The sequence below is a fragment of the Rhizobium sp. P40RR-XXII genome (assembly GCF_012641405.1).
In the GTDB taxonomy this organism is placed as follows: domain Bacteria; phylum Pseudomonadota; class Alphaproteobacteria; order Rhizobiales; family Rhizobiaceae; genus Rhizobium.
The window spans coordinates 227,402-283,974 of record NZ_JABAII010000002.1 but is presented as its reverse complement, the minus strand read 5'-3'; the positions used below and the strand labels follow the sequence as shown (position 1 = coordinate 283,974).

Annotated in this window: 57 protein-coding genes (2 of these 57 running past the window's edge); 27 read left to right on the top strand and 30 right to left on the bottom strand. The window is 60.7% G+C overall.

Annotated elements, in window-relative coordinates:
• A protein-coding gene (locus tag HGP16_RS04635) for a cysteine desulfurase family protein (RefSeq protein WP_168838845.1) crosses the window boundary here: on the bottom strand, positions 1-1,166 show its 5' portion. The gene continues 1 nt to the left of window position 1, outside the view; the window shows 1,166 of its 1,167 coding nt (coding positions 1-1,166); it begins with the start codon at positions 1,164-1,166; only part of the stop codon is in view: it crosses the left edge, with 2 bases visible at positions 1-2.
• 233 nt (positions 1,167-1,399) lie between these two features.
• On the opposite strand from HGP16_RS04635, the gene HGP16_RS04630 reads away from it, so the two are divergent.
• On the top strand, positions 1,400-2,077 hold the full coding sequence (locus tag HGP16_RS04630) for an alpha/beta hydrolase (protein WP_168838844.1): 678 nt from the start codon (positions 1,400-1,402) through the stop codon (positions 2,075-2,077).
• A gap of 12 nt (positions 2,078-2,089) precedes the next feature.
• On the opposite strand, the gene HGP16_RS04625 is transcribed toward HGP16_RS04630, so the two are convergent.
• Both HGP16_RS04625 and HGP16_RS04620 read right to left on the bottom strand, forming a co-directional pair.
• Positions 2,090-2,608 (bottom strand): GNAT family N-acetyltransferase, encoded by a 519-nt coding sequence (locus HGP16_RS04625; RefSeq protein ID WP_168838843.1) that lies wholly within the window; start codon positions 2,606-2,608, stop codon positions 2,090-2,092.
• A 169-nt stretch (positions 2,609-2,777) separates the two neighbouring features.
• Positions 2,778-5,186 carry a caspase domain-containing protein gene (locus tag HGP16_RS04620; RefSeq protein WP_168838842.1) on the bottom strand — a complete coding sequence of 803 codons (2,409 nt, stop codon included), beginning with the start codon at positions 5,184-5,186 and terminating at the stop codon, positions 2,778-2,780.
• 283 nt (positions 5,187-5,469) lie between these two features.
• Between HGP16_RS04620 and tyrS the strand changes: the two genes are divergently transcribed.
• A complete protein-coding gene (gene tyrS / locus HGP16_RS04615) occupies positions 5,470-6,726 on the top strand; it encodes a tyrosine--tRNA ligase (RefSeq protein ID WP_168838841.1) in 1,257 nt (418 codons plus the stop codon).
• A 181-nt stretch (positions 6,727-6,907) separates the two neighbouring features.
• Positions 6,908-7,234: a hypothetical protein gene (locus HGP16_RS04610; RefSeq protein WP_168838840.1), complete on the top strand. Its 327-nt coding sequence runs from the start codon at positions 6,908-6,910 to the stop codon at positions 7,232-7,234.
• Positions 7,235-7,286: 52 nt separating this feature from the next.
• Here HGP16_RS04610 and HGP16_RS04605 read toward each other — a convergent pair whose 3' ends face one another.
• Positions 7,287-10,706 carry a DUF3971 domain-containing protein gene (locus HGP16_RS04605; RefSeq protein WP_168838839.1) on the bottom strand — a complete coding sequence of 1,140 codons (3,420 nt, stop codon included), beginning with the start codon at positions 10,704-10,706 and terminating at the stop codon, positions 7,287-7,289.
• A 129-nt stretch (positions 10,707-10,835) separates the two neighbouring features.
• On the opposite strand from HGP16_RS04605, the gene HGP16_RS04600 reads away from it, so the two are divergent.
• From HGP16_RS04600 to HGP16_RS04580, 5 genes are all read left to right on the top strand, one after another.
• Positions 10,836-11,318: a peroxiredoxin gene (locus HGP16_RS04600; RefSeq protein WP_168838838.1), complete on the top strand. Its 483-nt coding sequence runs from the start codon at positions 10,836-10,838 to the stop codon at positions 11,316-11,318.
• A 5-nt stretch (positions 11,319-11,323) separates the two neighbouring features.
• A complete protein-coding gene (locus HGP16_RS04595; protein ID WP_168838837.1) occupies positions 11,324-12,154 on the top strand; it encodes a ferritin-like domain-containing protein in 831 nt (276 codons plus the stop codon).
• Between the two features lie 115 nt (positions 12,155-12,269).
• Positions 12,270-13,574: a M23 family metallopeptidase gene (locus tag HGP16_RS04590; protein ID WP_168838836.1), complete on the top strand. Its 1,305-nt coding sequence runs from the start codon at positions 12,270-12,272 to the stop codon at positions 13,572-13,574.
• Positions 13,575-13,771: 197 nt separating this feature from the next.
• A complete protein-coding gene (locus tag HGP16_RS04585; protein ID WP_168838835.1) occupies positions 13,772-15,289 on the top strand; it encodes a DEAD/DEAH box helicase in 1,518 nt (505 codons plus the stop codon).
• 38 nt (positions 15,290-15,327) lie between these two features.
• Positions 15,328-15,750 (top strand): NUDIX domain-containing protein, encoded by a 423-nt coding sequence (locus HGP16_RS04580; protein WP_168838834.1) that lies wholly within the window; start codon positions 15,328-15,330, stop codon positions 15,748-15,750.
• A 3-nt stretch (positions 15,751-15,753) separates the two neighbouring features.
• Here HGP16_RS04580 and HGP16_RS04575 read toward each other — a convergent pair whose 3' ends face one another.
• The 7 genes from HGP16_RS04575 to HGP16_RS04545 are packed head-to-tail and all read right to left on the bottom strand — an operon-like array spanning position 15,754 to position 21,447.
• On the bottom strand, positions 15,754-16,074 hold the full coding sequence (locus HGP16_RS04575; protein ID WP_168838833.1) for a TfoX/Sxy family protein: 321 nt from the start codon (positions 16,072-16,074) through the stop codon (positions 15,754-15,756).
• A gap of 3 nt (positions 16,075-16,077) precedes the next feature.
• The gene (locus tag HGP16_RS04570) at positions 16,078-17,712 is read right to left on the bottom strand and encodes an NTP transferase domain-containing protein (protein WP_168838832.1); all 1,635 of its coding nucleotides are present in this window, start codon (positions 17,710-17,712) and stop codon (positions 16,078-16,080) included.
• A complete protein-coding gene (locus tag HGP16_RS04565; RefSeq protein WP_168838831.1) occupies positions 17,709-18,416 on the bottom strand; it encodes an XdhC family protein in 708 nt (235 codons plus the stop codon). The genes HGP16_RS04570 and HGP16_RS04565 overlap by 4 nt, the downstream gene beginning before the upstream one ends.
• Positions 18,416-18,745: an XdhC family protein gene (locus HGP16_RS04560; RefSeq protein ID WP_047633158.1), complete on the bottom strand. Its 330-nt coding sequence runs from the start codon at positions 18,743-18,745 to the stop codon at positions 18,416-18,418. The genes HGP16_RS04565 and HGP16_RS04560 overlap by 1 nt, the downstream gene beginning before the upstream one ends.
• Before the next feature lie 10 nt (positions 18,746-18,755).
• A complete protein-coding gene (locus HGP16_RS04555) occupies positions 18,756-20,000 on the bottom strand; it encodes a vWA domain-containing protein (RefSeq protein ID WP_168838830.1) in 1,245 nt (414 codons plus the stop codon).
• Positions 20,001-20,003: 3 nt separating this feature from the next.
• Entirely contained in the window at positions 20,004-20,933 is a 930-nt protein-coding gene (locus HGP16_RS04550; RefSeq protein ID WP_168838829.1) for a MoxR family ATPase, read from the bottom strand.
• Positions 20,934-20,952: 19 nt separating this feature from the next.
• Positions 20,953-21,447 (bottom strand): flavin reductase family protein, encoded by a 495-nt coding sequence (locus HGP16_RS04545; RefSeq protein ID WP_168838828.1) that lies wholly within the window; start codon positions 21,445-21,447, stop codon positions 20,953-20,955.
• 168 nt (positions 21,448-21,615) lie between these two features.
• Here HGP16_RS04545 and HGP16_RS04540 point away from each other — a divergent pair, with 168 nt between their 5' ends.
• From HGP16_RS04540 to purB, 4 genes are all read left to right on the top strand, one after another.
• A complete protein-coding gene (locus tag HGP16_RS04540) occupies positions 21,616-22,698 on the top strand; it encodes an ABC transporter substrate-binding protein (RefSeq protein WP_168838827.1) in 1,083 nt (360 codons plus the stop codon).
• Between the two features lie 80 nt (positions 22,699-22,778).
• Positions 22,779-23,465, top strand: a complete 687-nt coding sequence (rpe, locus tag HGP16_RS04535) for a ribulose-phosphate 3-epimerase (RefSeq protein ID WP_168838826.1) — start codon at positions 22,779-22,781, stop codon at positions 23,463-23,465.
• Between the two features lie 16 nt (positions 23,466-23,481).
• Entirely contained in the window at positions 23,482-23,973 is a 492-nt protein-coding gene (locus HGP16_RS04530) for a hypothetical protein (protein ID WP_168839167.1), read from the top strand.
• A gap of 117 nt (positions 23,974-24,090) precedes the next feature.
• Positions 24,091-25,392 carry an adenylosuccinate lyase gene (gene purB, locus HGP16_RS04525; protein WP_168838825.1) on the top strand — a complete coding sequence of 434 codons (1,302 nt, stop codon included), beginning with the start codon at positions 24,091-24,093 and terminating at the stop codon, positions 25,390-25,392.
• A gap of 207 nt (positions 25,393-25,599) precedes the next feature.
• Here the strand turns inward: purB and HGP16_RS04520 are convergent, their stop codons facing one another.
• Together HGP16_RS04520 and HGP16_RS04515 are read right to left on the bottom strand one after the other, a co-directional pair.
• The gene (locus tag HGP16_RS04520) at positions 25,600-26,022 is read right to left on the bottom strand and encodes a low affinity iron permease family protein (RefSeq protein WP_168838824.1); all 423 of its coding nucleotides are present in this window, start codon (positions 26,020-26,022) and stop codon (positions 25,600-25,602) included.
• Between the two features lie 127 nt (positions 26,023-26,149).
• Positions 26,150-26,956 carry a DUF2189 domain-containing protein gene (locus tag HGP16_RS04515; RefSeq protein WP_168838823.1) on the bottom strand — a complete coding sequence of 269 codons (807 nt, stop codon included), beginning with the start codon at positions 26,954-26,956 and terminating at the stop codon, positions 26,150-26,152.
• A 170-nt stretch (positions 26,957-27,126) separates the two neighbouring features.
• Here HGP16_RS04515 and HGP16_RS04510 point away from each other — a divergent pair, with 170 nt between their 5' ends.
• The 6 genes from HGP16_RS04510 to HGP16_RS04485 all read left to right on the top strand — a co-directional run bounded on the left by HGP16_RS04510 (position 27,127) and on the right by HGP16_RS04485 (position 30,889).
• The gene (locus HGP16_RS04510) at positions 27,127-27,681 is read left to right on the top strand and encodes an alpha/beta hydrolase (protein ID WP_168838822.1); all 555 of its coding nucleotides are present in this window, start codon (positions 27,127-27,129) and stop codon (positions 27,679-27,681) included.
• 265 nt (positions 27,682-27,946) lie between these two features.
• On the top strand, positions 27,947-28,711 hold the full coding sequence (gene purC, locus HGP16_RS04505) for a phosphoribosylaminoimidazolesuccinocarboxamide synthase (RefSeq protein ID WP_168838821.1): 765 nt from the start codon (positions 27,947-27,949) through the stop codon (positions 28,709-28,711).
• 17 nt (positions 28,712-28,728) lie between these two features.
• Entirely contained in the window at positions 28,729-28,971 is a 243-nt protein-coding gene (gene purS, locus HGP16_RS04500; protein WP_168838820.1) for a phosphoribosylformylglycinamidine synthase subunit PurS, read from the top strand.
• 103 nt (positions 28,972-29,074) lie between these two features.
• On the top strand, positions 29,075-29,746 hold the full coding sequence (purQ, locus tag HGP16_RS04495) for a phosphoribosylformylglycinamidine synthase subunit PurQ (RefSeq protein WP_168838819.1): 672 nt from the start codon (positions 29,075-29,077) through the stop codon (positions 29,744-29,746).
• 122 nt (positions 29,747-29,868) lie between these two features.
• Complete coding sequence (locus tag HGP16_RS04490) at positions 29,869-30,276, top strand: hypothetical protein (protein WP_168838818.1); 408 nt, start codon at positions 29,869-29,871, stop codon at positions 30,274-30,276.
• A gap of 79 nt (positions 30,277-30,355) precedes the next feature.
• Entirely contained in the window at positions 30,356-30,889 is a 534-nt protein-coding gene (locus HGP16_RS04485; protein ID WP_168838817.1) for an AAA family ATPase, read from the top strand.
• A gap of 12 nt (positions 30,890-30,901) precedes the next feature.
• Here HGP16_RS04485 and HGP16_RS04480 read toward each other — a convergent pair whose 3' ends face one another.
• Positions 30,902-31,147 (bottom strand): DUF1127 domain-containing protein, encoded by a 246-nt coding sequence (locus tag HGP16_RS04480; protein WP_168838816.1) that lies wholly within the window; start codon positions 31,145-31,147, stop codon positions 30,902-30,904.
• Positions 31,148-31,252: 105 nt separating this feature from the next.
• On the opposite strand from HGP16_RS04480, the gene HGP16_RS04475 reads away from it, so the two are divergent.
• The 4 genes from HGP16_RS04475 (at position 31,253) to HGP16_RS04460 (ending at position 36,038) form a co-directional block, all read left to right on the top strand.
• Positions 31,253-32,671: a PLP-dependent aminotransferase family protein gene (locus HGP16_RS04475; protein WP_168838815.1), complete on the top strand. Its 1,419-nt coding sequence runs from the start codon at positions 31,253-31,255 to the stop codon at positions 32,669-32,671.
• A gap of 120 nt (positions 32,672-32,791) precedes the next feature.
• Positions 32,792-33,388 carry an acyloxyacyl hydrolase gene (locus HGP16_RS04470; RefSeq protein WP_246703227.1) on the top strand — a complete coding sequence of 199 codons (597 nt, stop codon included), beginning with the start codon at positions 32,792-32,794 and terminating at the stop codon, positions 33,386-33,388.
• Positions 33,389-33,558: 170 nt separating this feature from the next.
• On the top strand, positions 33,559-35,790 hold the full coding sequence (purL, locus tag HGP16_RS04465) for a phosphoribosylformylglycinamidine synthase subunit PurL (RefSeq protein ID WP_168838814.1): 2,232 nt from the start codon (positions 33,559-33,561) through the stop codon (positions 35,788-35,790).
• 14 nt (positions 35,791-35,804) lie between these two features.
• A complete protein-coding gene (locus HGP16_RS04460) occupies positions 35,805-36,038 on the top strand; it encodes a BolA family protein (protein WP_004108912.1) in 234 nt (77 codons plus the stop codon).
• Here HGP16_RS04460 and HGP16_RS04455 read toward each other — a convergent pair.
• Together HGP16_RS04455 and HGP16_RS04450 are read right to left on the bottom strand one after the other, a co-directional pair.
• Positions 36,024-37,223 carry a hypothetical protein gene (locus tag HGP16_RS04455; protein ID WP_168838813.1) on the bottom strand — a complete coding sequence of 400 codons (1,200 nt, stop codon included), beginning with the start codon at positions 37,221-37,223 and terminating at the stop codon, positions 36,024-36,026. The two genes, HGP16_RS04460 and HGP16_RS04455, sit on opposite strands and share 15 nt — an antisense overlap.
• A gap of 206 nt (positions 37,224-37,429) precedes the next feature.
• Positions 37,430-37,732 carry a hypothetical protein gene (locus tag HGP16_RS04450; protein WP_168838812.1) on the bottom strand — a complete coding sequence of 101 codons (303 nt, stop codon included), beginning with the start codon at positions 37,730-37,732 and terminating at the stop codon, positions 37,430-37,432.
• Between the two features lie 383 nt (positions 37,733-38,115).
• Here HGP16_RS04450 and grxD point away from each other — a divergent pair, with 383 nt between their 5' ends.
• From grxD to HGP16_RS04435, 3 genes are all read left to right on the top strand, one after another.
• Positions 38,116-38,451, top strand: coding sequence for a Grx4 family monothiol glutaredoxin (gene grxD, locus HGP16_RS04445; RefSeq protein WP_168838811.1), 336 nt, complete (start codon positions 38,116-38,118; stop codon positions 38,449-38,451).
• A 138-nt stretch (positions 38,452-38,589) separates the two neighbouring features.
• The gene (locus HGP16_RS04440; RefSeq protein WP_168839165.1) at positions 38,590-39,822 is read left to right on the top strand and encodes a multidrug effflux MFS transporter; all 1,233 of its coding nucleotides are present in this window, start codon (positions 38,590-38,592) and stop codon (positions 39,820-39,822) included.
• A gap of 13 nt (positions 39,823-39,835) precedes the next feature.
• Positions 39,836-41,119: a multidrug effflux MFS transporter gene (locus HGP16_RS04435; protein WP_168838810.1), complete on the top strand. Its 1,284-nt coding sequence runs from the start codon at positions 39,836-39,838 to the stop codon at positions 41,117-41,119.
• A 14-nt stretch (positions 41,120-41,133) separates the two neighbouring features.
• Here the strand turns inward: HGP16_RS04435 and HGP16_RS04430 are convergent, their stop codons facing one another.
• From HGP16_RS04430 to HGP16_RS04375, 12 genes are all read right to left on the bottom strand, one after another.
• The gene (locus HGP16_RS04430; protein WP_168838809.1) at positions 41,134-42,063 is read right to left on the bottom strand and encodes an adenylate/guanylate cyclase domain-containing protein; all 930 of its coding nucleotides are present in this window, start codon (positions 42,061-42,063) and stop codon (positions 41,134-41,136) included.
• Between the two features lie 108 nt (positions 42,064-42,171).
• The gene (locus HGP16_RS04425; protein WP_168838808.1) at positions 42,172-42,996 is read right to left on the bottom strand and encodes an inositol monophosphatase family protein; all 825 of its coding nucleotides are present in this window, start codon (positions 42,994-42,996) and stop codon (positions 42,172-42,174) included.
• A gap of 15 nt (positions 42,997-43,011) precedes the next feature.
• On the bottom strand, positions 43,012-43,839 hold the full coding sequence (locus HGP16_RS04420; RefSeq protein WP_168838807.1) for an inositol monophosphatase family protein: 828 nt from the start codon (positions 43,837-43,839) through the stop codon (positions 43,012-43,014).
• 88 nt (positions 43,840-43,927) lie between these two features.
• The gene (gene ttcA / locus HGP16_RS04415; protein WP_168838806.1) at positions 43,928-44,803 is read right to left on the bottom strand and encodes a tRNA 2-thiocytidine(32) synthetase TtcA; all 876 of its coding nucleotides are present in this window, start codon (positions 44,801-44,803) and stop codon (positions 43,928-43,930) included.
• A 61-nt stretch (positions 44,804-44,864) separates the two neighbouring features.
• Positions 44,865-45,794: a glutaminase gene (locus HGP16_RS04410; RefSeq protein WP_168838805.1), complete on the bottom strand. Its 930-nt coding sequence runs from the start codon at positions 45,792-45,794 to the stop codon at positions 44,865-44,867.
• Between the two features lie 72 nt (positions 45,795-45,866).
• Positions 45,867-46,484 (bottom strand): 30S ribosomal protein S4, encoded by a 618-nt coding sequence (gene rpsD, locus HGP16_RS04405; protein WP_149636283.1) that lies wholly within the window; start codon positions 46,482-46,484, stop codon positions 45,867-45,869.
• Positions 46,485-46,715: 231 nt separating this feature from the next.
• A complete protein-coding gene (locus HGP16_RS04400; RefSeq protein WP_168839164.1) occupies positions 46,716-48,233 on the bottom strand; it encodes an ATP-binding protein in 1,518 nt (505 codons plus the stop codon).
• 131 nt (positions 48,234-48,364) lie between these two features.
• Positions 48,365-49,510 (bottom strand): alpha-hydroxy acid oxidase, encoded by a 1,146-nt coding sequence (locus HGP16_RS04395; protein ID WP_168838804.1) that lies wholly within the window; start codon positions 49,508-49,510, stop codon positions 48,365-48,367.
• Between the two features lie 85 nt (positions 49,511-49,595).
• Positions 49,596-50,060, bottom strand: coding sequence for a GNAT family N-acetyltransferase (locus HGP16_RS04390; protein ID WP_168839163.1), 465 nt, complete (start codon positions 50,058-50,060; stop codon positions 49,596-49,598).
• Between the two features lie 2 nt (positions 50,061-50,062).
• Positions 50,063-50,863, bottom strand: a complete 801-nt coding sequence (gene murI, locus HGP16_RS04385; RefSeq protein WP_168838803.1) for a glutamate racemase — start codon at positions 50,861-50,863, stop codon at positions 50,063-50,065.
• Positions 50,844-51,686, bottom strand: a complete 843-nt coding sequence (locus HGP16_RS04380) for an RNA methyltransferase (protein WP_168838802.1) — start codon at positions 51,684-51,686, stop codon at positions 50,844-50,846. The genes murI and HGP16_RS04380 overlap by 20 nt, the downstream gene beginning before the upstream one ends.
• A gap of 113 nt (positions 51,687-51,799) precedes the next feature.
• On the bottom strand, positions 51,800-52,405 hold the full coding sequence (locus HGP16_RS04375; protein ID WP_168838801.1) for a hypothetical protein: 606 nt from the start codon (positions 52,403-52,405) through the stop codon (positions 51,800-51,802).
• A 222-nt stretch (positions 52,406-52,627) separates the two neighbouring features.
• Between HGP16_RS04375 and HGP16_RS04370 the strand changes: the two genes are divergently transcribed.
• Positions 52,628-53,842: an NADP-dependent isocitrate dehydrogenase gene (locus HGP16_RS04370; RefSeq protein WP_168838800.1), complete on the top strand. Its 1,215-nt coding sequence runs from the start codon at positions 52,628-52,630 to the stop codon at positions 53,840-53,842.
• Positions 53,843-53,961: 119 nt separating this feature from the next.
• Positions 53,962-54,588 (top strand): glutathione S-transferase family protein, encoded by a 627-nt coding sequence (locus HGP16_RS04365; RefSeq protein ID WP_168838799.1) that lies wholly within the window; start codon positions 53,962-53,964, stop codon positions 54,586-54,588.
• Between the two features lie 46 nt (positions 54,589-54,634).
• On the opposite strand, the gene HGP16_RS04360 is transcribed toward HGP16_RS04365, so the two are convergent.
• Complete coding sequence (locus HGP16_RS04360; protein ID WP_168838798.1) at positions 54,635-55,486, bottom strand: GyrI-like domain-containing protein; 852 nt, start codon at positions 55,484-55,486, stop codon at positions 54,635-54,637.
• A gap of 136 nt (positions 55,487-55,622) precedes the next feature.
• Positions 55,623-56,573, bottom strand: partial view of an alanine--tRNA ligase gene (gene alaS, locus HGP16_RS04355; RefSeq protein WP_168838797.1) — the 3' portion only. It continues 1,710 nt past the right edge of the window; only the last 951 of its 2,661 coding nucleotides appear in the window; its start codon lies beyond the right edge, outside the window; it ends in the stop codon at positions 55,623-55,625.

Genomic DNA, 56,573 nt, shown 5'->3' with positions numbered 1-56,573 from the left:
CAGGCCGCCGCACCCGTCAGCTTGCGCCTTCCCACGATGCGGGCAAACGCGGCAATTGCGCGATCAATATCCGCCTCGGTTGTGGTTTGCCCCAGCGAAATGCGGAGCGCCCCGAGCTTGGGATCGCATCCCATCGCCACGAGCACGTGGCTCTCGCCGACCTTGCCGGATGAGCAAGCGGAACCGGCTGATATGGCGACACCCTCGAGATCGAAGGCGATCTGCCCGGTTTCGGATTTCAGGCCCGGCAGGGTGAAAAAACTGGTATTCGGAACGCGCGCGCCCAGTTCCCCATGAATAATAATATCGGGCGCGTTTTGCCGCATGCCCTCTTCCAGCTGGCTCCGCAATTGAGCGATTGCGGCATTCCGGCCCTCAAACTCATCGAGCGCCGCAGCGGCTGCCGCGCCGAATCCGATGATGGCGAGCGTATTTTCCGTGCCGGAGCGATGGCCCTTTTCCTGCCCACCGCCATGGATCAGCGGCTTCGGCATGAGCACCTCGCCGCGCGAGACAAGGGCGCCGGCACCCTTCGGGCCGCCGATCTTGTGCGAGGATACGATGAGAAAATCCGCACCGATCGCATGGATATCGAGCGGAACGCGGCCGGCTGCCTGAACCGCATCCACGACAAACAGCCCGCCAGCGGCTTGAACAAGCTTTGCCGCTTCAACGACAGGCTGGAGAATTCCGGTCTCGTTATTGGCGAGCATGATCGCCACCATCGGCAGACCGGTCGTCTTGTCATGGGCTGATAGCATCGCCTCCAGCGCCGCAAGATCGACCGTACCATCCGCTGTCACCGGGATCTCGCTGACATTATCCTTGGCAAATCGTCCGCCTTCGCGCACGGCCGGATGCTCGACGGCGGATATGTAAAGACGGCTGATCGCAAGCGGCGTCCGCCCCATGCGGAATTCCGGCGTCAGCACCATATTGATCGCCTCGGTGGCGCCGCTGGTGAAAACGATATGCGCGGATTCGGCGCCCGTCAGGCTTGCAACTTGCCTCCGGGCGGCCTCGACAGCAGCCCGCGCCGCCCTACCTTCGCCGTGAACGGAATTGGGGTTGCCTTGAATATCCATTGCACGCAACATCGCATCGCGCGCCGCCGGATGAAGCGGCGCGGTAGCATTCCAGTCGAGATAGAGGCGTGTTGCCGCCATAATCGTCTTCCTGCGCGACTTTGCTTTGCTGCGGCCGGCTCATTTTCCTTGAAATTTCAGCCAGGCATGCCTTATGACACGTTCCACAAACCGTTGCACAAACAACGCGCGGAACACCGCATCAAGTTTCGAATTGTTCTAAACTGCGTTCTAGAAAATATGAGCGCATTCGTCAAGTCAACTTGCTGCGTGCCGTTAGGTTTGAACGCAGAAAAAGAAGAGCCGGAGTATCGATGCCCGAAGTAATTTTCAACGGCCCCGCGGGTCGCCTTGAAGGCCGCTATCAGCCCTCCAAGGAAAAAAGCGCCCCGATCGCCATTATCCTTCATCCGCACCCGCAGTTCGGCGGCACGATGAACAACCAAGTGGTCTACCAGCTCTTCTATATGTTCCAGAAGCGGGGCTTTACGACGCTCCGTTTCAATTTCCGCGGTATCGGCCGCAGCCAGGGCGAATTCGATCACGGCGCCGGCGAGCTTTCCGATGCGGCCTCGGCACTCGACTGGGTACAGAGCCTTCATCCAGACTCCAAGAGCTGCTGGGTTGCCGGCTATTCCTTCGGCGCCTGGATCGGCATGCAGCTGCTGATGCGTCGCCCCGAGATCGAAGGTTTCATGTCGATCGCGCCGCAGCCGAACATCTATGACTTCTCCTTCCTGGCACCCTGCCCGTCGTCCGGCCTGATCATCAATGGCGACGCCGACAAGGTTGCTCCGGAAAAGGACGTCAACGGCCTCGTCGAGAAGCTGAAGACGCAAAAGGGCATCCTGATCACGCACAAGATCGTGCCGGGCGCAAACCACTTCTTCAACGGCCAGGTCGAAACGCTGCTCGGCGAATGCGAGGACTATCTCGATCGCCGCCTAAACGGCGAACTGGTGCCGGAACCGGCCGCCAAGCGCATCCGCTAAGAAAAGCGGCCATTACCGGGCCATTCTGAAAGTTGGGCACAGGACCCCGTCGATCGTCATCGGCGGGTGATCCTGCATGCCGATCTTCCGCAAGACCCGTTGCGACGCAGCGTTTTGCGGATGGGTAAACGCGATGAATTGCCTGGCAAGACCACGCGCGAAGAACCATTGCGCCAGCGCGCCGGCGATCTCGGTCGCATAGCCGTTGCCCCAGCCATCCTTCTGAATGGAATAGCCGAGCTCGAACTCGCCCCGACCGCTTTCCTGATGAAAGCGCGAGAAGCCGGCACGGCCGATAAAGCGGCCGTCGTCGCGTCGCAGCATCTTGTATTTCGTCGTGCCATCGCGCGCCTGTTCGCCGAACCAGCTTTTCAGTCGCTCTTCGGCCTTCTCCAGCGTCCACGGCGCAGCTCCCGAAAGATAGCGCGTCGTCTCAATCGTCGAATGAAGCTGCCGAATCATCTCCGCATCGCCCTTGTCCCACATCGTCAGAACAAGGCGTGGGGTTTCGAGTATGACGACATCGCTCATCTGTCTGCCTTTTCCCGATTGCGATGAAACTGCGGCCCATGTTCAACCATGATGAGGTCCATACGGCAAGCCGCCAAACGCATAGGGCGCTCCGGCACTAAGGATGGGCTGAAGCTCAAAGGCCAAGGGCCGCATACGCGGCCCTCGGATCATCCGTTGAAATCGCGGATCAGTGACATGCAGGCAGGCCCGGAGCGCCGCGCTTCTTCTTTTCCGGAGGCTTCTGCGGCGGAGGCGGAGGTAGTCTTTTCGCCTGCTGCTGCACGATCTTCGGCTGCGGTTGCGGCCTCGGTTGAGCCTGCGGCTTGGGCTCGGGCGCCCTCGTCTGGGCAGCGACATGAGGCACCGGCCTGGGTGGCGCGGCGGCGCCGTGAGGTTGGCTATTGACCCGAGGTTGGTTGTTGGTGACCGCCTTGGGCTTCGCCGGCGCCCTAGCGACCACGGCTGGCGCAGCCGGACTATGGGCGTTGGGCTTCGGTGCAGCGGCAACCGGATTCGGTTTGCCGCCCGGCGCTGCTTGCGGTGCCGGGGTCTTGGCAATCTGGTTTTGCCCCTTCACGGCAGGCGCATTGCCAACGCCCGGTAGTGGTTGCGCCTTGGCGCCGGGAAGCGCATGTGCGTGCGCGTTCGGTACAGGCTGAGGCTGTTGAGCCTGTTTCGCTTGAGCTGCACCAGGATTGACCGGCAGCTTGCCCGTGGCTGGCAAAGGTTGACCGTTGGCACCGGGAAGTGCGTGCGCGTTGGCATTTGTGCCTTGCCGGTTAGGTTGAGTGGCGACAGCCGGATTATGCACTGCATTCGGTGCGGCTCGCGGCGGTTGCCCCTGCTTCGTCTGAGCCGTTCCCGGATTAACGGGCAGCTTGCCGCCGGCCGGCAGCGGCTGGGCCGAAGGCGCGACCGCCGGAGCAGCTTCAGGCGCCGCCTTGGCCGCTGCTGCCGGATTCTGTTTTTGTAGAACCGCCGCCTTCTTCTGCACCGACGACGGCAGGGCAACATGCAACGCGGCGGCACCCGCTCCGGCAACGACGGCGGCGCCGGCAAGCTTCTGGCCCGTCGTCAGCCCGGGTGCGGCAGGTGCCGCACCATTTTCGTTGAGGACAGTATTGTTGTTGATGACCGTCGTGTTGTTCACGACCGTGTTGTGGATATTGTTGAAGATGATGTTGTTTTCGGGCGGCGCGATATCGCGCGGCGGCTCGACCCATCGCGGGACCGGAACGAAGACCGGCGCCGGCAGCACATAGACATCGACCGAAGGCTGCGGCGCCGCCAGCACGACGAAATCCGGCGGCGGTGGCGCCAGGAAGACGACGGGCGGCGGCGGAGCATAGCCAAAGTCGGCATCGTCGAAATAAAGCACGGGCCGGTCGACATAGACCACTTCCGGCGGTGGCGGCGGCGGAACGTCATACTCGATGACGGTGAAGGATGGCGGCGGTTCGATTGCGGCCTCGAAATGCTCCAGACGGCGGCGGGCATCCCAGACATGCGGACCGCGCGGATACCGTCTCAGATAGGACCAATAGGCCTCCGGCGTGTCCGCAACCCAGGTTTCGCGCCAGGTGATCGCCTCGCGGCGGGCGGCAATGATGGCGCGTACGCGTCTCGCCATGGAGTCGTTCGGATAGGCTGCGAGGAAATCCTCATAGCCCTGCAGCGTGTCGCGATCGAGCGCGGCGAAATAGGCATCCCGCTCGTCGAAATCACGGATCGCCTTTGTGCGGATTGCAGCATTGTCGTAGCCGGAAGCCTGAGGGGCAGGCGCATCGGGACCGCGATCGAAGAAGGTGAAGGCGTTCTTGAATTTCGAGGCATCCCAGGAGATCTGCGCACCCTTGGTCAGATCGCCGACACGCAGGCGCGTGCGGTCGAACACATCGCCGAGCGGCAAACCGCCGACGCGGATCATTTCCGCCAGCGCATGCGCATAGGAACCATAGGAACCGGCCTCCTGCGGCGCCACAGTGCCGGGCGCCGCATTGAAGGCGATCAGCTGGTTGGCGTCCGGATCGACCAGCGCCAGGCCACCGGCCAACGGCTGATTGGACTGCACGAACGGATTGGCTCTCGCCGCGTCGAGCACGACGATGCTGCCGCGATTGTTGATGGCCGCCAGCGATTTGGTGAAATCGGTCATCCGCAGGGCCTCGACCGGCACATCCGTGGCATTGGCGATTTGAGCATCCACGGGCACGAAATAATTATCGCCCTGATATTGCACGCCGTAGCCCGCCAGATAGACGAAAACGACGGTGTTGGGGCCTGACGCATTCGCTTTGGTCAGAAAATCCCTCATCGCATCGCGCAAGCCGTTCTGGTCGAGGTCGCGCGCGCCGATCACATCGAAACCGGCCGCCTGCAGCGTCTGCGCGATCAGGCCGGCATCATTGGCCGGTGTCGGGAGCGCGCCCGCCTTGTAGGCAGCATTGCCCACCACGAAAGCTATTCTCTTTTCGGGGGAACCTTGTGCTTCGGCCGGGCTCGCCGCAGCAATACCGGCCAAAACCAACATCATGGCAAAGAATGCCCAGATCGTCTTTTTGGATGACAATCCCATCATCGAGAGTAGAGGTGACATACCGGCTTCTTTCGCGAAACATGTGCACACGGGATCAATCAGAAATGACTAGGATTTGATTTGGGCGGATAGGCGGCATATTCCCGGCGGCTTGGCGGCGATGTCACGATCTATTCACGTTTAGATGCGCTCGTTTACAAATCCCGCCTCAATCGAAACTTGCCATCCGCGCCCACCAAAATGATGACGCGCCGGCAAATCGGTGCTAAACGCGCCTCCGCGATATTTAACAACAGCGACTTCGCCGCATCCTTCATCGATGCGGCCTCGAGAGACCAAGATCATGGCTGAATTCAAATCCGATTTCCTGCGCACTCTGCACGAGCGCGGCTTCATTCATCAGATTTCCGATGAAGCCGGCCTCGACGACCTTTTCGCCAAGGAAACGGTAACAGCCTATATCGGCTTCGATCCGACGGCATCGAGCCTGCATGCGGGCTCGCTGATCCAGATCATGATGCTGCACTGGATGCAGGCGACCGGTCACCGGCCCATCTCGCTGATGGGCGGCGGCACCGGCATGGTCGGCGATCCTTCGTTCAAGGACGAAGCCCGCCAGCTGATGACGATCGATACGATCGAGGGCAACATCGCTTCGATCAAGCGCTGCTTCTCGAACTACCTCACCTATGGCGATGGCCCGAAGGAGGCGTTGATGATCAACAACGCCGAGTGGCTGCGCTCGCTCAACTACCTGGAATTCCTGCGCGACGTCGGCCGCCACTTCTCGGTCAACCGCATGCTGTCGTTCGACAGCGTCAAGACGCGTCTGGATCGCGAGCAATCGCTGTCGTTCCTCGAATTCAACTACATGATCCTGCAGGCCTACGACTTCGTCGAACTGGCCAAGCGCTATGATTGCCGCCTGCAGATGGGCGGCTCGGATCAGTGGGGCAATATCGTCAACGGCATCGACCTCGGTCACCGCATGGGGACGAAGCAGCTCTTCGCGCTGACCTCGCCGCTGCTGACGACGGCATCCGGCGCCAAGATGGGCAAGTCCGCCACCGGCGCAGTCTGGTTGAATGCCGATCTGCTTTCGGCCTACGACTTCTGGCAATACTGGCGCAACACCGAGGACGCCGACGTCTCGCGCTTCCTGAAGCTCTACACGACGCTGCCTATGGACGAGATCGCCCGTCTCTCCGCCCTTGCCGGTTCGGAGATCAACGAGGTCAAGAAAATCCTTGCGACGGAAGTGACCGCGATCCTGCATGGCCGCGCGGCGGCCGAACAGGCAGCCGAAACGGCGCGCAAGACCTTCGAGGAAGGCGGTCTGTCCGAAAACCTGCCGACGATCGATGTTCCCGCTTCCGAGCTTGAAGCCGGCATCGGGCTTCTCTCGCTGATCGTGCGTGCCGGCCTTGCCGCTTCCAACGGCGAGGCTCGCCGCCACGTTCAGGGGGGCGCGGTTCGTATCAACGACGAAGCCGTCAGCGACGAACGCAAGATCATCGGCGGCGGCGAGATGACGGCCGACGGCATCATCAAGCTATCGCTTGGCAAGAAGAAGCACATCCTGATCCGCCCGGCCGCCTGAGTGGTCGACCCGCTTCTGAATAAACAAAGCCGGCGTCCCCTCGCCGGCTTTTTTCTATTTTTGCACGCACGGCGCTATCAATCGGATGGCGTCATCGGAACTAATTTAATTCCTCCAATGTCGGATCGAGGAATGCTCGTTCGTCCTCTTTTATGAATCCTAACGTAGGAGGAGGTGGACCATGGATGAATTGCCGGTCATCAAGACGAGGCGCAAAGGCCGAAGTCTCACGCAGAGCATGCTGATTCCAAGCGAGGAAATGGTCGCCCATGCGCTTTGGGCGGCGCCCGCGGGTCGAGTATCGGATCTGGGCGGACTGCGGCAGTCGCTTGCCAAACAATATGGTGCCGACGCCTGTTGCCCTGTCACCGTTCAGCGACACTTGGTGCGGATCAGCGAAGCCGGCAACGCTCCGTTCTGGCGCGTAGTGAATCCCGATCGACCATTCGCCCGGCGCATGAGCGGCGGACCGGAACGCATACGCCAGCAATTGGCGGCGGAAGAATGATGTTTTGAGCAAATCGCTCGTGACAGGACGCCGGGCGCCGGCCACTATCGCGTCAGAACTCGAAAATCTGCCTGAAAACACCCGGCGCGATGATCGACAGCGGGTTGATCTGGAGGTTCGATTTTTCCAGCGTGCCGGTCAGCCTGAAGGTGATGCCGATGAGACCGCGGTCACTGCCGTTGCCGAGGATGAAGCCGACGATCGGGACCTCCGCAAACAGCCGGTTCAGGCCGTAGGCGGGCATGAAGGTTCCGGTCATGTCCATCTTGCCGTTGGCATCCTTCAGTGTTCCCTGGAACGTAGCGCCGAGCTCTACGCCGCGCACCACGCCGTTTTCGACCGATAGCACGCCGTCCCGCATGACAAGCCGGGCAAAGCCCCGCTCGAAGCTCTGCGAACGCGTATCGATATTCTGCTTCACCGCCGCATTCAGGCTCTTTCCGTTCTTGCCGCTCGGCGTCGAGACGATGGTCGAGAGCTTCTTTTCATCGATGATGGCGAAGTTGCGGATATCGAGCGAGCCATCCCAATCGTCCTGCCCGGTCGAACGCAGCGATAGATTGAGAAGCCCACCCCTCAGGTGCTTGTAGAGATCGGTGAAGCGTGCCACCGCGCCGGCGTCGCCGCTCGTGATGCGGATCACGCCATTGCTGCCCTTGCTCATCTGGGTGACGAGCGCCTCGCCGCTGCGCGTCACGCCGGAAAAATCCGCTGCCGTCGTCTTGCCACCGGCGATCGAATAGACGCCCTTGACGTTGCCCATGGTCTCGTCGTTGAAACCGATAACCTTGTCGATATTGGCGCGAACCGTCGCGCTCGCCGAAGCATCGCCATCCGAATTCTGCTGACCGCCCGAGGTAGACGACTTTAGGCGGGCCAGGATCGGGCGAATGTCGGCGGAGTTGCCCGATATGGCGACATCGTAACCGCTGCTTTTGCTCCGCTTCAGGGAGAGCGCAAAATCGTCGAGCGCCGAAAGCTTGACGCTGTCGAAACTGGCCGATGTGAGCGTCCCCTTGCTGATCAGGAGATCGCCGCTGACGCCGAAACCGTCGCCCTTGAGCGTGAAATTCTTGAGCGCCGTCTGATTGTCGGGGCCGGATGCCTCGAACTGCGCGATCGCCCCGATGCCGCTGCCCTTCGACCAGCCGATCCAGGGCACCGTCAGTGCCGCCTTACCCAGATCGACTTTGACGCCCTGACGATCCTCATCGATGCGCGTCAATTCCACCTTGACGGGTCCGTCGATTATATCGCGAAGACCGGGCAGAACCGCGTTGCGCTGCGCATCGGTAAGCGTGGCCGTAATAACGCGCGTACGTTTGACGCTCGATTTGCTGTCGGTCGGCTCGACCATGTCGATCTCAGCGGGAATGCCGTCGATCTGTGCCTCTGCCTGCAGATGCACCGATTGCGGATCGGCCGAAATCTCACCGTTCAGATTGTCGATCTTGCGATTGTTCATCGGCTTCAGCAGATCGACATTGTCGAGGTCGAGCTTCGCCTGCCAGTCCGGCGGAGGCGGCTGCTGATCCCTGATCAGCCCGATCCTGGCATCGACCTTGGCAACGATCTTGCCGTTGAAATCCTCCGGCTTGAACTCGGTCCGCTGCAGCACCTCGAGGGGCTTATAGGTCAGGAGCTCGCCTATGGCGTCACCGGAGCCGGATATCGTCAGGTCTAGATCAGCCATCAACGGCTTGTCGTAGGTCGCCGGGATGGAGAAGCTGCTGTCGTTCAGCGTAATCGTGCGCCCGGTCGAAAAATAGGAGGTCGCCGTCGCGATATTGACGGCCATGTTCGGCCCGGTCAGGTCGAAATGGGCCTTGGTGTCGCGCAATGGCGGGATTTCACCGGGAACGTTCAGGCGCGCGCCGGCGATGTCGAAGGCGATGTGAAGCTCGTTCTTTCCGAGCTGCAGCTTGCCGTTTTGCGACGCTTCCCTCAGTCTTCCGGCAGGTATGAAGACGGATATGACGGCATTGGTCACCGAGCCGCCAAAAAGATTGGCTTCGACCCAGGTCCTCGGTTTCGAGGCCATCCAGAAAGGCCAAAGCTGCTTGACAACAGTCGTGTCCAGCTTGTCTGCGCGGCCGCCGAAGCTGATTTCCGGCGAGCTGTCGCCGAGCTTCATGTGCAGGGAACCGAACAGCGCGCCCTGCGGCGTCGATACGCCGAGGCTGTCGAACTGGAATTCCTTGGTTTCGGATAGGAAATGCCCCATGGCGCGACCATCGAAGCTGACGGGCTTTTCTCCGGAGATCGACGATGCGGCAACACCATCCTTGATTACGAAATCGATCCCGAAACCCTTGCCCGCATTGGCATTGACACGATCGAGATCGATGAGTGCGCCGGAGAACGGCACCATGGTGCCGACGAATTGCATCTTCGAAGGCAAAATCTCCAGCGTCTGATGATCGAAATTATAGGCGAGGTTGATATTGCCTAGCGTTAGATCCTGTACGTCGCGGTCCATATAGAGGGTACCGGGCTGCACGTCGATCGAGGCTTCCAGCTTCGGATCGATGCCGGCATCGCCCTTGACCGCAGACAGCGTCACATCGGCAAAACTGCTAACGCCCTGCCGCGGCGCGCCGTTCGCATCATAGGCCATCGTCAATGGCTTGAGATCGAGATTGGAGATCGTTGCCGTCAGCGAGGAACTGTGACCCGGTTGCTGCTGCGTCGCTTTCACATCCAATGTCGCGACTGATCCGTTGACGGCAACCTCGCCATAGAGATGCAACGCGTTCGGCTCGGCGCGCTCGAAGGTGAGATTGTCGACCACGAGAGAGATCGGGTCGCCTTCCTGGCGCGCCAGCTTCATCGAGAATCCGGAAATGCGCACGGAATTCGTGCCGCCGCGCTGCACGAAATGCTCCAGAAAATCGAGGTTGTCGAAGGCCGCGTTCAGCGCCTGCGGCAGTGCATCGACCCGCAACTTCGTCAGATCGACGGGATCTCCCTGGGGAAGTAACGACGTATCGAGCGCTATGCCCTCCGCCGCCACGCTCGCAACTTCCACCCGGCCCTCGAGCAGAGCCAATGGATCGAGCTCCATGTTGACGGCAGACATCGTCGACAGATGTTTGCCGCTATCCTGATCGACGACGTTCACGTCGCGCGCTTCGAGCGTTAGCCGCAGGCTGGATGTAAAGCGGACCACGGTCGCGCCGACTTCGGCCTTGTAGCGAGGGCCGATGGCGCGATCGAGGGCCGTCTGCGCCTTCTGTGACAGCGGCTCGTCGAAGATGCCGCCCTCGATGGTCGCGATGACGGCTCCGAGGATGAGCGCGAGAAATGCAAAGAAAACCAGCGTGATGCGGCAGACGTGCCAGACATGCGAGCGACGGCGGCGCACGCGCTCCGGCACGTGGACGATCAATGGATCTTCGGCCTGGGCGGACGGCAGATTGTCGAGCGGCACGAGATCCTTTTTGCGGAATGTTATCTTTTCGCCTCGGATCACTCCTGCGCGTGCCTTTCGCTCTCTACAATTTTGTTGGTGACGCTGCGTCCCATTGGACGGCACACGTGGGCAGTATATATGGCTTCCCTCAAGTGTCATCTAAAAAACCGGCAAAAGAAAGGTTTTCCCGTGGCGGAAGTTTTTCCAATTCAACTCGGCATCGGCGACAAGGCACCGGATTTCGATCTCCCGCGCGACGGCGGCGGCAGAATTCGTCTTGCCGATTTTGCCGGGAAGCCGCTGGTGGTCTATTTCTACCCCAAGGACGACACCACCGCCTGCACGACGGAATCGATTTCCTTCACTGCGCTCTCAGCCGCTTTCGCCAAGGCGGGTGTCGCCCTCCTCGGCGTGTCTCCGGACCCGGTCAAGAGCCATGACAAATTCGTCAAGAAGCATGCGCTTTCCGTGCCACTTGCCTCCGACGAGGAAAAGACCATGGCGACGGCCTATGGCGTCTGGCGGGAGAAGAGCATGTATGGCCGCACGTACATGGGCGTCGTGCGCTCCACCTTCCTGATCGGCGCCGATGGCCGGATCGCCAGAATATGGGACAAGGTCAAGGTCGCGGGACACGCCGAAGCCGTTCTGGCCGCCGCGACGGAACTCTGACAGGCATGACAGGCAATCCCGAAACGATCACCTCGCTGCGTGGCGGCGCCATTGCCGCCATTCGCGCGGCCGATCTCGATCTGAAGACCGAGCTTGCCCAGGAAACGGCAAGGCGCTGGTTTGCCCGCACCCTGTCGCTGCGTTCGCCGCTCGATCCGCCTCTGGCCGATCGCCCCGGCCGCCCCGACAAGCCGGATCTGGTGCCGCCTAAAAATATGGAGAAGCGCTCCCTGCATACGCTCAAGGGCCGCATCGCGCTGCTGCACGCCATCGCCCATATCGAGCTGAATGCCGTCGATCTGGCGCTGGATATCGTCGCGCGCTTCGCGACGGGGCCGATTCCCAATTCCTTCTTCGACGGCTGGATGCAGGTCGCCTTCGAGGAAGCCAAGCATTTTCGTATGGTGCGGGCGCGGCTGCGTGAACTGGGTGCGGACTACGGCGATCTTCCCGCCCATGACGGCCTGTGGCAGGCAGCCCATGCGACCCGTACGGATCTCACCGCCCGCCTCGCGGTCGTGCCGTTGATCCTCGAAGCCAGGGGGCTGGACGTGACGCCGGCGCTGCAGGCGAAGATGCGCGAAACCGGCGATCTGGAGAGCGCCGCCATCCTCGACGTCATCTATAATGATGAAAAAGGCCATGTGGCCGTCGGCGCGAAATGGTTCCGATTCCTGTGCGCACGAGAGAAGCGCGATCCGGCCCGCACCTTCCAGGAATTGGTGCGTGCCAACTTCCGCGGCTCCCTCAAGGCGCCATTCAACGACATCGCACGGGCGGAAGCAGGACTGACTCCATCCTTCTATCGCTCGTTAACCTCTACGAACAGCGCATAATCCACTAACATTAAAGGCTTTTTCCGGTATTTAGCGATGCGCCGGAAAGCATTCGTTAACCATAATGCCGTGTACTTCAAATCAATGCCATAAGGCATCGATTGGGAGATTCTCGGTGACAGCAAAGCCTCAGAATCGGGTTTTCGGCAAGCAGCAACGGCACCACACCATTATCCTCGCCAGCGGCGATACGGTGCGCCACATGACCGTGCGCCCATGGATGGCCGCCGGTGCCGTCTGCCTGGCCGGGATCTTTTCGATCAGCTATCTGCTTGCGACGTCCTACCTCGTGCTGCGCGACGATCTGATCAGCGCGACGATGGCTCGCCAGGCGCGCATGCAATATGATTATGAGGACCGCATCGCCGCGTTGCGCGCCCAGGTCGATCGTGTGACCTCCCGTCAGCTTCTCGATCAACAGGTCGTCGAAGAGAAGGTCGACAAGCTGATCGAACAGCAACAGCAGCTATCGTCCCGCAACGGCAAACTCGGAACCTTGCTCGACAGGGCCGAGAGTTCCGGCCTTACGGGTCAGCACCCCGACGCAAATGCCGCCTCCGGGAATGAGCATGCCCAGCTGACCACGCCGAAGGCGATCGAAAAGCTTCTTCTTGGAGGCAAGCCGGCGGACGCGACGCCTGACAACTCCACGCTCGCCTATGTTCCCGCGCCGGAAACAGTCGCCGATCGCGCTGATCGCGTCTTCTCGAAGGTAACGCTGTCGCTGAAGCATATCGAACAGGATCAACTGACCCGAATCCACAACCTTACGGCCGATGCCTCCGGGACAGCGAACGAAATCCAGACGATCATGCACAATGTCGGCATCAGGGTTCCGAATGAGGTCGCAGCCGCGAAGGGCGAAGATGCGGACGGCGTGGGCGGACCTTATGTGCCGCCTGAAAATGTGGATCGGTTCGAACAGTCGATGGCGGACCTCGATACCGCATTGACGCATCTGGAAATCGTGCGGGGCGCGGCCGAAAGCCTGCCTTTCCGCAATCCGGCGGCGGGCAAGCTCGTCACCAGCCCCTTCGGCAATCGCAAGGATCCCTTCTTCGGCACGCTGGCGCTCCATACAGGCACGGATTTCCATTTCAGCCCCGGCGAGAAGATCAAGGCCACCGCCCCCGGCAAGGTCATCGCGGCCGGTTGGACGGGCGGTTACGGCAATATGGTGGAGATCGACCATGGCGATGGCATCTCGACGCGCTACGGCCATATGGAGCAGATCCTGGTCAAGGTCGGCGACAAGGTCGGTACAGGCGCCGTCGTGGGTCTTGCCGGCAGTACCGGACGTTCGACAGGAACGCATCTGCATTATGAAGTTCGCGAGAACGGGCATCCGGTAGACCCGATGTATTTCATCAATGCCGGCACGAAACTCGCAAGTTACATCAGCGGCCTGGGCGCAATTTAGCTGCTGGAATTGTGACAAACGCGCAACAAAGATGGCACTAATCCGAAAATTGCGTTATGAATGAACTTCAGGTCCGTTGAAGCGCCTACTTTCCTTGACTTCACGGGTATTTGGTTCTATGTCGCGCTGCGTTGCGGCACATTCCTGTGTGTCGACTCATGGCGTTCGACTGAACCAAGACGGAACTAGATTTCCCTTTGACAACATTTGCTGACCTTGGCCTGAGCCAAAAAGTCCTTTCCGCGGTAACCGACGCGGGCTACACCACACCGACTCCGATCCAGGCCGGTGCCATCCCGTTTGCGCTTCAGCGCCGTGACATCTGCGGCATTGCCCAGACGGGAACCGGCAAGACGGCCTCTTTCGTGCTGCCGATGCTGACGCTGCTCGAAAAGGGCCGCGCCCGTGCGCGCATGCCGCGCACGCTGATCCTGGAGCCGACCCGCGAACTGGCCGCCCAGGTCGCCGAAAACTTCGAGAAGTACGGCAAGAACCATCGCCTCAACATCGCCCTATTGATCGGCGGCGTCTCTTTCGAGGACCAGGATCGGAAGCTCGAACGCGGCGCCGATGTGCTGATCTGCACGCCCGGCCGCCTGCTCGATCATTTCGAGCGTGGCAAGCTTCTGATGAGCGCCGTCGAGATTTTCGTTATCGACGAAGCCGACCGCATGCTCGACATGGGCTTTATTCCTGACATCGAGCGCATCGCCAAGCTCATTCCCTTCACGCGTCAGACGCTGTTCTTCTCGGCAACGATGCCGGCGGAGATCCAGAAGCTGGCCGACCGCTTCCTGCAGAACCCGGAACGTGTCGAAGTCGCCAAGCCGGCATCGACGGCCAAGACCGTGACGCAGCGCTTCGTTGCCTCGCATGGCAAGGACTACGAAAAGCGCGCCACCCTGCGCGATCTCATCCGCGCTCAGACGGATCTCAAGAACGCGATCATCTTCTGCAATCGCAAGAAGGATGTGGCCGATCTCTTCCGCTCGCTCGAACGCCACGGTTTCTCCGTCGGCGCACTGCATGGCGACATGGACCAGCGCTCGCGCACGACGATGTTGCAGAACTTCCGTGACGGACAGATCCAGCTTCTCGTCGCCTCCGACGTCGCGGCGCGCGGTCTCGACCTTCCGGATGTCGGTCACGTCTTCAATTTCGATGTTCCGATCCATTCGGAAGATTATGTTCACCGCATCGGCCGCACCGGTCGCGCCGGTCGCTCCGGCGCCGCGTTCACCATCGTGACGAAGCGCGACACCAAACACGTCGACGCGATCGAGAAACTGATCGGTGAAGACGTCCAGTGGCTGAACGGCGACCTCTCGGCGCTTCCGCCGGCGGAAGAGAGCGGGGACGACAATCGTTCCCCCCGCCGCCGTGACCAGAAGGGCAAGGGCCGCGAACGGGATCGCAGCCCCAGGGGCCGGAGTGCCCCGAGTCATAAATCTGATATCGACGTCGAAGATAATGGCGTCGTAGCGATCGAAGCAGCACCAGCAAAGGCCGAAAGCGTGAGAAACGAGCGCAAGTCTGAGAACAACAACAAGTCACACAACGGTTCTCGCAACAACCACCGGCCCTTCCCTGCTGCCAACGATGACAATCGTGAACGCCGCAACCGCTATCGCGACCAGGATGACGGCCCGACCCCTGTCGGCTTCGGCGACGACATCCCGGCTTTCATGCTCATCGTAGCAAACGCTAAGGCCTGATAGATTCCCACATAGACGTACCCCTGGGGATCCAAGCATTGCGTAAGCCCGGCATCGATTTCCCAGGATTAGGAACCGGTCTCGCAATTTTGCGGGACGGCAGACTATTGCTCTATCGGCGCCTCAAGGCGCCCGAAGCCGGCTTGTGGAGCATCGTCGGCGGTAAGGTCGATCACATGGAGCCGGCCGCCAACGCCGCCATCCGTGAAGCGGAAGAGGAAAGCGGTCTTTCCATCGGCAGGATCGACTATCTCTGTACGCAGGAAGTCATGATCGAAGCAGACCGGCAGCACTGGATTTCGCTGATCTATATCTGCAGGGATTTTTCCGGCGAACCGCGCTTGATGGAACCGGACAAGCTCTCCGATTTCGGCTGGTTTGGCCGCGACGAGCTGCCGGCTCAGCTTTCCGAATTCGCCAAGGCAACCATCGCCCATTTGAGCGAAGAAGACTTCCGCTGACGTCTACTTGTCCGAGCGCAACGCTGCCTCATAGGCGAGCCTGACCCATCGCGCCATCACATCCGGATCATCGAAAGCATCGTCGGGTATCGACCAATAGGGCATGTTGATCGCCTTGCCCTTCTTGCCCTCATAGGCCCAGCGCCGAGCGCCGGCTGCCTCGAATTCGGAAGCGCTGGCATCGTCGGCCTTGAGGAGAATCTCGTCGTCCACTTCGAGCGCCAGGATTCGACCCATATGGTAGATCCCCTTGCCACCGAACATCCGTTTGATGGTGATCGGCCCGAGAGACTGAAACATCTCCTCGATATCGGCATTGTCCATTCCCTACCCCTTCAAAATACCGCCGGCCGCAATGACAGCTTCGGGCGTATCGACATCGAGATGTGCCGCCTCGCCGATCTCCACGTCAACAACCGGAAGCCCCGATGTCTCGATAATATGCCGGGCACCGACATCACCCTCCAGCCGCATGACGGCGTTCAAAACGGATCTCGGCAGGATGACGGGATTGCCGCGCTTGCCGCCGGATACCGCCCGCACGATCGCCTGGCCGTTTGCCTCACGAAAGGCGGCAATCAGGATATTCAAGTCGTCGCTGGTCACCTCAGGCATATCGGCGAGCATGACAAGAACGCCGTCAGCCCTTTGCGCCGCCGGCGTGCCCACGCCTGCAACCAGCGAACTCGCCATGCCCGAGGCATAATCCGGATTGAATACCCGCTCGACGGCAAGGCCGTTTAACGCGTCTTCGATCTCGTCCTGGCGATGCCCCGTAACCGCGACGATATCGGATACGCCGCTGGCAATGGCGGTGGACGCCGAACGGCGAACCAGCGGAACACCGTCGAATTCCGCCAGAAGCTTATGCGAACCACCCTCGCCCATGCGGCTCGCCTTTCCGGCTGCCAGCAAGATGATGGCAACCGATATCTGGGCGGCGGGTTTCGCAACGATTTCGCGCGGCAGCGGCCGTGATTGTATTTCCATGAGCAACCCTCCCACGCCCATGCCGCCAATATCTCGCGAGGTTGGTCGTTCGCCGGCTAATATGCGATCCAGCACCCAGTCGAAACCATTCTCCTTCGGGCTGCGCGCGCATCCGGGCGCCCCGACGACATGAACGTCGCCCACTCGTCCGAGCACGAGAAGATTGCCAGGATCGACCGGCATGCCGACCTGAATAACCTTTCCGCCGGCAAGCCGGATTGCCGCCGGAATGACGTCACCGGCATCGATGACGGCCGACGCGCCGAAAACGATCAACAGCTTGGGCAACCGGTCCGGTGCCGCCAAGGCACGACGGATGGCGTCGGCAACATCGTCCGCTTTATGCGCAACGCGCTCCTCCCGCTGCAGCACACTGCCCGAAGACTGTAGACGTTGCGAGAGAACCCGCGCCGTCTTGTCCATCACCGAGGCCTTCAGCGACGGCAGCTCGGTGGCGACGAGCGACACGGCGTGCGGCGCGAAGGGCTTGACCTCGAAGACCGGCATCCGCTGCAGAATTTCGATGCCGGCGGCGACTTTAGCCCCGGAAACGGCAAGTGGAATGATCTTGAAGGTCGCAACCATGTCTCCGGTGCGGACCGGCACATGATCGGCCAGACAAGCAAGGGTGATCGCCGGATCGACGCTGTTGAGCTGATCGACAGCGGCTCGATTTGCAACGAACAGGCCATCGACTGCGCTGTGGACGTTCACTCGCCCCGTTGCCGCCTCGGAGAGGGTGAGATGGTCGGGTGCGACGGCCCGCGCCAGCCGGTCGGCGGCCTCGTCCTCCATGAGGTCGCCCGGCTCGATTCGCGCAGCAATGACGCGCTCGATCCCGGCGGCGGCAAGCCGGGCGATATCGCCGCCGGCAAGCTTATGCCCCTTGGAAAGGCTGCCATCGGACAGCCGAATGGAATGCGCGAGAACCGCGCCTTCAGCCTCGACCGTCTGAAATTCGCCGAAGATCATAGCTTGACGCCCTTCGGCGAAGACACGTCGCGGCCGCGAAGGGAGCCGATGATTTCCGCGAGGATAGCGACTGCGATCTCGGCTGGGCTGGCGGCGCCGATCGGAAGCCCGATCGGGGCATGAATGCGAGCAAGCTCCGCTTCGCCCAAACCCTCGCGCTTCAAGCGTTCTAGACGACCGGCATGCGTCTTGCGGCTGCCGAGCGCGCCGACATAGAAGCAGCCTGTCTTCAGCGCCTGGATGATCGGCTCATCGTCGATCTTTGGATCGTGGGTGACGGCGACAACAGCCATATAGCTGTCGAGCGGCCGCTCCTTCAGCGCATCGGCGGGCCAGTCGGCGATCAGGTCGATGCCTTCGAAGCGTTCGGGTGTCGCAAAGCCGGTGCGCGGATCGACGATCGTCACGTCGAAACCGGCAAGCGCCGCCATCCGCGCCAGGATCTGGCTGATGTGCACGGCGCCGATGACGACGATGCGTGGCGGTGGCAGATGGACATTGAAGAACAGGCTCTGTCCGTCCATCTCAAGTGCCGCCGATTTACCCGAACGGAATACCGATAAGGCAGCATCGGCCAGAGCGCCTTCCAGCACATCGCCTTCGACGATCAACCTGTCCGGCCCGCCGGAAAGATCTGTGACAAGGATCGCCGCCTGCCGCTTGCGCCGCATTTCGTTGAGCCGTGCCAGTATCTGACGGTCCATCAGGCGAGCCTTTCGACATAGACGCGGATGCGGCCGCCGCAGGAGAGGCCGACCCGCCAGGCCGTTTCATCGGCAACGCCGAATTCCAGCATACGCGACTTGCCCGTTTCGATAACATCGAGCGCCTCGGTGATGACAGCACCTTCGACGCAGCCGCCGGAAACGGAGCCGTGAAAATTTCCCTCGCCGTCGATCACGAGGTGACTGCCGGAGGGGCGCGGCGCGGAGCCCCAGGTATCGACAACGGTCGCCATGGCCACATTGCGGCCTGCCGACACCCATTCCTCCGCAATGACGAGCGGATCCAGACTTTCGGATATATCTGACATCGGAGCCTCTTTACTTCCAGAGAAACCGCTTGGGATCGTAAGCATCCGCGCGGCCGACGGTGAGAGCCGATACGAGATCGGCCAGAGATAATAGATTGTGAACCGGACGGAATTCGTCAACATGCGGCAGCATCGCTTTTACGCCACGCGCCCGCGCCTCGAAACCCTCGAACCGCAAGAGCGGATTGAGCCAGATCATCCTCCGACAGGAGCGATGCAGGCGATCCATCTCTTGCGCGAGCAATTCAACGCCTTCGCGCTCCAGCCCGTCGGTGATCAAAAGCACGATCGCGCCCTGCCCCAGCACCCGCCGCGCCCATATCAGGTTGAACTCCTTCAGCGTCTCGCCGATCCGCGTTCCGCCAGACCAGTCACGCACCGCCGCCGCACATTCGTCGAGCGCCTGATCCGGGTCCTTGTGACGCATCGCCCGCGTCACGTTGGTCAGCCGCGTTCCGAACAGAAAAGTATGCACACGCCGCCGACGTTCGGTGAGCACATGCAGGAAATGCAGAAAGATACGGGTATATTGGCTCATCGAGCCTGAAATATCAGCCAGCACGACCAGCGGCGGCTGTAGTTCCCTCGATCTGCGGAAGCGCGGCAGGATCAGCGCTCCTCCCGTGCGCAGCGCGGAGCGCATCGTCGCACGCGGATCGACCTTGCCGGGGGTAAGAGATGCCTTGAAGCGGCGCGTACGCACGCGGTCCAGCGGCAATTGCAGCTTTTCAAGCTCCTTCTTGGCGACGGCAATCTCCGCCGCCGACATCTGCGCGAAATCCAGATGGCGCAGAACCTCGCTGCCGGAGCTGGTAAATCGCGCATCGATTTCGATGTTGGGTCTCTCGCGCTGCGGGCGCCGGTCGTTGCTGTCGTTAAGCAACGCGTCGCTTGCCCGGCTTTCGCCCGGCCTCGGCTTCTCCTTCTCCCGATGATCGGGGGCGACCGGCGACATCAACGCGATCATTTTCGCGACAAGATCGCGCGAGCGCCAGAACAGCCGGAATGCCTCGTCGAATACAGCCAGATCTTCATGCCGCTTGACGAAGATCGAGCACAAGGCAGCATGGAACTCCTCGCGGGAGCCGATGCCGATCGCTTCGACCGCCTCGATGGCATCGGCAATCGCCCCAGGGCCGATCTTCAGGCCGGCTTTGCGGAGCACCCGGCCGAACAGCACGATATTGTCGGCAAGACGCCCATCACCAGGCGGTGACGGCGCAACGACGATGCCATCCTGCGCGCCCGGTTCCATGGTTCATCCCGCCGCAAGCAGTTCGGATTTCACCTCGTCCAGCACACGCTTGCCCTCGGCGCCCTGGATGCGGGCGATATCGTCCTGATATTTCAGCAGCGTCCCAAGCGTGTCCGAAACGGTCTCCGGATCGAGCGCCAGCCGATCGAGTTCGGTCAAGGCGGTCGCCCAGTCGATCGTCTCGGCGACGCCCGGATTCTTGAAGAGGTCGAGCGTGCGCAGCTTTTGCACATAGCCGACGATCTGGCGCGACAGCGTTTCGTTACAATCAGGCACCTTGCGGCGAATGATTTCGAGCTCCTGCTCAGCCCCAGGATAATCGACCCAATGATAGAGGCAGCGCCGTTTCAGGGCATCATGCACTTCGCGCGTACGGTTCGTGGTGATGATGACGATGGGCGGTTCGGCGGCTCGGATCGTCCCGAGTTCCGGCACCGTCACCTGAAAATCGGACAGCACTTCCAGCAGGAACGCCTCGAACGCCTCGTCTGTCCGATCCAGTTCGTCGATCAGGAACACCGGCGCGCGTCCGCAGACACCCGAAAGCGCCTGCAGCACCGGCCGGCGAATAAGGTAGCGCTCGGAGAAGATATCGGCCTCGATGCGGCCGCGATCGGTGAGACCGGATGCTTCCGCGAGACGGATTTCCAGCATCTGCGCCGGATAGTTCCATTCATAGACGGCCGAGGAAACATCCAGTCCCTCATAGCATTGCAGGCGGATCAGCGGCCGGTCGAGCGCCTTTGACAGGACCTTGGCGATTTCGGTCTTGCCGACGCCAGCCTCGCCCTCGAGAAAGAGCGGCCGCTTCATCTTCAATGCAAGAAACAGGACCGTGCCAAGGGCGCGTCCGGCCAGATAGTCGTGGGCGCCGAGCAGCGCCATCGTTTCATCGATGGAACCCGGTAGCGAAGGTAATCTCTGATCCGCCATGATAACTCCCTTGAAGGGGTTATAGCGTGTGATAGCCCCGGTTCATATAGAGCAATGCCGGCTTTGGCTCGCTGTAGCGTATGGCCATCACCTCGCCGAAGATGATGTTGTGCGTGGAGGCCTGCTTGATCTCGATCACGCGGCAATCGAAAGCGGCCAGCGCGTCGGCAAGCACAGGCGCGCCTGTCACCAGCGTCTCGAATTTGCCGGTTGCAAAGCGCTCGTCGGTGGTCAGTTGCGTCTTCCCGGAAAAGGCGTCGGCCAGAGACTGGTGATCGGCACCAAGCGTATTCAGGGCAAAAATGCCGCTATTGAAGAAGATCTCGTTTTTGGCGTTGCTGTTGTTGACGCAGATGAGAACCGTCGCAGGGCTGTCCGACACCGAGCAGGCAGCCGTGATCGTCACGCCACGCCGCTCCGCGCCGAGCGCCGTCGTCACCAGCTGCACATGCCCCGCATAGCGGCTCATGGCATCTCGATAAAGCGCCGGATCCATACGCTGCCTGTCTAGCATCACCGTCTCCATATTCCTGTGATACCTTATCTTCCGCTCAATATGGCGGCCAGATGTTAGCTTTTCTACAATAGCGCCATTGAAAACAGAGCGATTTTGTTGCTTTTTCTTTGACGATGCCCATCAGGCGGATAAATAGAGCAGAAAATTGTCCAGGATAATCCATCGATGAACCTTCTGCGTCGCCTTCCGCTTCTTTTCGCGCTGCTTTCGGCGGCCGGCAGCAGCTACGCCGCAGGAATCCATATCGGCGTCGTGGCACCGCAGGGCGGCAATTTCGCAACGCTGGGCGCCGAGATCACCACTGGGGCCAATTTCGAAATTCAGGCCCAAAAGGATGCGGCGACCGTCATCGACGAACCCTGTACAGAGGACGGCGGGCGTGCTGCCGCCGAGGCATTGATCGCCGCCAAGGCGCAGATCGCGATCGGCTTCCTGTGCACGGAAACATTGGAAGGCGCGCTTCCGCGCCTCAAGGACGCCGGTATCCCGGCTGTCACCGTTTCCGTTCGTTCCCGCATTTTAATGGAGGATGCGCTGAAGAACGGCTGGCCGCTGTTCCGCCTTGCCCCCGTGGATAGCGCCGAGGCCGCCGTCGCGATCAATACCATTCTGAAAAACTGGGCGGCCGAACCGATGGCGCTGATCGACGACGGCACGATCCACGGCCGCGAACTGGTGGGCGCGATCCGCAACGCACTCGAGGAAAAGGGGCTGAAACCGGTTTTCACTGATACCTATCGCCCCGGCCAGGATCAGCAGATAGCTCTTGTCCGTCGCTTGAAGAAAGCCGGTGCCACACATGTCTTCATTGGCGGTGACCGCAGCGATGTCGCTGTCATCGCGCGCGACGCCAAGAGCGAAAACATTCCGCTGGCCCTAATGGGTGGCGACGCGATGCGTGCTGCCGATACGCCCGTGCCTTTGCTGGAAGGCGTGCAGGCGATTGCGCTGCCCGACTATGCAAGTCTGCCGGCAGCGCAACAGACGATCCAGGCGATGCGCGCCGGCGGCATCGAACCGGACGGTTATATCCTGCCGGCAGCCGCCGCGGCGCAGATCGCCAGCCAGGCAGCCGAAGGTGCGAAGGCGGAAAACAAGCCCGTTACCGATAAGTTCGTCGGCACGGCATTCCAGACGGCAATCGGCCCGATCTCCTTCGGGCAGAACCACGAAGTGACAGAAAACCCCTATCGCTTGCTGGAATGGCGCGGCAATGCTTTCGTGCCGGTGACGACGCCATCGAACTGAAGCGATCCGTTCGGGCGGTTGTTTGCCCACGAGAGCGGTGCTAATCCAGACGCGAAAAATCAGTTGGAGCTTAGCCACCCATGACCTTGCCGATCCGTATCGCCCCCTCCATTCTCGCTGCCGACTTCGCCAAGCTCGGACAGGAAGTCAAGGATGTGACCGAAGCCGGAGCCGACTGGATCCATCTCGACGTCATGGACGGGCATTTCGTGCCGAACATCTCCTTCGGCGCCGATGTCATCAAGGCGCTGCGCCCCTATACGACCGCGACTTTCGACTGCCATCTGATGATCTCGCCCGCCGATCCCTATCTGGAAGCCTTCGCCAAGGCCGGCTGCGACCGCATCACCGTTCATGCCGAAGCCGGCGTGCATCTGCACCGTTCGCTGCAGACGATCCGTCATCTCGGCAAGAAGGTCGGCGTCACCCTCAATCCGGCAACACCGCTTTCCGTGCTCGAAAACGTGCTCGACGATATCGACCTGATCCTGATCATGTCGGTCAATCCCGGCTTCGGCGGCCAGAAGTTCATTCCCGCCATGGCCGACAAGATCCGCAACGCCAAGTCACTGATCGGTGATCGCCCGATCGAACTCGAAGTCGATGGTGGCGTCTCGGTCGACACCGCGCCTCTCATCACCGCTTCCGGCGCCAACGTGCTCGTGGCCGGTTCGGCAATCTTCAAGGGCGAATCGGTCGATGCCTATCGCCAGACCGTCGGCGATCTCCGCGCTGCCGCCGAACGAGGTCGCGTTGGATCAAACTAATCCGACCAATGCCATCATTGCGGCGGGCCGGACACGGACCGCCACATCGCGTTGCCTCGAAATTTTAAGCAATGCCGTCTGTTGGGGTGCGGCCATGGCCGCTTCGGCGCTCGCTGCCCTTTATTGGCGCAACGGCCTTCTGAGCAGTCATCTCGCGGCCCTTACCTTGGTCTATTTCTTCGGCGGCGCCCTCGCCTGGCCCATTCTCGTGCCGCTCACCCAGCGCTTCACCCGCAGCCGACCGGTGAGCGCGCGCTTCGCCGCTTTCTTTTTGATGCTCTCCATCGGCACCGCGGCCATGACGGCGTTTCTCTTCTCCATGGACTATCGCTGGTTCTATTCGCGTTGGCATGCGCCATTCGGCTCGCTCATCTGGACATTCCAGCTCCTGTACACCGGCGCCAGCGCCGTCTACCAGTTCGCGATTCTCGGCTTATCCCTGTTTCTGCCGTTCGGCCTGCTATGCCTGATCGCCGTTTCCGCCTATCTTGCGCGACGGACGCATTGAGGCGTACGAAGGATTGGCCCAACAAACATTGTGCCAAGAAACATTGTGATTGCCGTCCGTCTTTGTTATGGGGGCGCCGAGGTTTCCTTTCCCATTAGCCAAGAAAGCTTTGAGCCCATGATCCCGCGCTACTCCCGACCGGAAATGGTCGCCATCTGGTCGCCCGAAACCAAATTCCGTATCTGGTTCGAGATCGAGGCCCATGCCTGTGATGCGCTTGCAGCTCTCGGCGTTATCCCGAAGTCGGCGGCCGACACCATATGGGAAAAGGGTGGCAAGGCCACCTTCGACGTCGACCGCATCGATGAGATCGAGGCTGTCACCAAGCACGACGTCATCGCCTTCCTGACACATCTTGCCGAAATCGTCGGACCGGACGCCCGTTTCGTGCATCAGGGCATGACCTCCTCCGACGTGCTCGACACTTGCTTCAACGTTCAGCTCGTGCGCGCCAGCGACCTGCTGCTCGCCGATATCGACAAGCTTCTGGAAGCCCTGAAGCGCCGCGCCTTCGAGCATAAGGATACTGTCACCATCGGCCGCTCGCATGGCATTCATGCAGAGCCGACAACCTTCGGCGTCAAGCTGGCGCTCGCCTATGCCGAATTCGAGCGCTGCAAGCAGCGCCTGATCGCGGCTCGCGAGGAAGTCGCCACCTGCGCCATCTCCGGCGCCGTCGGCACTTTCGCCAATATCGATCCGCGTGTTGAGGAACATGTCGCCGCCGCCCTCGGCCTGAAGCCGGAGCCGGTCTCAACGCAGGTCATTCCGCGCGATCGCCACGCGATGTTCTTCGCGACGCTCGGCGTCGTCGCCTCGTCGATCGAGCGTCTCGCCACCGAGATCCGCCATCTGCAGCGCACGGAAGTCCTGGAAGCGGAGGAATATTTCTCTCCGGGCCAGAAGGGCTCGTCCGCCATGCCGCACAAGCGCAATCCGGTATTGACGGAAAACCTGACGGGTCTTGCCCGCATGGTCCGCTCCTACGCCATGCCTGCCATGGAAAACGTCGCCCTCTGGCACGAGCGCGATATTTCCCATTCGTCCGTCGAGCGCATGATCGGGCCGGATGCGACCGTCACGCTCGATTTCGCGCTGTCCCGCCTGACCACCGTCATCGATAAGCTGCTTGTTTACCCGGAAAATATGATGAACAATTTGAACAAGTTCCGCGGGCTTGTTCATTCACAGCGCGTGCTGCTGGCCCTCACCCAAGCCGGCGTCTCACGCGAGGATTCCTATCGCCTCGTACAGCGCAATGCGATGAAGGTCTGGGAACAGGGCAAGGATTTCCTCGAAGAGCTGCTCGCCGACCAGGAGGTGCGCGCAGCGCTTTCCGAAGAGAACGTCCGCGAGAAATTCGACCTCGGCTACCACACCAAGCATGTAGACACGATCTTCAAGCGGGTTTTCGGCTAGGCCCGAACCGATCTATCGATCTGATTTTGAAGGAGCGGCGCGGAAACGCGCCGCTCCTTCTGTCTTGCGGATAAGATCCGACCATCAAGCTTTCGGAGGGTCTTCAACGGCCCGATATCACGGAAAGCGGCGCGCGGCTGGCACGACCGTTACGTGATCCCGAAGCAAGAGGAGCGTTAAGCGGCCGGGAGCCATGGCTCGGCGCGTCTACGTTTCGCTTCTGATTTTCCGATGGATCGATCTTTGCGGTGATGCTCTTTCGCTGTTGCCGTCGCGTCTGGCCGCCTTCTCCACCAGACGGTCGAGATGCTGCAAATCCTCCTCGTCCAGGTTCTCGATGCCGATGAAGCGGTTCTCCGCGGCACTGGTCAGGATGAGCTCGTTGAGCTTGGCCTGGATGGCACGCGTGTCGCGCGTCTGCGCGTTCTGCAACAGGAAGACCATCAGGAAAGTGATGATCGTCGTGCCTGTGTTTATGACGAGCTGCCAGGTCTCGGAAAAGCCGAAGATCGGCCCGGTCAAGCCCCAGACGACGACTGACAGCAGCGCCAGTATGAAAACGACCGGTTTTCCCGCCCCTTCTGAAACCACCGTGGCGAAACGAGCGAAGATATGTTTGAGCCTTGCCATAAACCTCATCCTCGGCTGACCCCGTCTATCCCTCGAATTTATTCCAATTCGCGAGACGGCGGCAGATCAACGCTGCAAGGTCACGCTGGTTCCCGCCAAACAGGCGGGAACCATGACAAGCCGGCGTCTAGTGAGCCTCGACCGGCACCACCAGCTTGCGATAGAGATGCCATGTGGCGTGACCGAGTATGGGCATGATCACGGCCAGCCCCGCAAAGATCGGAATCGTGCCGATCACCAACAATGCCGCCACGGTCAGGCCCCAGACCGCCACCGGTATCGGATTGATCAGCGTCGCCCGGATGCTGGCGTCGATCGCCGCCACAACGCCGACATCGCGGTCCAGCAGCAGCGGGAAGGTAACGACCGTGGTCGCCAGCACGACAAGCGCAAAGATGAAGCCGAGGAGATTGCCCCAGAACATCATCGAAAGGCCTTCGGGCGTCGTCAGGATACTCGACACGAAGGACGTGAGCTTCGGCGGCGCACCATCACCGAAATAGATGAAGTAGAGATTCTGCGCCACGAAGAGCCAGACGATGAAAAGGCCGAACAGCATGAGGCCGGCGACGATGATCGACGGCAAGGCTGGCGAGAAACGGACCTCGAAAGCATGGCTCCATGACGTATCCAGCCCCTTCTCCCGCCGTCGGCTGATCTCGTAAAGGCCGATTGCCGCGATGGGACCCAGCAGCGCAAAGCCCGACATCAATGGAAACAGCAGCGGCAGCAGGTTCTGATCCGTGCTCCAGATCGCAAGCGCAATGCCTGCAATCGGATACATCAGGCATAGGAACACGTAATGCGATGGCTTTTCGCTGAAGTCGTCCAGCCCCAATTTCAGGGCATCGACGAGGTCAGCAATGCCGATCTTGCGGATGGCGGGGCGGGTAAATGTGTGGTCCGCTCCTGCCATGACGTGAAAGGCCGTCATAATGCTCTCCTCCTCAACCTCGATGTGCTCGGCTGGCGGCGCAAGATGGCGGCAAAATGGCTGCCGACATCCTCATTCGCTACCGGCAGCGGCGATATTAGCAAATTTTGCCGCAATTGTCGCCTTTCTCACTTGACAGTTGGGCTCCCCTTTTCCACATCGGCGCAATCATGAAAGCCTCCGACGCAAACATTCTCATCATTCCCGGCTATACGAATTCCGGCCCTGACCACTGGCAGACGCGCTGGGAGCAGAAGCTCTCGACCGCGCAGCGCGTGGAACAGGCGGAATGGTCGAAGCCGGTGCTCGATGACTGGGTCGCCCGCATTGCCGAGGAAGTGAACGCTTCGGATAAGCCCGTGGTGCTCGTCGCGCATTCGCTCGGCGTCCCCTCGGCGATCCATGCGATTCCGCATTTCCGCAACAAGGTTGCCGGCGCCTTCTTCGTGGCGCCGCCCGATGTCGCCAATCCGGATATCCGGCCGAAGCATCTGATGACCTTCGGCCCCTATCCTCGCGATCCCCTGCCGTTTCCGTCCGTCACCATCGCAAGCCGCAACGATCCCTTCGGCAGCTACGAGCATGCGGATGATGTTGCCAACAGCTGGGGCTCCCTGCTGATCGATGCCGGCGAAGCCGGCCACATCAATACCGAATCCGGCCACGGCCCCTGGCCCGAAGGCACGATGGTCTTCGCCAAGTTCCTGAGCCAGCTGAAGCCCTGATTGCGCCGGAAGCAACGGTGGTAGAAATACGCCTCGCCTCACTAGCCTGTGAAGTAGCGGGCACCTTCATTCCATCGTCAGAGAAAAGCCTGTAAAACAGGTTAGCAAAGGATCCCGATTCTCGGCATTGGCACCCCGTCAAGGCCGGAATTCCGAGGAAGGAGGCGCAGGCGGATTGTGAATTCGCTTCTTATCCGCTATGGGGACGCCCACATACGATCCACTTGCGCTATACCGTAAGCGCCAAAGACAGAGAACAACACCAATGAACCGTCGCCGCCGTATTTACGAGGGCAAGGCCAAGATCCTTTACGAAGGGCCTGAGCCGGGCACGCTGATCCAGTTCTTCAAGGACGACGCCACCGCCTTCAACAAGAAGAAGCACGAAGTCATCGATGGCAAGGGTGTTCTGAATAACCGCATCTGCGAGTATATTTTCAGCCATCTGAACAAGATCGGCATTCCCACGCACTTTATCCGCCGCCTCAACATGCGCGAGCAGCTGATCAAGGAAGTGGAGATGATTCCGCTCGAGATCGTCGTGCGCAACGTCGCCGCCGGCTCGCTCGCCAAGCGTCTCGGTATCGAGGAAGGCGTGGTGCTGCCGCGCTCGATCATCGAGTTTTATTACAAGTCCGATGCGCTCGAAGACCCGATGGTCTCCGAAGAGCACATCACGGCTTTCGGCTGGGCTAATCCGGCCGAGCTCGATGACATCATGGCGCTCGCCATCCGCGTCAACGACTTCATGACGGGCCTCTTTCTCGGCGTCGGCATCCAGCTCGTCGATTTCAAGATCGAATGCGGCCGCCTCTTCGAAGGCGACATGATGCGCATCATCCTCGCAGACGAAATCTCGCCGGACAGCTGCCGCCTCTGGGATATCGAAACCCACGAGAAGATGGACAAGGATCGCTTCCGCCGCGACTTGGGCGGTCTGCTGGAAGCCTATTCCGAAGTAGCGCGCCGCCTCGGCATCATCAATGAAAACGAACCCGTGCGTGGCACGGGGCCGGTTCTCGTCAAGTAAGCTCAGAAAGGACAATCGTGATCAAGGCTCGTGTAACCGTCACGCTGAAGAACGGCGTTCTCGATCCGCAGGGCAAGGCAATCGAAGGCGCGCTCGGCGCGCTCGGCTTTGACGGCGTCCATCAGGTCCGCCAGGGCAAGGTCTTCGATCTCGAGCTGGAAGGCACCGACAAGGGCAAGGCGGAAGCAGTCCTCAGAACCATGTGCGAAAAGCTTCTCGCCAATACCGTCATCGAGAACTTCAGCATTTCGATCGACTGATTGTCCTCTTTCGCGAGCCATCCTTCCTTTGCCGGAGGCAATGGGATATGGCTCACGAAGTACATTCCAGCGATTACTCTTCGCCTATTGCGGGACCAGCATCATGAAATCAGCAGTCGTCCAACTCCCCGGCCTCAATCGCGATCGCGACATGATCGCGGCGCTGACCAAGATCTCCGGCCATGCGCCTGTAACGGTCTGGCAGACCGAGACCGAGATCCCGGATGTCGACCTGATCGTCATTCCCGGCGGCTTCTCCTATGGCGATTATCTGCGCTGCGGCGCAATCGCCGCCCGTATGCCGATCATGCAGGCGATCAAGGACAAGGCCGACAAGGGCGTCAAGGTTTTGGGTGTCTGCAACGGTTTCCAGATCCTGCTCGAAGCCGGCATGCTGCCCGGTGCGCTGATGCGCAACGCCTCGCTGAAATTCGTCTGCCGCGAAGTGAAGCTGGAAGTCGTCAACGCCGAGACGGACTTCACGGCGGCTTATGCCAAGGGTCAGATCATCCGCAGCCCGGTCGCGCATCATGACGGCAACTATTTCGCCGACGCCGAGACGCTGAAGGCAATCGAAGGCAACGGCCAGGTGGTCTTCCGCTATGCGGAGGGCACCAACCCTAACGGCTCCGTCAACGATATCGCCGGCGTGATGAATGCCAAGGGCAATGTGCTCGGCATGATGCCGCATCCGGAAAATCTGATCGAGGCCGCCCATGGCGGTAGCGACGGCCGCGGATTGTTCGCCTCCGCGCTCGGTGTAGTCGCGGCCTGACACCAGGACGAGCCTATATCGAAATCATAAAATCGGCACCTTTGCATAAAACAGCAGGCGCCGAAACATGATCCGGCAGACTTCGGAAAAACAGCCTTAACCGCCTCATTGGAAAGAGATTGATGCGCCCTCGCCTCCTGACAGGACTTTATTCCGCCGCTGCCATTGCGACGCTTGGGCTGCTGGTCACGTCGTGCGGCCCGCGCCCGCCGGCCATCACCGCGATGGATCACAGCGCCCTGTCGACGATGGAACGCGTCATGCTCAATGCCAGCGCCTGCTGGTTCAAGTCGTCCGACCCGGCCTTTGCCGGTTATCAGCTCTCTCCGGAGCTCAACTCTTTCACCGGTCGCCCGCGCATTCTCGTGGTCGACAGGAAGCATCCGACCGGCCGGCCGTCTCTCGTCGTGCAAGCGGAAGGCAATCCCGCACAGCTGCAGGCTTTCGGTCCGATGATGTCAGGTGCCTCCGGCGGCCGCATCACGGGCGACGTCAATCGCTGGGCTGGGGGCTCGAAGGCCTGCAACTAGGCCGATGGCCTGAGGCCCGCTACGCGGTAATCCTGCTGCCGAGGCATGACGCGCGCCCTCAATCTCAGGGAGCATTGCCATGGACAGATTTGTCATTCTCTCGGGCTGCTCCGGCGGCGGCAAATCCACCTTGCTGGAGGCGCTCAAGCGTCGTGGCCATCACGTGGTCGAAGAGCCCGGGCGACGCATCGTCGTCGAGGAACTGGAAGGCGACGGTTCGGCTTTGCCCTGGGTCGATGCGCCGGCATTCGCGCGCCGGGCGATCGCCATGTCGCTCGTCGATCGCGAGGAAGCAGCGATAATTCCAGGTACCGTCTTCTTCGACAGGGGATTGATCGACGCCGCATCGGCGCTCGAGCATATGACGGGCGAGCCCGTGCTGGCTTCGCTCGGTCAATTGCATCGCTATAACAGCCATGTCTTCCTGACCCCGCCCTGGCCGGAAATCTATGTCGGCGACCGCGAACGACGGCATGATTTTGCAGCGGCGGTCGCGGAATATGAACGGCTGAGCGCCGTCTATCCCTCACTCGGCTATGACGTTCATCTCCTGCCGAAACTCGGCGTCGAGGAGCGCGCCGACTTCGTTCATTCCGTTATGGGATTCGAATAGACCGGCTACCCTTCACCCCCAGAAGAACGATTTCTTGGCTTCCGTCGCCGCCTCGTGGCGTGTCAGGCCGATGTCGCGCAGCTGGTCCTCCGTCAGATCTCGCAAGACCCAGCGGCTCTCGCGCTTCTCCAGCCAATGCAGATAAATTGCCCAAAGCCGACGCATCGCATGCGGCTTTGGCTGTGCCGCTCGGACTTTCAAGCCTGCCGAGGACGCGTCTCGCGCAGCGGTCGAGCAGATTGCATCTATTGTACTCATCTTCATTCTCACATGATGGTGACAATTCTTACGCATCGAGCCAAACGATGCAAATTGACTCATAAACTTGACTCCGTGACAGAGACAATCTAGGAAATTGTCATTATGACAAATTGGCTCCCTGACATTTCAAGCGGAACCGGCCCGGTCTACATCCGCGTCGCCGACAGTATCGAGAATGCGATCACGCATGGCGTTCTGCCGCCCGGCACCAAGTTGCCGCCGCAGCGCAACCTCGCCTATGACATTGGCGTTACCATCGGCACGGTAAGCAGGGCCTACGCCCTCGTGCACGAACGCGGTCTTGTAGCCGGCGAAGTCGGTCGCGGCACCTATGTGCTGGAACGCTCGAACGGCAAGCAGATCGAGCTCGTCGATCCGATCACGCAGGCGCTTGCCGGCACCCGCGGCCTGAATACGCCTGACGCGAAGATCCGCTTCGACACGACCGCCGCGCCCGACATCGGCCAGGGCGAAATCATCGGCAGGCTCTTTGCCGACATCAGCAGCGAGCATCAGACGGAAATTTCTTCCTATTCCCGGAATTTCCCGGCAAGCTGGTTTCAGGCGGGACAAATCTGGCTCGCCCGCAACGGCTGGCAGCCGGCAATCGATACAATCGTGCCGACGCTTGGCGCCCATGCCGCCGCCATTGCGGTCATATCGGCCGTCACCTCACCAGGCGACAAGATCGTCTTCGAGAACCTGACCTATACGCAGATCAGTCGCGCCGCGCGCCTCCTTGGGCGCCGTTCGATCCTGGTGGATTCGGATGAGCACGGCATGATTCCGGAGGATTTCGAGCGCCTCTGCCAGCAGCAGCATCCACGTCTCGCCTTCGTGATGCCGACGGCACACAATCCCACATTGGTGACAATGCCGGAATCCAGACGCCGGGCAATCGCCGCCATCGCCCGCCGGCACAGCGTCTGGCTGATCGAGGACGACCTCTATGGCGGCATGACCGGCGACCCAAATCCGCTCATGGCTGCCATCGCGCCGGAACGGACTTTCGTGGTCAGCAGCCTGTCGAAGTCGGTGACCGCGGGCGTGCGCGGCGGCTGGGTCGCCTGTCCGCCGCATTTTGCCCAGCGCATCAAGGTCACTCATAAGATGACGACCGGCGGCCTGCCCTTCATTCTGGCGGAAACCTGCGCCCGGCTCGTACTCGGAGGTCACGCACTGGAATTGCGCCGCAGGTCGGTCGAGGAGATCAAGGCGCGCGAACTGATCGCGCGCGAGGCGCTGGCGGGTTTCGAGTTCAACTCGCATCCACATCTGCCGTTCCTGTGGCTGAAGCTGCCCGAGCCCTGGCTTTCGGGCACATTCAAGAACGCCGCCCTCTCCGAAGGGGTGCTGATCGATGACGAAGACGAGTTCAAAGCAGCGCGAATCGAACGGGTTTTCCACAGGGTCCGCGTCGCCTTTTCCTCACCGCCACAGCGAGAAGATGTCGCGGCCGGCTTCATGATATTGCGCAGGTTGTTGGAAAACGGTTCATCGACATACGATAGTCACATTTAAGCAAGTCTTATCAATTTATCGACAGACATCTTGCGGAAATACTATTGCGTCGTCTCGACTCTTAGTACCCTACCATTCTATCAATAGGTCAGGATTCGCCCGCCACACCAGGGGGAGTGCATGGCTATTGCAGGCTATTTAAGCAAGCGTTTAGTTACGAGTTTTCTGGTAGTCAGTTCCATATTCATAGCAGGTCAGGCCATCGCCGCCGATGCGGTCGCGGTTGCCCCTCAAGCCAAGATTTTCGACGAGTTGCGCTTCGGCGCGAGCGGATCGGTTCAGAGCGGATACGATCACGAGAATGGCGTGTTTCCAGACGTGCAGGTGCTGTTCAATCCGTTCGGCTACAATCCGACCGCCGATTGGAAAGATCAGCTGACCCATCCGCGTATCCATCTGGGAACCTCGATCGGCACGGGCGGTTCGGCGACGCAGGTCTATGGCGGCCTTTCCTGGACGCTCACGCATAGCAACGGTATCTTCACGGAAGTCGGCTTCGGCGGAACGGTTCATACCGGCAATCTCGACGATTGGCAGGATCATGGCCCGATGCTTGGTTGTCGCCTGCTGTTCCACGAATATGCCGGCCTCGGCTATAATTTCGACAGCCATTGGAACGTGATGGCGCAAATCGCGCATGCGTCGCACGCCAATCTTTGCGATGGCCCCAATGGCGGCATGACGCGCGCGGGCGTCATGGTCGGCTACAAATTCTGATGATCGAGCGCGGCCGCCAATGGCTGCGCGCCTGACTTCTCCAGTATCAATGCCGGCGTGTTGTGAACGCCGGTGATTTTCCTGTCGCACGACGGGGAGACTTGCGCTAAAGAGACCCCGATCCCTGACCGGCCTTCAAACCTTTTACAGGCAAGGACACTCGAGCGCCCATGACCATTTCCAATTCGATCCAGATCACCCCCGAACTGATTGCCGCCCACGGCCTGAAGCCGGATGAGTATCAGCGCATTCTGGATTTGATCGGCCGCGAGCCTTCCTTCACCGAGCTCGGCATCTTTTCGGCCATGTGGAACGAGCACTGCTCGTACAAGTCCTCCAAGAAGTGGCTGCGCACCCTGCCGACCAAGGGGCCGCGCGTCATCCAGGGGCCGGGCGAGAATGCCGGCGTGGTCGATATCGATGATGGCGATTGCGTCGTCTTCAAGATGGAGAGCCACAACCATCCCTCTTACATCGAGCCCTATCAAGGTGCAGCCACAGGCGTCGGCGGCATCCTTCGCGACGTCTTCACCATGGGTGCACGCCCGGTCGCTGCCATGAACGCCCTGCGTTTCGGCGAACCGGATCATCCGAAGACCCGCCACCTCGTCTCGGGCGTCGTCGCCGGCGTCGGCGGCTATGGCAACTCCTTCGGCGTTCCGACCGTTGGCGGCGAAGTCGAGTTCGATGCGCGCTATAACGGTAATATCCTGGTCAACGCCTTTGCGGCCGGCCTTGCAAAATCCAATGCCATTTTCCTGTCGGAAGCCAAGGGCGTCGGCCTGCCGGTCGTCTATCTCGGCGCCAAGACCGGCCGTGACGGCGTCGGCGGCGCGACCATGGCTTCGGCTGAATTCGACGAATCGATCGAGGAAAAGCGCCCGACCGTTCAGGTCGGCGACCCCTTCACCGAAAAGTGCCTGCTGGAGGCCTGCCTGGAACTGATGCAGACGGGCGCCGTCATCGCCATCCAGGACATGGGTGCCGCCGGCCTCACCTGCTCCGCCGTCGAAATGGGCGCCAAGGGCGACCTCGGCATTGAGCTCGATCTCGACAAGGTGCCGGTACGCGAAGAGCAGATGACGGCCTATGAGATGATGCTGTCCGAGAGCCAGGAGCGCATGCTCATGGTGCTGCAGCCGGAAAAGGAAGCCGTCGCCAAGGCGATCTTCGTCAAGTGGGGTCTGGATTTCGCCATCGTCGGCAAGACGACCGACGATCTCCGCTTCCGCGTCATCCATCAGGGCGAGGAAGTCGCCAACCTGCCGATCAAGGATCTCGGCGATCAGGCTCCGGAATATGATCGCCCCTGGCGGGAATCCGATAAGCGCGCCGCCCTATCCGCCGATCTGGTGGCTGCCCCGGAAGATTACGGTCAGGCGCTGCTGACACTGGTCGGCTCGGCCAATCAGTCCAGCCGTCGCTGGGTCTACGAGCAGTATGACACCCTGATTCAGGGCAATTCGCTGCAGCTTCCAGGCGGCGACGCCGGTGTCGTTCGCGTCGAAGGTCATCCGACCAAGGCGCTGGCCTTCTCGTCCGACGTTACTCCGCGCTATGTCGAAGCCGATCCCTTCGAAGGCGGCAAGCAGGCCGTCGCCGAATGCTGGCGTAACATCACCACAACCGGCGCCGAACCGCTGGCCGCGACCGACAACCTGAATTTCGGCAATCCGGAAAAGCCCGAGATCATGGGTCAGTTGGTCGGCGCGATCAAAGGTATCGGCGAAGCGTGCCGCGCGCTGGATTTCCCGATCGTCTCGGGCAACGTCTCGCTCTACAACGAAACCAATGGCGTCGCGATCCTGCCGACCCCCACCATCGCCGGCGTCGGCCTGCTGCCGGACTGGAAAGCGATGGCCCGCATCGGCTCCGCTTCCGACGGCGACCGTGTGCTGATGATCGGTGTCGACGGCAGCCATCTAGGCTCCTCGATCTATCTGCGCGATATCATCGGCTCGGCCGATGGCCCGGCTCCGGAGGTCGATCTCTTTGCCGAGCGCCGCAACGGCGATTTCGTTCGCTCCGCCATCCGCAACGGCCAGGTTACGGCCTGCCACGACATCTCGTCGGGTGGCCTGGCGTTGGCGCTTGCCGAAATGGCGATGGCGTCCCGCAAGGGTCTGCGCATCGACCTCGCAGAATGCAAGACGCTGGCGCATGCAGCGCTTTTCGGTGAAGATCAGGCCCGCTATGTCATCGCCGTGCCGGCCGATGTCGCCGATTTCGTCTGCATCAATGCGGAAAGCGCCGGCGTGCCGTTCCGCCGCCTCGGAACCGTCGGCGGCGACGCGCTTGCCATCGATGGCCTGTTAACGCTTCCGGTTGAACAGTTGCGCGAGGCGCATGAATCGTGGTTTCCTGCCTTCATGGATGGCGGCTCGCTCGCCGCTGCTGAATAATCGAGGTACCACTCATGCCCATGAACCCCGGCGATATCGAAGACATGATCAAGGCCGGCATTCCCGGCGCCAAGGTGACGATTCGCGACCTGGCCGGGGATGGCGATCACTATGCCGCCGAAGTTGTCGCGGAAGCCTTCCGCGGCAAGAGCCGCGTGCAGCAGCACCAGATGGTCTATGATGCCCTGAAGGGCAATATGGGCGGCGTGCTGCACGCCCTCGCGCTGCAGACCTCAGCGCCCGATTAAGAGCGCCTGCGCTTCTTCGCCGGAGCTGAACGCCAGCTCCGGCAGTTTCTTCGAGGAAAACTCCGCGAAATCCGAGGCCGGCAGCGGACCGGCTGTCATCAGCGTGAAATCGAAGAAGGCTTTCGCATCGGGACCGAGCACATATTGCCGGTGAACCCGCAGGAAATCGCGCTTGATCTTCTTGTAATGCTTCTCCGACAGCATCTGCTTGAAGCGTACGAACAGGATCGACGCCTGCTCGGCATCCGGATGCCCGCAAACAGCGGCGACCTTCGCCTTATAGAAATGAATGGCGTCGGTCAGACAGTGGACGTCGAGCCAGAAAATCTCCTTGCAGCGCGCGATCAACCCGACACGCGAACGCAGCACGGATGCCGGCCGCATGAGGGCGCATTGCAGGATGGCGCTGCCAACCGTCATGAACACCACGCGCTTGCCCTGCAGCAGTTCCGGCTCCCGCTCGAGCAGCAGGCCGATCACATGAGTCGCGACGGACGAGCCCATGCTATGCGAGGAAATGACGATTTCATCGATTTCAGCCTCGTCCAGGGCCTGACGTACGCTGATCGCGCTCGCCTCCAGCCATTGTCTGGCGCCGAGCCCATTCAGTCCCGCCATCGCCAATGCCATTTCCCAGTCGGAGAAAAGATGCAGGGTATGCAGCTTCTCCGCCTGTGGCAGGAAGACATAGACGAAGAACGCAACAGCCAGCGCAATGCTGCCGATATGGCTCCAGGCCGGCAGCCCGAATACGAACGGCGTGAAGGCGATGGAAAGACTGATCAACAGCCCCGCAAGCATCAGCAGAAAGGGAAAGACAAAGAACAGGCCGAAACGCCAGGCGTGACGGAAATAGCCGACCATCCCGCCAGAAGCGGCAACCCGTGCGGCGGCAAGATATCCCTGCATGAGCCGCGTAAAGAACGGCCTGCCATTCAAGACCGAGACCAGATCGTTGTGATCGACGATATGAATGCGGCTCTGCGTGCGCCAATCCTCAGCCGTCGTGGTCACATCGAAATAGGGTGCCCGACCGAAATTCTTCAGCTCGTCGACGGAGACCGAAAAATCCCACACAGCAGCGCTTTGCCGCGCCGAACGCTCGTAGCGAGCCCGATGCGCCGCCGCATCCAACGGCTCGAAACCAGGGAAGTGGAGAACCACCCTCTTCTTGATATTATCCATATGGCAGTCTGTCCCTGGGCACACAAGCAGCATCGAAAACACTGGAAATCGCCAAAACCACGGGCTGCGGGCTTTTTCATGGCGACGCCCACAATTCATCTGAACATAAAAAGATTGAAATCAAGTGTTTACGATCGTGGTCGTCGGCGGAAAGGAAAATGCTCATAGGCGCCATCAGACTTGCCGCCGCACCACACGGTGACACGTCAGCATTCACGGCCGGGATAGGGAGAACTATCGGCACAGGGGTCCGCCGGCGGCGCGATCATGATTTTTTGGACGATGGGCGGCACCGTTGGTTGCGGCGTCGGAGCTGTCGATGCGCGGTAACCGAAAGCGATGCTCAAAACAAGCACGATGGCGCAAACGGTCACGGCGCTGTTCAGAATGGAAGCCCTTGGCGTGCGCACATGCTCATAATATTCCCGCTCGCCCTCGCTTGTTTCCTCCGAACTGTAAAATTCCCGCTCTTCACCAACCTGCCCGTCGGAATAGTGATGGTGGCTCATGGTGTCCGCTCCCTCAAAATACGAATGCAATGCCGACAAGGGACCGATACGCGCCAAATCGCATCAATCGACAAAACTCTAACAAACATACCGGCCGTTTGTAAATTAAGTAGCGGCCTAATATTAACTATCCCTTGCTTCGATTTTCATTTGTGTTGTTCAGGCACGGAGTTGAAGAGGCGTTTTCAAAACGCACTGTTCAGGAAAAATTGCCAATGAGCGGTTTCAGCCATCTTTCTTAACCGCTGATGCCGGAAATCCATTCATGCGATGAAAAAGGCGAAGCATACGTTTTGCCGCTGGAAATCGCGCCTGTCGCTTGCTATTTAAGGAACAGATTTAACGCTGCGGACCTTGACCCCGCATGTGAAAGGAACTGGACAATGAGCGGCATGCACGAATTCATCGACAACGAAGTCAAGAACAACGACGTCGTTCTTTTCATGAAGGGCACGCCCCAGTTCCCGCAGTGTGGCTTCTCCGGCCAGGTGGTCCAGATTCTCGATTATATCGGCGTCGACTATAAGGGCATCAATGTCCTTGCCGATGCCGAGATTCGTCAGGGCATCAAGGACTATTCCAACTGGCCGACCATTCCGCAGCTCTATGTAAAGGGCGAGTTCATCGGCGGCTGTGACATCGTACGCGAAATGTTCCAGGCCGGCGAGTTGCAGCAACACCTCCAGGAACACGGCATCAGCGTTCGCGGCGCCGCCTGACCGGGCACCGGGCTCCTCGTCCGGTTTCCATAGTTCAATTTGATCGAAAGGCGCTGCCACCGGGCGGCGCCTTGACATGTTTATGGGAATAAAACCGTGACGACTACATCCCAGGCTATGTCCCATGGGCAGCTGCCCATGGGCAAACGCGAGTTCATCGCACTCGCCGCCTTCCTGATGGCGATCAACTCGCTCGCGATCGACATCATGCTTCCCGCCTTGCAGCAGATCGGCTCCAGCCTCGGCGTGATGAACGAGAATCACCGCCAGTATGTGGTGACGGCCTATCTCATCGGCTTCGGCTCGGCACAGCTCATCTACGGTCCCCTGTCGGATCGCTTCGGTCGCCGCCTGCCCCTGCTGATCGGCATTACCGTCTACGTCATCTCCGCCTTCGGCATTGCCCTTATTCCGTCCTTTGCCGGCCTGCTTCTCCTTCGCTTCATCCAGGGTCTCGGATCGGCGGCGACACGTGTTATCACCATTTCGATCGTCCGCGATGTCTTCGGCGGTCGCCTGATGGCCGAGGTCATGTCGCTGATCATGATGGTCTTCATGATCGTGCCCGTCATCGCGCCCGGAAGCGGCCAGATCATCCTACTGATTAGCACCTGGCACATGATCTTCGTCTTCATCGGCACCATGGCAACGCTCGTGGGTCTCTGGATGTACTTCCGGCTTCCCGAAACGCTGAAGCCGGAAAACGTGCGGCCTCTGACGGTCAAATCCGTCGCGGCGGGTTTTCGCATCGTCCTGACGAACCGGGTGGCGCTCTGTTACACCCTTGCCAGCACGTTCCTGTTCGGGGCGCTGTTCGGCTTCATCAACTCGGCCCAGCAGATCTACAGCGGCATTTACAGGCTTGGCGTCTATACACCCGTCGCCTTTGGTGGCGTGGCGCTGTTCATGGCCTTGTCGTCCTTCATCAATTCGCAGCTCGTCGGCCGCTTCGGCATGCGGCGGCTGTCGCATGCGGCGCTGCTCGGCTTCTCCATCGTAACCTTCATCTGGATGATCGTGCAGCTTTACGGCCCAGCGCCGATGCCCTTCCCGCTCTTCATGATCTTTTTCGCGCTGGCGATGTTCCAGTTCGGCTGGATCGGCTCCAATTTCAACTCGCTCGCGATGGAGCCGCTCGGCCATGTCGCCGGAACCGCCTCCTCGGTGCTCGGCTTCATGAGCACGGTCGGCGGCGCGTCGATCGGCGCCGGCATCGGCCAGTATTTCAACGGCACGGCAACGCCGATGGTGATCGGCTATTTTACCGTCTCGCTGATCGGTTTGATGTTCGTGCTGATTGCCGAAAAGGGCCGCCTCTTCCGCCCGCACAACGCGCCGCCGCCAGCCGACCAGTCCCTCGCTTTGCATTGACAGGCATATTCAAATGACAACCGCGCCTCAGTCTCAATCGCCGGAACAGTCCGGCTCCAACCGCATCGGCCTCGGCATCGTGGAATTCATCCTCATGATCGCCCTGATGACGGCCAGCATCTCCATGGGCATCGACAGCATGCTGCCGGCGCTGCCGAACATCGGGCAATCGCTTCATGTTGCCAACCCGAATGACACGCAGCTCGTCATCGGCGTCTACTTTCTTGGCTTCGGCATCTGCCAGCTCTTCTTTGGCAGCCTGTCGGACACCTATGGCCGCCGGCACATCCTGCTCGGCGGCCTCGCCTTCTACACGGTGACGCTGTTTGCGGCGGCCTGGAGCGGCAATCTTTTCGCGCTGCTGGTCTTGCGCTTCGCCCAGGGTGTCGGCGCCGCGGCCGTGCGCATCACGACGCTTGCCATCGTGCGCGACTGCTTCGGCGGGCGCGAAATGGCGCGCGTCATGTCCTATGTCATGATCGTCTTCATGATCATGCCGATGGTTGCACCCTTTGTCGGCCAGATGATCGTTGCCTATTCAAACTGGCAATGGATCTTCATCCTGCTCGGCATCGCCAGCGCCGGCCTGTTCCTGGTCGGGTTCTTCCGCATGAAGGAAACGCTTCCCGCCGAGGAACGCCTGCCGCTTTCGGTCGCCTCCGTCCTCTCCGGCTTCAAAACCGTGCTGACCAACCGCATCACCTGCGGCTACATGATCGGCCTAACGCTCTATACCGGCGTCATCTGCGCCTACATTGTCTCGGTGCAGCAGGTTTTCGGCGAAGTCTACGGCCTTGGGGACACGTTTCCGATCGCCTTTGCGGCTACGGCAGCAGGTACCGCGGTAGCGCAGTTCGCCAATGGTTATTTTGTCCGCAGCTTCGGCATGCGCCGTATTTCTCATGCCGCCATGATCGTTTTCGCCGTCCTGGGCGCTATCGGCTACGTAGTCGGCATGTTCGGTCAGCCAAGCTTCACCTTCATCTATATCCTGATTTCCGTAATGCTGATGATGTTCGCCGTCATCACCACCAACTGCATGGCGATCAGCCTCGAGCCGATGGGACATCTGGCGGGCACGGCAGCCGCCATCACCAGCTCGATCTCCACGACGGTCGGCGTCCTGCTCGGCGGCATCGTCGGCCAGATGTTCGATGGCACCGCGCAGCCGCTGCTTGCCGGCTTCACGGTATTCGGTGTGCTGTCGATCTTGGCGACGTTGTGGGCGGAACGCGGCAAGCTCTTCACCCATCCCGGCGATACGCCGGCGCTGGAACCGGGCATGGGGCACGTCTGAACGACATGCCTTCCTTATGCGCCGCTGCGAGGCCGGCTGACCCAACGCACCGCAGCGGCAATAGCAAGCCCGAAAAGCGGCCACATCGCCCAGGGCGTTCCGTGCCAGGTGAAAAAATTGATGGCGACGATGCCGATGCCGGTGATGACAAGGCTGGCAATCGCCATATCGATCTGTCTGTTGCTGCGAACGTAGCGGAACGCCGCAAACCATAGAATAGCGAGTATGGGCCATTTGGCCCAGAACTCGCCGTGCCAAGTCAGCCCGTTGAGTATGGCGAGACCGATGCAGACGACGAACATCCCGCCATAGCTCCGCCGCCAGTCTTGCAGCGCGGGTTCCTGCATAACCGCTTCGGGCGCCCGCGCAGGAGGCGGCTCCGGAGTCGAGCGATAGTCGGATGTGGTGTCGACGACCTGCACGCCGCCGATCCTCACCGCGTAGCTCGGCACACCGCCCTCGATGTTCTTGACGTCGAGCTGACCGAGAAAATCGAAGCCGACCGCCACCTTGTTGCGCACCTGATCGTAGACCGTGTTGGAGATGACGATACCGCCCGGAACAGCACGCGACTGCAGCCGGGCGGCGATATTGACGCCGTCGCCATAGAGATCGTCGCCATCGGCGATCACGTCGCCGAGATTGAGCCCGATGCGGAAAAGCATCTGCTTGTCCGGATCGCTTGCGGCATTGTAACCGGCTAGCTCATTCTGCGTATCAATTGCCGCGCGCAATGCTTCGACAACACTGGGAAATTCGGCAAAGACGCCGTCGCCCCAGGTATTGATCACCCGGCCGCCATGCGCCTCGATCAGCCTTTTCATCGCCTCGCGGTAACGGCGAAGGGTCGAAAGCGTCCCCTCCTCGTCTTTCCCCATCAGGCGCGAGTAATCCTGCACGTCGGCGCAGAAGATGGTGGTCAGCTTGCGGCTCGTCTCGGACATTCGTCTTCATCCTCGCGGCAAGCGCCGACCAAGGCTCTTGCCTGTTGCAGCAAAGATAGCCTTCCAGGTGCCACTTTCCAAGTGGGGCATTCTCGGCAATCGACCCGCTTAGACGGTGAAGACCTCACGCCGCAGCAATTCCCACGTATCCTTGTCCACCGCAACCAGCAGCCCGCCATCGAGGTGATGCGGCAGATAGTGCGATCCGTCGAAACGGCGGACATAGGCGCCCGCTTCCTGGGAGATCAGCGATCCCGCCAAATGATCCCAGGGCATCAGCTTGTTGTACATGAGATAGTGCACATAGCCGCCGGCAAGCGTGCGATACTCATGCGCCGCACATCGATAGCAAGTCGTGTAGCGCACCTTGGCAAGATTACCCATGATCTCGGCGCGCTTTTCCTTGGGCAGGAAGCCGGTGGCCGCCATGCCGACCATCTCTTCCATTGCGACCGGTTGGGCCGTGTTCAGACGCAGCATCTCTCCATCAGGCCGGCGCAGCCACGCACCGCTGCCGCGCTCCGCCATCACCCAATCGTCGCCCATCGGATCGAAGATGATGCCGGCGATCGTTTCCCCCTTGGAAACGACCGAAGCCATGACGCCGAAGGCCGGAATGCCGGCTGCGAAATTGAACGTGCCGTCGACCGGATCGACGATGATGGCGAGATCGGCATCCGCCAGCTTCTCAAGCAGCGCCGGGTCCGCCGCGACCGATTCCTCGCCGACGAACAGCGCCTCTGGCCACAGCCGCGAAACCTCGGCCCTTATCATTTGCTCGGCACGCTCGTCGGCTTCCGTCACCAGATCGGTCGCCTCGCTCTTGGCGCGGATATCGTCGCTGCCAAGCCTGCGGAAACGCGGCAGTATCTCCGTCTGTGCCGCGCGGCGCAGCACGTGAGCAAGAGTGGTAACGTCAACGAGCGATGTCATGCTTTATCCTTTCTGTCAGGCGCCGATGATGTCGCGGCGGATCGCCCACCAGCTTTCCTCATCCGGCGCGGAAATAATGCCGCCTGTCGTTTCGCCGGGCCTGTAGGGCGTGCCATCGAATTTGGCGGTATGGCCGCCGGCCTCCTGGTGGGCCAGCGCGCCGGCAAGATGATCCCACGGCATCAGCTTGGAATGGCCGATGAAATGCCATTTGCCTGATGCCACCATCCAATATTCGTAAGCCGAGCAATTCAGCGAGAATGCCATGCGGGTCTTCGACAGATTGGCGCTGATGCGGGACCTGTCCGGCTCCTCCATATGTCCCCAGGATATGGCGCCCGTCATGGCGCTCAAAGGAGCGGGGGCGGCAACGGAAAGCCGCCTTTCCTGTCCCATCCGCCGGCGCAGGAAAGTACCCGAACCCTTCATGGCGGTAACAGTGTCGCCCAGCACAGGATCATGGATGATGCTGCCGATGGTCTCACCATTGGCGACAACAGCCAATATTGTGCCGAATACCGGCAGGCCGGCAGCGAAATTGAAGGTTCCATCCACCGGATCGATGGCGAAGGCCAGCTCCGCATGCGCGAGAGCGGGCACGACCGACTTGTCGGCCTCATAGGCCTCCTCGCCCACGATAAGGGCAGCCGGGAAACGCGCCTTCAGCGCCGCGGTGATATGTTTTTCGGCCAGCAGATCGGCCTCGGTCACAAGATCTATGGCCGAGGTCTTTTCCGATATGTCGCCTGCGGCCAGGTTGCGGAAGCGCGGGAGGATTTCCTGCGCCGCCGCTTCAGCAACGATCGTCATCAGGTGGTCAAAATCTGTATCGGAGAACGTCATCGGAGGCCTTTGCTCTGGAAGGGCCTCCTCTTATGCCCGATTCGATGACGGTGGTGTGGCAAAACCAATTAATCTCAGTCGGTTCGTCCTATCGAGACCCGCCAGTCATCAAACCAGCGAAATCAAAGAGTTTCGGGTCGAGCAGATGAGACGGATTCACATGCGCCAGCGCACGCAGCATCGTATCCTTGCGGCCCGGCATGCGCCGCTCGATATCGGCAAGCATGTCCTTCATGGCATTGCGCTGCAGTCCATCCTGCGAGCCGCAGAGATCGCAGGGAATGATCGGAAACTGCATCGCCGCGGCGAACTTGGCGAGGTCGTCCTCAGCCGCATAGGCGAGCGGCCGCAACAGCATCAGATCGCCTTCGTCATTGAGAAGCTTTGCCGGCATGGAAGCCAGCCGGCCCCCATGGAAGAAGTTCATGAAGAAGGTTTCGAGAATATCCTCGCGGTGATGGCCAAGCACCAGCGCATCGCAACCCTCCTCGCGGGCGATGCGGTAGAGATTGCCGCGGCGCAGGCGCGAACAGAGCGAACAATAGGTGGCGCCCTCCGGCACCTTCTCCTTCACGATCGAGTAGGTGTCGCGATACTCGATGCGATGCTCGACACCGATCTTTGTCAGATATTCGGGCAGAATATGCTTCGGGAAATTCGGCTGGCCCTGATCGAGATTGCAGGCGATCAGCTCCACCGGCAGCAGACCGCGCCATTTCAGATCGAGCAGCAGCGCCAAAAGACCATAGGAATCCTTGCCGCCCGACAGGCCGACGAGCCAGCGCTTCTGACCCTTCAGCATCTGGAAATCATCCATTGCCTGACGCACCTGCCGCAACAGGCGCTTGCGCAGCTTGTTGAAGGAAACCGATCGCGGCGCATCGAGGAACATCGGATGCACGCCGGGGCCACCGTCCTCCGCCTCGATATCGATTTCGTCCGTGACAACAGTCGCGATATTCATTCCGTCATTCCTTGCGTCTCGCCACGCTGATAGCAGAAAGCGGCACGAGAAGACATGGGTATCAATCGCCGAACACGGACCAGCCCGTGCGCGCTGCCAGCATTTCCAGCGCCACCGCGCCAAGCTGCGAATTGCCGACCTTGTTTAGCCCCGGTGACCAGACGGCGATCGAGCCGATGCCCGGCGCCACTGCCAGAATACCGCCGCCGACACCGCTCTTGCCCGGCAGGCCGACATGATAGGCGAAGTCGCCGGAGCCGTCGTAATGACCGCAGGTCAGCATCAGCGCATTGATGCGCCGCGCCCGCTTCGGCGAGACGACGGAATGCCCGGTGATCGGGTTGCTGCCGCGTGCGGCGAGATAGAGCCCCGCCTTGGCAAGCTGCTGGCAGCTCATCGAAAGCGCGCATTGATGGAAATAGACGCCGAGCACATGCTCGACCGGATGGTGGAGATTGCCATAGGCGCGCATGAAATTGGCGAGCGCTAAATTGCGATAGCCTGTCTGCGTCTCCGAACGCGCGACCTTGTCGTCGATACTGATCGCTTCGTCGTCGGCGACATAGCGCACGAAGCGCAACAGCTCGCCGATCGCCTCGCGCGGCTCGTGCCCCGCCAGAACGATATCGCTGATGGCGATAGCACCCGCGTTGATGAAGGGATTGCGCGGAATGCCCTCTTCGCGCTCCAGCTGGACGATGGAGTTGAAGGCCGTGCCGGACGGTTCGCGTCCTACACGCTTCCAGAGGCTTTCCCCGACCTTGCCGAGCGCCAAGGTCAGCATGAAGACCTTGGAGATACTCTGGATGGAGAAGGAAACGCCGGCGTCGCCGATACTGTAGACGTCACCGTCAACCGTAGCGATCGCCATGCCGAATTGTTTCGGATCGATCTTTGCCAGTTCCGGAATATAATCGGCAACCTTGCCCTCGCCGATGCGCGGCGAAAGCTCAGCATGAATGCCGTCGAGAATAGCCTGCAAATCCGTCATGAGGCGCTCCAAAGACAAAAAAGCCGCTCGAACCGAGCGGCTTTTTCATTCATCAAGAAAGTTATCCGCTTATTAACGCGAATAGAATTCGACGACCAGCTGCGGTTCCATGACGACGGCGTAAGGCACGTCGGCAAGCGTCGGAACGCGAGCGAAGGTCGCAACCATCTTGTTGTGATCGGCTTCGATGTAGTCCGGAACGTCACGCTCAGCGAGACCAACCGATTCCAGGACGATCACGAGCTGCTTCGACTTTTCGCGAACTTCGATGACGTCGCCAGCCTTACAGCGGTAGGAACCGATGTTGACGCGAACGCCGTTTACCGTGACGTGGCCATGGTTGACGAACTGACGGGCAGCGAAGACGGTCGGAACGAACTTGGCGCGGTAAACGATCGCGTCGAGGCGCGATTCGAGCAGGCCGATCAGGTTCTCCGAGGTATCGCCCTTGCGGCGGTTAGCTTCGTCGAAGGTGGCGCGGAACTGCTTTTCACGCAGGTCGCCGTAGTAGCCCTTCAGCTTCTGCTTGGCGCGCAACTGCACGCCGAAGTCGGAAAGCTTGCCCTTGCGGCGCTGGCCATGCTGGCCCGGGCCGTATTCGCGACGGTTTACCGGGGACTTCGGACGACCCCAGATGTTCTCGCCCATGCGGCGGTCAATTTTGTACTTGGACGATTCGCGCTTGCTCATCGCATTTCCTTTCAAACTGTTATGCGGCCCGTTGCCGAACCGCGAAGGAAACACGCCCTCCTCTGAACTCCGTTTTCGAGCTCTGACAGGCTTCTCACATTAGCGAATGGAGGAGCCACGGGACATGTCAAATGAAACACCGGACATTTCTGCCCGGCGTTGGGGCGGTCTCTAAGGGGTCGTCATGAAAATGTCAACAGCGCCGGACGCGCTTTGCAGAGAATACGACAGCTATTCCGCCGCCGCCTGCTCGCCGCCGTCCAGATCAGGCGCATTGGCATCGCCGGGCGCGGTCTGTGAACCCATATCCGGGAAGGCAACGATACGCTTGCCGGAGAAATCCGTGTGGACGACGACGCTGCCCTGTTCCTCGAAATAGCTGAGGAGACGCCGGGCGCGGCGCGCCGAATGCGTGCCGTAGGCACGGGCGATGCGGGCATCAGATGGGCACGGCTCACCGCTGATGGCGGCCTTGGCCAGCATCAGGAAGACGCCCTGCAGGTCGTCTGTGACGCTGGAGGAGAGCACGAGCGCCGTTGTCCACTGATCGGTCGCCATGACCTCCTCATCCGCGCCAGAGCGGGCAATCGCCACGCGGCGGCGAAACTCCGACAGGCTCATGGGCGCGCCGGGAACGCGGCGCATGCGCAACCGCACGAGAAATTCCTGGTAGAGCACAGCATCCGTGCGGAATCCCGAGGCCGGATCGTCGAGGATTTCGGAGAGGACGGCGCTCACCCTCGCCTCGCGATCCTCGCTCGATAGTTCCGGTTGGCTGACCTTCGGCTCCGCGGGCGCCGGGCTTGCCGTCGGCACGGAACGGGAAAGCTCAGCCAGAATATCGGTCGTCGGGCGCGGTGCCGGCGTGGTGCGGCGAACAACGGCGCGCGTAAACTCTTCCGGATCCGGCGTGAAGATCAGATCTTCGACATCCTGCGGCGCATCCGGCAGCGGCATCAGCTTCGGGCTGGAGGAACGCGCCGAGGTCTCCACCGTGCCGATGGTGATCGGCAGCGGCCGGCGCGAGAGTGCCGGCCCGAGCGCGACGAAATTGCCGCGCTTCAGGTCGCGGAACATTTCCGCCTGCCTGCGATCCATGCCGAGGAGGTCGGCGGCGCGGGCCATGTCGATATCGAGGAAGGTGCGGCCCATGAGGAAGTTGGAGGCCTCGGCCGCAACGTTCTTGGCGAGCTTCGCCAGACGCTGCGTGGCGATGACGCCGGCAAGACCGCGCTTTCGTCCGCGGCACATCAGATTGGTCATGGCCCCGAGCGACATCTTGCGCGCATCTTCCGAGACGTCGCCACCGACCGACGGCGCAAACATCTGCGCCTCGTCGACCACGACCAGAACCGGATACCAGAATTCACGATCGGCATCGAACATGCCGTTCAGGAAGGCGGCGGCAGCGCGCATCTGCTGCTCGATATCGAGCCCTTCCAACGTCAGAACGCAGGAGACGCGATGCTGGCGGATGCGGTTGGCGATACCGGCAAGCTCGGCTTCCGTGCGCTCACCGTCTACGACCACATGCCCGAACTTGTCGGCCAGCGTGACGAAATCGCCCTCGGGATCGATGATGACCTGCTGCACCCATTGCGCGGATTGCTCCAGCAGCCGTCGCAACAGATGCGATTTTCCGGAGCCGGAATTGCCCTGCACCAGGAGACGCGTCGCCAGCAGCTCCTCGATATCGAGCTGGGCGCTGGTCCCGCCGGACGCCGTTCCCATGTCGATGCCGACCTGCAATGCACTTCCCCTGTCTTCTAGAATCAAACGCGGATTCGTCCCATCTTTTCTGAAAGGACGTGCCTCCGTCTAGCAAAGATTTCTAAGCTTCGCGCCCGTGGATTGCAAAAACCCACAGGCGATTGCGAGACCTATCTGAACCGCAGATTGGCCCGCGATAACTGGCTGACCGAGGTGCAGCCCATCAGCTTCATGTCGCGCTCGACCTCGGTGCGCAGATGCCTGAGCGCGCGTTCCACGCCCGCCTGACCGGCAGCGGCCAGCGGATAGAGATAGAAGCGGCCGAGACCGACTGCCTTGGCGCCGAGCGACAACGCCTTCAGCACATGCGTGCCGCGCTGCACGCCGCCATCCATCATGACATCGATACGGTGACCCACGGCATCGACGATCTCAGCCAGCTGATCGAATGCCGCGCGCGAGCCGTCCAGCTGGCGTCCGCCATGGTTCGAAAGCACGATGCCCGTGCATCCGATATCGACCGCGCGCTTGGCATCCTCGACCGACATCACGCCCTTCAGGCAGAACTGCCCGTTCCAGTGCTTCACCATCTCGGCAACATCGTTCCAGTTCATCGACGGATCGAGCATCTCGGTGAAATATTTGCCGATCGACATGGCGCCACCGCTCATATCCACATGTTCATCCAGCTGCGGCAGGCGGAATTTCTCATGCGTGACGTAGTTCAGCGCCCAGGCGGGCTTTATGGCGAACTGGGTAAGGCCCGCGAGGTTGAGCTTGAACGGAATGGAAAATCCCGTGCGAAGATCGCGCTCGCGATTGCCGCCGGTGATGCTGTCGACCGTCAACATCATCACGTTGACGCCGGCTTCCTTTGCCCGCTCCATCATCGTGCGGTTCAGCCCGCGATCCCTGTGGAAATAGAATTGATAGACCTGCGGGCCGGGATGCTTCTTGCGGATTTCCTCGAGGCTGACGGTGCCGAGCGAGGAAACGCCGAACATGGTGCCGAGCGAGGACGCTGCGGCAGCGACCGCGTTCTCGCCCTGATGATGGAACAGCCGCTGCAACGCCGTCGGCGAGCAATAAAAAGGGGTCGCGAGCTTTTGTCCCATGACGGTGACAGACATGTCGACCTCGCTGACCCCACGCAGGACGTTGGGAACGAGATCGCAGCTCTCGAAGCTCGACGTGTTCCGCCGCAACGTCACCTCGTCGTCGGCTGCGCCGTCGATATAGTTGAAGATCGGGCCGGGAAGACGCTTTTTCGCGAGGAGACGAAAATCATGGAAGTTGTGGCACTCACGCAGACGCATGGCTTGCCTCGACAACACTGCAATCATTCTCAAAAGACATCAAATATCGACCTCCCAATATTCCACCGCTCAGTCCGGTCTTGAACTACAACCGGTGCAGGCGTGCTTCCCATTTGTAAAGCATATCCGGCTCTCTTTCCTCATTGCCTGCCCCGTCCGACTCGTCAACCACGAAGAAGCCGTGCTTTTCGTAAAAGCGGCGCGCGGGTACGTTTCTCTGGAACGTCCAGAGCGAAAGCGTCGGATAGGTCGATTTGGCGATATCGAGCAGGCGGCTGCCGATGCCGCGCCGCTGCGCTTCCGGCAGAATGTAGAGCTGATCGATCCAATCCTCGAGGAAGGCGATGACGCCGACAAGGCGGCCGCCCTCTTCTGCGCCCCAGATCTGGCAATCCTTGAAAACGACGGCGCTCCAGAAGCCGATATCCTCTTCCGGCGTATGAAGCCCGGCAAGCGTCGGCAGCCGTTCGTTGAAGGACGCGCGATGAACGGCCGCAGCCGCCGGCATGTCCGCGAGATCGAGTTTACGCAACGAAACCTTGTCAGTCATCATCAAGCCTTGAGCCCAAAACCTTGCATCAGCCGGCGGGTGGAGAAATCCGGCGCACCGGAGGTGAAGACCGCAAAGTCGAAATTGTCGGGATGGACGGCATCAGCCACCTGCGGCACCAGGCTGCGGGCACGCCTTGCGATCGCCTCTGCGGGATCGAGCCAGTCGACCGGCCATGGCGCGAGCCGGCGGAAGATATTGGCCATGAACGGATAATGGGTGCAGGCCAGTACGACGATATCGGTCTTGCGGCCATCCATCTCGACAAAGCACTGCTCGATCTCGGTCATGACAGCCTCGTCACCGAGGACATCGCCGCGAATATAGGCTTCAGCCAGGCGCGCTAAGTCCTGCGATCCGACAAGCCGCACATGGCATTGAGTGGCGAAGGACTGGATGAGATCGCGCGTGTAAGCGCGCTTGACCGTACCCGGCGTCGCCAGCACGGAAACAAGGCCCGAGCGGGTCCGCTCGGCCGCCGGCTTGATCGCCGGCACCGTGCCCACGAACGTCATCTGCGGAAAAGCGGCGCGCAAATCGGCACCTGCAAGCGTGAAAGCCGTGTTGCAGGCGATGATGCAGACTTCCGGATCATATTGAACGAGCAGCTTTGCGAAGAGATCGACGATGCGCTCCTTCAACGCCTGCTCTTCCCAGCTGCCATAGGGAAAACCGGCATCATCAGCGATATAGATGAAACCGCGCTCGGGCATCAGCACCCGCGCCTCGCGCAGCACGGTCAAACCGCCGATCCCTGAATCGAATACCAGGACCGGTTTCAGCTCATTCGCCGCTGCTGTCATCGCTGGTGGTTTCCTTGGGTGCCTTGGAGGATCGGGGATGCGAGCCGCTGCCGCGCGGAGATTTTCGCGTGAAGCGGTCGAGAGACGAGATCACACCGCGCAAGACGCTGATTTCCTGTTCGGTGAACGCCCGGCGCGAGAGGACAGCCCGGAGATTGTCGACCATTTTCGGCTTTTTCCCGGCGGGATGGAAATAATTGCGGGCATCCAGCGCCTCCTCGAGCTGTTCGAAGAGGCCAAAAAGCTGATCTTTCGTCGAAGGCCGCTGCTCGAGCGCCTGGAAAGGCACGGCGCCCAGATCTTCCATGCCCGACTTCATCCACTCATAGGACATCAGCAACACGGCTTGAGCGATATTCAGCGAGGCGAAGGCCGGATTGACGGGAAAGGTGACGATCTCGTCGGCCAGCGCCACCTCTTCGTTCGTCAAGCCCCAGCGCTCGCGCCCGAAGAGAATGCCGGTGCCCTCGCCCGCTTTGAATCGGGCGCGAAGGGTCTCGGCCGCAACGACAGGCGAACGCACCGGCTTGTAGCCGTCCCGTTCCCGTGCCGTCGTCGCATAGATAAAATTAAGATCAGCGATCGCCTGCTCCAGCGTCTCGTAAACCTTCGTCGCCTCGATGATATGATCAGCCTTCGAGGCGGTTGCCTGCGCCCTCTCGTTCGGCCAGCCATCGCGCGGATTGACGAGGCGCAGCTCGACAAGCCCGAAATTCGCCATGGCACGCGCCACCATGCCGATGTTCTCGCCCATCTGCGGCTCGACCAGAATGATGGCCGGCCCTTCGGCCAGAAGTGGACGCTCGCTGTTCGTGCCTGCCATGATGTCTTGCTCTCCGCGCGCGAACCTTCTCGCGCAAATCATGGGTCGCAATAGCGAGACATCAGCCGATCGGCAAGGTTTTTGCGCGTCACTGGCTAAGCGAACCGCACCCGCTATTGCGGATTTGCCGGCTTCTGCTGATCCGTCGGCTGCTGTTGCTGATCGGACGGCTGTTGCTGCTGTTGCTTGACGAGATCCTGCATCACGCTCTTGAGCGAACTCGGATTGCCGTTATCGTCGTTGGTGACGATATCGTCCACGACGGGCCGTCCGCCTTCCTCGATGACCTCGAAGCGCACCGTCGTCACCTTCTGAGAATCGGCATCCGATCCCATGCAGGTTGATTTCTTGAAGATCGTCAACACCTCCGTGACATTGTTCTTCGGCGGCTGGGCGGCGATCTTCACGTCCTCCAGCGGACAGGCGTCCTGAGCATTGACGATGACGTCATAGTCGAACGGCGAAATGCCATCCTCATCGGCCGCCGGAAACTGGGCGGCCGCCTGATATTTCGCCGCGAAATCCTTGCTGTAGATATCCTTGAGCTTGCTCTCATCGAAGATATCCTGCCAGTCGCTGTCCCCACCCGCCCAGTTCGAAACGGTCGCGTCCATAATGGCCTTGACGGGCGTCGTCGCATCGGCGGCCAGTGCCAAATGTGCGCCAAAAGAGAACTGAAAGAGCGTGAAGGCAAGCGCGGGTGCGGCAAATTTCTGCATGACATGATTCCGTAATAACAGGCAAAACACCCGCGACATTAGTCCCATCGACCGCTTTGGCAATGGCCGGATGGCAAAAAGCGGGTGATGCCACGAGTGATCAAAAACGCGATGTCTGAGGCTCTATCGGCTTTGCGTTCGGGGCTTGCGGTGTTATAGCGCTCGGGACTTCACATTCACCACAGGACCATCCGGTCCCATCAGCTTAAACGAGGCAGAAGTATGAAGAAGATCAAGGTCGCTAACCCCGTTGCCGATCTCGATGGCGATGAAATGACTCGCATCATCTGGCAGTTTATCAAAGACAAATTGATCTACCCCTACCTCGATATCGATATCGACTATTACGACCTCTCGGTCGAAAACCGCGACGCCACCAACGACCAGGTCACCGTCGATGCCGCCAACGCCATCAAGAAGCACGGTGTCGGCATCAAGTGCGCGACGATCACGCCGGACGAAGACCGCGTCAAGGAATTCAACCTCAAGCAGATGTGGAAGAGCCCGAACGGCACGATCCGCAACATCCTCGGCGGCGTCATCTTCCGCGAGCCGATCATCTGCAAGAACGTACCACGCCTGGTTCCGGGTTGGACCAAGCCTATCGTCGTCGGCCGTCACGCCTTCGGCGACCAGTACCGCGCCACCGATTTCAAGTTCCCCGGCAAGGGCAAGCTGACCATCAAGTTCGTCGGCGAAGACGGCGCGGTCATCGAGAAAGAAGTCTTCGATGCTCCGGGCGCCGGCGTCGCGATGGCCATGTATAACCTTGACGAGTCGATCCGCGAATTCGCCCGCGCCTCGATGATGTACGGCCTGATGCGCAAGTGGCCGGTCTACCTGTCGACCAAGAACACCATCCTCAAGGCCTATGACGGTCGCTTCAAGGACATCTTCGAAGAAGTCTACCAGAACGAGTTCAAGGCTCAGTTCGACGAAGCCGGCATCACCTACGAACATCGCCTGATCGACGATATGGTCGCTTCCGCCCTGAAGTGGTCCGGCGGCTACGTCTGGGCCTGCAAGAACTACGACGGCGACGTTCAGTCCGACACGGTTGCCCAGGGCTTCGGCTCGCTCGGCCTGATGACCTCGGTTCTCTTGACGCCGGATGGCAAGACGGTCGAAGCCGAAGCCGCGCACGGCACGGTGACTCGTCACTACCGTCAGCACCAGAAGGGCCAGGAAACCTCGACGAACTCGATCGCCTCGATCTTCGCCTGGACCCGCGGCCTCGCGCATCGCGCCAAGCTCGACGACAACGCCGAACTCGCCAAGTTCGCCGCAACGCTGGAAAAGGTCTGCGTCGATACCGTCGAAGCCGGCTATATGACCAAGGACCTGGCGCTGCTGATCGGCCCCGACCAGCCGTGGCTCTCGACCACTGCCTTCCTCGACAAGATCGACGAAAACCTCAAGAAGGCCATGGCTGCCTAAGCCTAGCCGACGTAGGAACATGCGAAAACCCGGCCTCAGCGCCGGGTTTTCTTTTGCCCGAAATCTTGCCGCCGCAGCAAACCGATGGCAACAATGCGCGCAACAAAAGGGAGAGACAGATGGCCGAGGAACTCGTTTTCTATACCAACCCGATGTCGCGAGGACGCATCGCCCGCTGGATGCTCGAAGAGATCGGCCAGCCATACCGCACCGAGTATCTCGACTACGGTACCACGATGAAGGCGCCCGAATATCTGGCGGTCAACCCCATGGGCAAGGTGCCGGCTATCAAGCATGGCGATACCGTCGTCACCGAAGGTGCCGCCATCTGCGCTTATCTCGCCGAAACCTTCCCCCAGGCAGGTCTTGCCCCGACAGCGGCCGAGCGCGGCCCCTATTTCCGCTGGATGTTCTTTGCCGCGGGGCCGTTCGAAATGGCGATCACCAATCGCGCCCTCGGCTTCGAAGTCCCGCCGGAACGCCTGCGCATGGCCGGCTGCGGCAGCTTCGCAAGTGTGCTTGATGCCATGGAGCACGCCGTCACGACCTCGCCTTTCATCGCTGGCGATCGCTTTACCGCCGCCGATGTCTATGTCGGCTCGCATGTCGGCTACGGCCTTAATTTCGGGACGATCGAAAAGCGACCAGCTTTCATCGACTACTGGAGCCGAGTCAGCGACCGCGACGCCTATCGCCGCGGCAACGAGATCGACAATGCGGCCATGCCGAAGCCGGCTAATGCCTGAAGATACAGGGTATTAGGAGGAAATCCCCAATCGAAGTGATATGCCGCTATTTCAGCGGCATATAAATATCCGTCAACAATTCCGTCGGCGCCACATCGCGCGGATTGTTGATATATTCCTCGAACATGACGGTATCGCGCAGTTGCCGCCCGGAAGCCGGCAGCCATTGCGCATAGAGCCACTGATAGGCCTTGTGCATATTGGCATAGGGTCCCTTGTGGCGCAGCACGGCATATTCACCGCCGTCGAGCGAGCGCCGCTCCAGCGGAGCATCGGCAGTGACAGTCTCGCCTGCGGTGACGCAGGCATAGGAGCGCAGCTCGTCCGCCTCTACGACATCGGGATCGTCGAGATAGACGCCGATCATGCGCATATCCAGCCCGGCTAAGCCGCGGGCAAAGATGGTGCCGAACAAGGTTTCGAAAGCCTGGTCGATCTGCATGTAGGAGCCGCGATGGGCGACACCGATCAGTGACATTGGCGAAATGGTGCGAAGCGTAACGTCGAACATGACCGTAATCCTTCCTTGAGTCCTGGGTTCGAAGATCGTGTGGCTTCCCTCATTCCGATATCGCGCCGGCGGCATGCCGTAGACGGATCTGAAGATGCGGTTAAACGACTGGAGGTTGGGATAGCCCGACCGCTTTGCAATGTCGCTGACGGATAGACGGGTGTTGACGAGATCGCCCGCGGCACGGTGCAGCCGCAGCCGCTTGACGGTCGCCGCCGCCGTCTCGCCATAGATCGCCCGGTAGATCCTGTGCCAGTGATAGCTGGACATGCAGGCGATCTCGGCGAGTTTCTCCATATCGAACTCGTCATCCAGATGCTCGTGGATATAGGCCGAAACCCGCCGCAACCGGGTCTCGTAAAGCGTCCAAGCCGTACCGCCTGTCATGTCAAACCCCTTGCAAATCGATCGGCCCGACAACAGCATAACCCGATTTGACAAATCCTGCGGAGTTGCCGGTACAAAGAAAAATGGCGAATGCCGCAGCATCCGCCATTTTCGCTATCATAAGAAAATAAAACCGTTAGCCGGCGAGTGCCGCAGCAATCGCCTCGATCGCTTCGTCGGCCTTGGCGCCATCCGGGCCGCCGGCCTGGGCCATGTCGGGACGGCCGCCGCCGCCCTTGCCGCCGAGGGCTGCCGAAGCGACGCGCACGAGATCGACGGCGCTGAAACGGCTCGTCAGATCTTCCGTGACGGCGACGACGGCGCTGGCCTTGCCATCCTCCGAGACGCCGATCAGTGCGACCACGCCGGAGCCGAGGTTTGCCTTGGCTTCATCCGCCAGGCCCTTGAGATCCTTGGGATCGACGCCGGAAACGGGCTTGCCGAGGAACTTGACGCCATTGACGTCGCGCACCGCGTCGGCCGAGCCGCCTTGGCCGCCGCCCATGGCAAGCTTGCGCTTGGCATCGGCCAATTCGCGCTCCAGCTTGCGGCGCTCTTCCATCAGGGATTCGACGCGGGAAACGACATCGGCGGGCTGAACCTTCAGCGTCGAGGCGAGGCTTTTCACGCGCTCGTCCTGCTCGGAGAGATAGTCACGCGCGGATACGCCGGTCACGGCTTCAATACGGCGCACGCCAGCGCCGACCGCGCTGTCGCCGAGGATGCGCACGAGACCGATCTGGCCGGTGGCGGACACGTGCGTGCCGCCGCAAAGCTCGACGGAATAGGCTTTGCCGGCCTTGCCGCCGCGAACACCCTGCCCCATCGACACGACGCGGACTTCATCGCCGTATTTCTCGCCGAACAGAGCCATCGCGCCTTCCGCGATCGCATCGTCGACGCTCATCAGGCGGGTCGTAACGGGCGAATTCTGCAGGACGATCTCGTTGGCCATATCCTCGACGATCTTCAGCTCCTCGGCCGACATCGGCTTCGGATGCGACACGTCGAAGCGCAGGCGCTCAGGCGCAACCAGAGAGCCCTTCTGCGCGACATGCGTGCCCAGCACCTCGCGGAGAGCCTCATG

Excerpts from the sequence above, each read along its gene's own strand:
- HGP16_RS04630 (WP_168838844.1), top strand. The coding sequence starts at position 1,400 with ATGCCCGAAGTAATTTTCAACGGCCCCGCGGGTCGCCTTGAAGGCCGC.
- HGP16_RS04625 (WP_168838843.1), bottom strand. The coding sequence starts at position 2,608 with ATGAGCGATGTCGTCATACTCGAAACCCCACGCCTTGTTCTGACGATG.
- HGP16_RS04620 (WP_168838842.1), bottom strand. The coding sequence starts at position 5,186 with ATGTCACCTCTACTCTCGATGATGGGATTGTCATCCAAAAAGACGATC.
- tyrS (WP_168838841.1), top strand. The coding sequence starts at position 5,470 with ATGGCTGAATTCAAATCCGATTTCCTGCGCACTCTGCACGAGCGCGGC.
- HGP16_RS04610 (WP_168838840.1), top strand. The coding sequence starts at position 6,908 with ATGGATGAATTGCCGGTCATCAAGACGAGGCGCAAAGGCCGAAGTCTC.
- HGP16_RS04595 (WP_168838837.1), top strand. The coding sequence starts at position 11,324 with ATGACAGGCAATCCCGAAACGATCACCTCGCTGCGTGGCGGCGCCATT.
- HGP16_RS04575 (WP_168838833.1), bottom strand. The coding sequence starts at position 16,074 with ATGGACAATGCCGATATCGAGGAGATGTTTCAGTCTCTCGGGCCGATC.
- HGP16_RS04570 (WP_168838832.1), bottom strand. The coding sequence starts at position 17,712 with ATGATCTTCGGCGAATTTCAGACGGTCGAGGCTGAAGGCGCGGTTCTC.
- HGP16_RS04565 (WP_168838831.1), bottom strand. The coding sequence starts at position 18,416 with ATGGACCGTCAGATACTGGCACGGCTCAACGAAATGCGGCGCAAGCGG.
- HGP16_RS04560 (WP_047633158.1), bottom strand. The coding sequence starts at position 18,745 with ATGTCAGATATATCCGAAAGTCTGGATCCGCTCGTCATTGCGGAGGAA.
- HGP16_RS04555 (WP_168838830.1), bottom strand. The coding sequence starts at position 20,000 with ATGGAACCGGGCGCGCAGGATGGCATCGTCGTTGCGCCGTCACCGCCT.
- HGP16_RS04550 (WP_168838829.1), bottom strand. The coding sequence starts at position 20,933 with ATGGCGGATCAGAGATTACCTTCGCTACCGGGTTCCATCGATGAAACG.
- HGP16_RS04545 (WP_168838828.1), bottom strand. The coding sequence starts at position 21,447 with ATGCTAGACAGGCAGCGTATGGATCCGGCGCTTTATCGAGATGCCATG.
- HGP16_RS04540 (WP_168838827.1), top strand. The coding sequence starts at position 21,616 with ATGAACCTTCTGCGTCGCCTTCCGCTTCTTTTCGCGCTGCTTTCGGCG.
- rpe (WP_168838826.1), top strand. The coding sequence starts at position 22,779 with ATGACCTTGCCGATCCGTATCGCCCCCTCCATTCTCGCTGCCGACTTC.
- purB (WP_168838825.1), top strand. The coding sequence starts at position 24,091 with ATGATCCCGCGCTACTCCCGACCGGAAATGGTCGCCATCTGGTCGCCC.
- HGP16_RS04520 (WP_168838824.1), bottom strand. The coding sequence starts at position 26,022 with ATGGCAAGGCTCAAACATATCTTCGCTCGTTTCGCCACGGTGGTTTCA.
- HGP16_RS04515 (WP_168838823.1), bottom strand. The coding sequence starts at position 26,956 with ATGACGGCCTTTCACGTCATGGCAGGAGCGGACCACACATTTACCCGC.
- HGP16_RS04510 (WP_168838822.1), top strand. The coding sequence starts at position 27,127 with ATGAAAGCCTCCGACGCAAACATTCTCATCATTCCCGGCTATACGAAT.
- purC (WP_168838821.1), top strand. The coding sequence starts at position 27,947 with ATGAACCGTCGCCGCCGTATTTACGAGGGCAAGGCCAAGATCCTTTAC.
- purQ (WP_168838819.1), top strand. The coding sequence starts at position 29,075 with ATGAAATCAGCAGTCGTCCAACTCCCCGGCCTCAATCGCGATCGCGAC.
- HGP16_RS04490 (WP_168838818.1), top strand. The coding sequence starts at position 29,869 with ATGCGCCCTCGCCTCCTGACAGGACTTTATTCCGCCGCTGCCATTGCG.
- HGP16_RS04485 (WP_168838817.1), top strand. The coding sequence starts at position 30,356 with ATGGACAGATTTGTCATTCTCTCGGGCTGCTCCGGCGGCGGCAAATCC.
- HGP16_RS04480 (WP_168838816.1), bottom strand. The coding sequence starts at position 31,147 with ATGAGTACAATAGATGCAATCTGCTCGACCGCTGCGCGAGACGCGTCC.
- HGP16_RS04475 (WP_168838815.1), top strand. The coding sequence starts at position 31,253 with ATGACAAATTGGCTCCCTGACATTTCAAGCGGAACCGGCCCGGTCTAC.
- HGP16_RS04470 (WP_246703227.1), top strand. The coding sequence starts at position 32,792 with ATGGCTATTGCAGGCTATTTAAGCAAGCGTTTAGTTACGAGTTTTCTG.
- purL (WP_168838814.1), top strand. The coding sequence starts at position 33,559 with ATGACCATTTCCAATTCGATCCAGATCACCCCCGAACTGATTGCCGCC.
- HGP16_RS04460 (WP_004108912.1), top strand. The coding sequence starts at position 35,805 with ATGCCCATGAACCCCGGCGATATCGAAGACATGATCAAGGCCGGCATT.
- HGP16_RS04455 (WP_168838813.1), bottom strand. The coding sequence starts at position 37,223 with ATGGATAATATCAAGAAGAGGGTGGTTCTCCACTTCCCTGGTTTCGAG.
- HGP16_RS04450 (WP_168838812.1), bottom strand. The coding sequence starts at position 37,732 with ATGAGCCACCATCACTATTCCGACGGGCAGGTTGGTGAAGAGCGGGAA.
- grxD (WP_168838811.1), top strand. The coding sequence starts at position 38,116 with ATGAGCGGCATGCACGAATTCATCGACAACGAAGTCAAGAACAACGAC.
- HGP16_RS04440 (WP_168839165.1), top strand. The coding sequence starts at position 38,590 with ATGGGCAAACGCGAGTTCATCGCACTCGCCGCCTTCCTGATGGCGATC.
- HGP16_RS04435 (WP_168838810.1), top strand. The coding sequence starts at position 39,836 with ATGACAACCGCGCCTCAGTCTCAATCGCCGGAACAGTCCGGCTCCAAC.
- HGP16_RS04430 (WP_168838809.1), bottom strand. The coding sequence starts at position 42,063 with ATGTCCGAGACGAGCCGCAAGCTGACCACCATCTTCTGCGCCGACGTG.
- HGP16_RS04425 (WP_168838808.1), bottom strand. The coding sequence starts at position 42,996 with ATGACATCGCTCGTTGACGTTACCACTCTTGCTCACGTGCTGCGCCGC.
- HGP16_RS04420 (WP_168838807.1), bottom strand. The coding sequence starts at position 43,839 with ATGACGTTCTCCGATACAGATTTTGACCACCTGATGACGATCGTTGCT.
- ttcA (WP_168838806.1), bottom strand. The coding sequence starts at position 44,803 with ATGAATATCGCGACTGTTGTCACGGACGAAATCGATATCGAGGCGGAG.
- HGP16_RS04410 (WP_168838805.1), bottom strand. The coding sequence starts at position 45,794 with ATGACGGATTTGCAGGCTATTCTCGACGGCATTCATGCTGAGCTTTCG.
- rpsD (WP_149636283.1), bottom strand. The coding sequence starts at position 46,484 with ATGAGCAAGCGCGAATCGTCCAAGTACAAAATTGACCGCCGCATGGGC.
- HGP16_RS04395 (WP_168838804.1), bottom strand. The coding sequence starts at position 49,510 with ATGCGTCTGCGTGAGTGCCACAACTTCCATGATTTTCGTCTCCTCGCG.
- HGP16_RS04390 (WP_168839163.1), bottom strand. The coding sequence starts at position 50,060 with ATGACTGACAAGGTTTCGTTGCGTAAACTCGATCTCGCGGACATGCCG.
- murI (WP_168838803.1), bottom strand. The coding sequence starts at position 50,863 with ATGACAGCAGCGGCGAATGAGCTGAAACCGGTCCTGGTATTCGATTCA.
- HGP16_RS04380 (WP_168838802.1), bottom strand. The coding sequence starts at position 51,686 with ATGGCAGGCACGAACAGCGAGCGTCCACTTCTGGCCGAAGGGCCGGCC.
- HGP16_RS04375 (WP_168838801.1), bottom strand. The coding sequence starts at position 52,405 with ATGCAGAAATTTGCCGCACCCGCGCTTGCCTTCACGCTCTTTCAGTTC.
- HGP16_RS04370 (WP_168838800.1), top strand. The coding sequence starts at position 52,628 with ATGAAGAAGATCAAGGTCGCTAACCCCGTTGCCGATCTCGATGGCGAT.
- HGP16_RS04365 (WP_168838799.1), top strand. The coding sequence starts at position 53,962 with ATGGCCGAGGAACTCGTTTTCTATACCAACCCGATGTCGCGAGGACGC.
- HGP16_RS04360 (WP_168838798.1), bottom strand. The coding sequence starts at position 55,486 with ATGACAGGCGGTACGGCTTGGACGCTTTACGAGACCCGGTTGCGGCGG.